The following is a 41403-nucleotide window of genomic DNA, read 5'->3' on the forward strand; positions in this document are numbered from 1 at the left end:
ATGTTTTATAACTCAAGGCGCCGGCATGGTTACAACAACCACCTATCACCGGTAGACTACGAGAAGCAATACTTCGAACGGCTCGCTAGTGTCTAGGATACTGGGGGCGATTCAGTTTTCCTTTTATGTGAAATTTGTGCAAATGCTCTTTGGTCATAGTCTGCGAAACAAACATCGCAAGCCGCAGTAGCAGAAATGGATAATGGAAAGGGAAGGGCCAATAAATTTGTATATAACGTATAAGCCTCAACTATTAATACTGAGAGGAGTTCCACGCCCGTCATGCGGATAGCCCACCTGGATTTGGAAATGGTGATGTGTTCCCGGCACCCTCACCTTGCAAACCCCCTCAGCTGAAACTAGGCCGAAATAGTAATCAACCGCATGCTGGAAAGTACAAGCTGGTCAATCTCCCGTTGCCGAATGCGTGTCTGCAGGTGCCGTCAAGACATGAGCAGCAAGTCTCATTCAGCGTGCTTACATTGATGCTACCGCGGCGCATCAGTTCTGAACTGGAATACCTTTAGTTCAAATGCCGTATGCGGTCGCCACGGCGCTCTTGAAAGAGGCTTTGACGGTCGATCAGGCGATCTCCATCTTCGGACTGAGGAGTCTCGTATGTGCGGTCGGTCAAGAACTGGACGACGCGGCCGAGAGGGCGATTCGCGGTGAGCGCACCTATCCGCCGGCAAATAGCGAGGTCAAAATTGTCGCACTGGCACTGGATTCCACATGGCTTCGCAACCGTCCGTCACGCCAGGAACAAGACGAAACCAAACTAGCGCAGTGTTACCCGTCGATGCGGCTCGCCCCCACCGGCACGTTACGTCGGCAGCGACGCGCCATATTCATTTTTCTCCCCTAGCAAGGTGCTGCGCAGGACCAAAAGATAACAATCGTCTCAGACGGCGCAGGCGAATTTGAAAAAGCGGTCGACGGATCCCAAAGGCCGTTGACCCGCATTCTGGACTGGTTTCACATCGCAATGAAATTTCGTGCGATCAACCAATCGACACTGAAATTTCCTGACCTGTATGCACCCAACGGACGCTCGGTACAAGACGAAATCGCAAAGGCGAAATGGTTGACGTGGCATAGCAAGGGTTACAAATCAGTCGAAAGACTGAAAAGCATCCATAACATGCCTGGCCTCGTGTCGGAAGTCTCGGCGTACAGGGCGTTATAGTGGAATCTGCGTGGGACGTATTGGTACCTGGAATCCAATGCCTAATATTTGGTCAACTACGGATGGCGTTATCGGCGCGGCATGCTGATCAGCAGCAGCATCGCCGAATCGGCGGGCAATGCAGTTGTCAGCTTGCGTTGCGCGAAATAGCGGAAGATGCGATGGACCAATAAGGGGACACCCCTTCACGTTCAGGTTCGGGTAGCGGTGCTGAACGGCGAGCTTAAAATGCGCGACATACATTTTCGACGGCCAACCTCCGCGGAGCAAAAACGTGACGATCATTGGCATTGTGTTGCGTAGAGCTGCCTCCGGTTTAACTTCTTTCTACGGCTTGGCCTTCTGTATTTTTTGTATAGCTTGAAACCGGCTCTCATGCCGTTGAATTCCGTGACTTATACCTCTGCTTTTCTGCAGATACGTCAAATGGCTCCAGTCTCAATCAGCCTTTCCGCGTCAACCAGAAAAAGGGCTGTATTCGCAGCCCTTTTTCTTGTGCGCCAGATGGAGCGATTGTGAGGATGCACTCACGCATGCTATCCGGCCTGCTCGCCAGACTGCGGCATCGAATTTATTCAATCAGCTGGAGATTTGCATCTTTTACGATGCGCTTCCACTGAACGCTTTCCTGCTCGATATTACGGCCGAACTCTTCGGGAGTGTCGATGATCACCTGTTGGCCGGTTTGCGCAAGTTTGGTCTGTACCTCCGGTGTCTGTAAAACCGATTTGAGAGCAGTATTCAATTGCTTCACGATGGCAGGGTCGGTTCCAGCCGGAGCCACGATTCCATTCCAGATTTTCATATCGAAGCCCTGGAGGCCAGCATCCTTCAAGGGCGGAATAGCCTTCAGCCTTTCGACTGTCACATCAGTAGTTAGACCCACCGCATGGAGTTTCTTTCCATCCATAAGCGGAATCGCGACATTGGGCGCAAGGAAAGCCATGTCGATGCGACGGGAAACCAGGTCGCTGATGACTGCCGAGTCGCCCTTGTATGGAACGCGTGTCAGAGTAATGCCTGCGAGCTTCTGGAACCACTCAATGGTCAAGTCATTCACATGCCCTACAGAGGCGCTGTTCAACCCCTGTGGGCTACTTTTGGCGAGTTTGATGAGGGATGCGAGATCCGTGGCTTTACTTTGCCCAGGCACGACGAGAACATGCGGGTACCCTACCACGGAACCGACTAGAGTGAAGTCCTTGCTTACGTCGTAGGGAAGGCGCTTATAGATCGCTGGCGCAATAGTGAGCGTGCCATTAGAGGCAAGCAGCAACGTGTATCCATCGGGCTTGCTGCGAACTAATTCCATTGCTGCAATCTGGCTGTTCGCCCCAGGCCGATTTTCCACGATAACCGGCTGGCCGAGTTGTTTGGCTAGGGCTTCGGCAACGACACGCGCGGCGTTATCTGTTGGACCACCCGCAGCAAATCCAACCAAAAGTTTGACTAGCTTGTTGGGATAAGCCTGCTGCGCCTGAGCAGGCGTGATTGCCATGGCTGCCGCGATAACAGAGCTGCATACGAATTTTGTGAAGGCCAGTAAGTGCTTCGACCGTTTCATCTCAAGTCTCCTCCAGTAAGTGGAGTCACACGCGGCGCGTGTGACTTGAACAGATTGTACATAAAAAAATAAAAATTCATAGATATAAAAATAACCTTCACATATGTGTAAAACGCGAATAGAATGTGGATAAGGACAATGTGCTGATAACTCATCAGGAATGGAGGTAGGCTGTGACAGCTGGAAATTTCAGACTTCCGCCTTTAAAAGAAGGCGAAAATTTGGTAGCGCTGCGGCAGGAGGTCCGAGCTTTCTTGAAGTCGGAGGCGGATCAGGGTCGTTTCAAGGCAGGGCCAACCGGATGGGCCAACTTTGATCCGGAATTCAGTCAACGCCTGGCGCAAAAGGGCTGGATCGGGATGACTTGGCCCAAAAAATATGGCGGCGGCGAACGCACCCCTATCGAGCGACACATCGTTACCGAAGAGTTGCTTTCCGCTGGCGCTCCGGTGCGTGCGCACTGGGTAGCTGATCGCCAAAGCGGACCGTTACTGCTCAAGTTTGGCAAGGAAGAGCAACGACAACGGTATTTGCCGGAGATCGCGGCTGGGCGCCGATATTTCTGCATCGGCATGAGCGAGGCCGATTCGGGCTCTGACCTCGCATCAATCCGTACCAAGGCCGTCAAGGTTGATGGAGGCTGGCTCATTAACGGCGCCAAGCTCTGGACCAGCAACGCCCATCGGGTTCATACGGTCATTCTGTTTGCACGTACTGGTCCGGCTGGAGAAAGCCGGCATGAAGGCGTAAGTCAGTTCCTCGTGGATTTGGATGGCGCAGGCATCAGTATCCGTCCAATCGTAAATCTGGCGGGAGAACACGACTTCAATGAAGTTGTGTTCCGGGATGTCTTCGTACCGGATGGACAAGTGGTTGGCGAGATCGGAAATGGCTGGAATCAGGTCACCAGCGAGCTGGTGTACGAACGCAGCGGTCCCGACCGCTGGCTGAGCACCTTCCAGTTGCTGCCGCATCTGGTGGACCAGACCGCGGGCATGGACAGTACTGCCGCCCGACAGGGAGTGGGACGCCTTGTGGCACACCTGTGGACCATGCACCACATGTCCTTGTCGATAGCCGGTCTGGTCGCCCGAGGCGCAAGTCCTCACACAGAAGCAGCTTTGGTAAAGGATCTAGGGACGCAGTTTGAACGGGAGATCCCGGATGTGGCGCGGATGCTGGTTCCCGAAACCGTGCGAGCCATACTGCCGGAGGATCACCCATTTGAGGCGGCCTTGCGCTTTACGACATTGAATGCGCCGGCCCTGACGATACGGGGGGGAACCCGTGAAATTCTTCGTGGAATTATTGCCAAAAGTTTGGGGATGAGATGAGCGACTTCGATGATTTGCTAAAGGATACGGCAGCACGCCTGTTCACCGATTTATGCACGCGAGATGCGCTGGACAGTGCAGAAAATGGGCGTTGGCCCGATAGAATCTGGTCTGCCGTCGAGGCAGCCGGACTGACTTCCGCCTTGGATCCTGAAACCGACGGCGCAAGTCTGCTGCCCTTGGAAACACTTGCGGTAATTGTGCGAGCGGTAGGTGAGTTTGCAGCTCCCATGCCTTTGGCGGAAACGCTTCTGGCGCAACGAATATTTTTCCAGGCTGGCATATCATTCCCTGATGGCCCGCTTTCGGTCGCACCCCAACTAGGAGGCAAGCCGCCCCAATTGAGTCGAAGCGAGGCTGGTTGGCAAATAAATGGACATGTGCGCCGAGTTCCATGGGGCAGAAATATCAAGGCGATCGCGGTGGTAGCGCAATACCGCGGACAATTAGCGCTAGTGCGACTGGACGGACTGACTCCAGTCCGTCTTGGCAAGAATCTGGCCAACGAACCGCGCGATGACTTCCAGTTAGTCGAGCATATACTGGCTGACGACGCTGTGGCCACGGATATGGTGGCACCACTCAACTCGCTTGAGCGCGAGGGCGCCTTGATGCGCTCCCTGCAAATGATCGGTGCGATGGGCCATGTGCTCGGACAGACTGTTCAATACAGTATGGAGCGCGTGCAGTTTGGACGGGCAATTGCCAAGTTTCAGGCTGTTCAGCAGCAGGTTGCCCTGATGGCTGCCCATGTAGCAGCGGCCACTGCAGCGACCGAGGCGGCGTTAAATGTAGCTGCCAATCGCCAAGCAGAATTCGAGATTTGCGCCGCCAAGGCGCGCACCAGTGAAGCGGCAGGCGTGTGCTGCAATGTCGCGCACCAGGTGCATGGTGCCATGGGTTTTACCCACGAGCACTCGCTGCATCTTAGCACCCGGCGCCTCATGTCATGGCGCGATGAATTTGGCTCGGAAGCCGAATGCGCCGAATGGATTGGTCACCAAGTCCAGCAGATCGGTGGCGCCCATTTGTGGAGCTACATCAGCACACCGCAGTTGCACGAGGCATTACAAGCCCGACAGGAGATTTCCCATGCATGAACTGGATAGTTTTTTTGCACCAGACAGCATCGCAGTCGTCGGTGCCACCGATGGAACAGAAAAGATTGGCGGTAAGGTTCTAAATACACTCTTGCGCCATGGGTATAAGGGCAACGTATATCCAGTTAATCCATCCCGGGCAGAAATCTCGGGGCTGAAAGCCTACTCAACCATCAAGGACGTACCTGGCACTGTGGATTTGGCGCTGATTGCCATACCCGCAGCCATGGTGCCGGATTGCGTGCAAAACTGCGCGGAAGTCGGCATCAAGGCCGTTGTGATTTTTAGCTCCGGCTTTAATGATGCCGGTGAAGAAGGGATGGCGCTTCAACAACGTCTGCACGAAATTAGCAACAGGACCGGTATACGTATCTCAGGGCCCAATGCGGAAGGTTTTTTTTCCGTTGCAGATAGTGTGGCTGCAACCTTCAGCCCGGCCATCAATATCGACAAAGGCGACAGCTCCCTGCCGAATCAGATTAGCATTGTGTCCCAAAGCGGCGGTCTGGGCTTCGCGTTTTTCAACCGGGGGCGCCGAGACAACCTGAACTTCGGCCACATCGTGAGCGTGGGAAATCAGGTTGATCTGGAGATTGCCGAGTACATGGAGTATCTGGTTGAGCAACCGCTGACCAAAGTCGTCATGATGTATGTCGAGTCGCTGAAGGACCCGCAACGCTTTTTACGGGCGGCGCAGCGCGCCGCCGAATTGGCCAGGCCGATCGTTATGGTCAAGGTGGGCAATTCCAAAGCCGGTCGGCGTGCTGCCGAGTCGCATACCGGTGCGATTGCCAGCTCAACCGAGGTAATCAACGCAGTTTTTTCACACCACGGCATCGTGCTTGCCGACGATCAGGATCGATTGCTGGATTACGCTGCCGCCTTTACCCATAATCCGCTGCCTCGCGGAAACCGGGTGGCAATTATTTCCGCTTCAGGCGGGACAGCAGTCTGGCTGGCCGATGCCTGCGAGGCGGCGGGCCTGGAAATCCCGGAAATTGATCCGGAGCGTCAAGCGCAAATGGCGGAATTCATTCCTCCCTATGGATCGACCAACAACCCGGTCGACATCACTGCGCAAGGAGTCAACGGGTATGCCAAGTCGCTGGAGATCCTCGGCGATGCTCCCTACATCGATGCCGTTATTATTGCCGCAACGTTTGCCCACGAGCGAAGGCTGATCAATGAGGGCAAAGAGATCGCCGAACTGTCCAAAAAGCTGGGCAAGCCGGTTCTCCTATATTCCTACACCTTGCCTTCGGATGGCTCCCGTCAGCTCCTCAAAGACTTGGGACTGCATTGTTACACCTCGCTCCAAGGTTGCGTACAGGGCCTCAAGGCACTGTCGGATTATCAGCGTTTCCAAACAGCAAGGACTTTGCATCAGGCTCCACAACGGTCTCCCGACGAAATGCCCATACAGGTCCGCGAGTTTTTAAACACGCCAGACAAGATACTGTGTGAATACGAAGCCAAGGCATTATTAAAGGCCTACGGCATCGATGTTCCCGATGAAGCCCTCGCGACGACTTCGGAAGAGGCGGTCATGCAGGCCGATCGCTTGGGCTATCCCGTAGCCGTTAAACTCCAGTCCCCGGAGATTTCCCACAAAACTGAAGCGGGAGCCGTGAAGCTGTTTCTAAAGACGCCCCGGGAAGTTCGCGAGGCTTTTGAGTCCGTGGTGGCCAATGGCGCAGCCTATGCGCCGTCGGCAAAGGTACGCGGAGTTTTGGTTCAGAAGATGGCGGAGAAGGGCGTGGAGTTGATCGCCGGGATCATCAATGACGCGGATTTCGGCCCCATGATCATGGTAGGACTGGGAGGAATTTATGTCGAAGTTCTGGAGGATGTCGCTCTGGCGCCCGCGCCTCTGACTGAGGCAACCGCTCACGCCATGCTTCGCCGCCTACGTGGCTTCCGCCTGCTGACAGGGGCGCGCGGTGAAAAGCCCAGGGACCTGGATGCCCTCGCCAGTGTGCTGGTCCGCCTTTCGCACCTGGCTTGGGATGCACGCAACCAGCTTGCGGAGTTCGACGTAAACCCCATCTTTGTACACGAAGCCGGAAAGGGCCTCACGGTTGTGGATGCCCTGGCAATCAAGAGCGAAACAGGAGGAGTATCTGCATGACTGACCAATTATTGTTTGAGGTGCAGGACCGGATCGCGACCATCACCCTGAACCGCCCAGAGAAGATGAATGCCTTCACTACCGAGATGTTGCATGCATGGGCGGACGCCCTGCATGAGTGCGCGCGGCGAGACGACGTGCATGTGGTGGTGCTGACGGGAGCCGGTAAAGGCTTTTGCTCGGGAGGGGATGTCGGCAACATCAAGGATCGTACCGAAGACAGCGCCTACGCGCGCAAGAAAGCCTTGGCGGAACGGGTCCATCGCATTCCGCTGATTCTGGAAACCTTCGACAAGCCAGTAATCGTGGCTGTTAACGGCGTTGCGACCGGCGCGGGAATGGACATGGCGCTGATGGGGGATATCCGGATTGCCGCTCGCAGCGCGCGCTTTGCCGAAACTTATGTGCGAATCGGCATCTTTGCCGGTGACGGAGGTACGTGGTATCTACCGCGCATTGTCGGTATGCCAAAGGCGCTGGAGTTGTTCTGGACAGCCAGATTTGTCGATGCTGAAGAGGCTGAGCGTCTTGGTATCGTCAACAAGGTGGTGGACGATGCTGAACTGATGAAAAGCACTTATGAGATGGCAGCCCAAATTGCTGCGCAGCCTCCGATTGCTGTACAAATGATGAAAAGGGCTGCTTATCAAGGTGCCCGGATGGACCTGAGAACCCATCTGGACATGGCGTCCTCACACATGGCTGCCATCTATTCCACCGCGGATCACAAGGAAGCGATCGCTGCGTTTCAGGAAAAGCGCAAAGGATCTTTTTTTGGGCGATGATAATGGATTCCCAACACGGAATGCGCCAGGCACCGTGTTTTAATTCCGTTAATATCAAAACCTTGCTCCGTCATGGAATCTTCCGAAAATAAAGCTGCAAGCACTGTTAAATCCGCCAAAAGAGTGATGGAGATTTTCGAGCTCTTTGACGAGGTTCAGCTGCCCATGAACCTGACCGACATTTCCACGCGCCTGGGATACCCGGCCGCCAGTGCCCTGGCTTTGCTAAAGAGCCTCCAGGCAATGGACTACGTGTCCTTTAATCCAAACAACAAAACCTACAGTCCCACCATGCGCATAGCGATGCTGGGCGGATGGATTCAGGGTCAGATTTTCATGAATGGTACGGTTGTAGCATTGATGAATGATCTTGCGGAACGAACCGGCGAAACCATCATGTTGGGCATGCAGAACGATATTCATGCTCAATACGTGCATACGGTCCAATCCGGCAAGGCTTTGAGATATTTTTTGAAGCCAGGGACCTTGCGGCCGATTTGTCGCAGCGCCACCGGTTATGCGTTGTTAGCTAATCAGACCGAGGCCAAAGTTAGGAAGCTGGTCCAGAAGATCAACCTGCGCCAATCGCCGATGGAGCCGGCGGTAGATGAGGAATCTCTCATGGCAACACTTGAAGCGGTTCGAAAGCAGGGCTATGCATACAGCGACCAATTGACTGAAGGAATTAGCGCCCTCGCGATCGCCTTGCCGCAGTCTGTAAACGGTAGGGCCATGGCATTAGGCTTGGGAGGTCCGACAAGCCGGGTACAGCCTAAAATCGACGACCTCGTTCAATTAATGAAAAAGCTGATCGCGCATCACTTGCCGTCGTCCGGTTCAGACAAGGCTGAAGCAGCTTAAGTCCGGGTGATATTACACGCGACATCCATCGATAATTTATAAAGGTGACTTAATGAACCATACTGTGCGCGACGCGACCTTTTCTTGGTCTGACCCCTTCCTGCTTGACCATCAACTGGACAATGAAGAGCGTCAAGTGCGCGAGGCTGCCCAGGCCTATTGCCAAGAGCGCCTGCTACCGCGCGTGCAGCAAGCATTTCGCCATGAAAAGACAGACCGTGCCATCTTTCACGAGATGGGCGAACTCGGCCTGCTCGGCGCTACTATTCCTGAAAGCTACGGCGGTTCCGGCCTGAACTACGTCTGTTATGGATTGGTCGCGCGCGAAGTCGAGCGTGTCGACTCGGGCTATCGTTCCATGATGAGCGTACAGTCCTCGCTAGTAATGGTGCCGATTAATGAATTCGGCACGGAGGCACAGAAGCAGAAATACCTTCCCAGACTGGCCCACGGTGAATGGGTCGGTTGCTTTGGCCTGACGGAACCTGACCATGGTTCGGATCCTGGCAGCATGAAGACCCATGCCAGAAAGGTGCCTGGTGGCTACTCTCTGAGCGGCACCAAGATGTGGATCACTAACAGCCCGATAGCAGATGTGTTTGTTGTATGGGCCAAGGATGATGAAGGATCCATTCGAGGTTTCATCCTCGAAAAGGGCTGGAAAGGCCTGGACGCGCCAGCAATACATGGCAAGGTAGGTCTGCGCTCTTCAATTACCGGCGAAATTGTTATGGATGAAGTATTTTGCCCTGAAGAGAATGCCTTTCCCGAGGTGCGCGGTCTAAAAGGCCCATTTACCTGCCTAAACAGTGCGCGCTACGGCATTGCCTGGGGCGCGATGGGCGCTGCCGAAGACTGCTACCACCGTGCTCGTCAGTATGTGCTGGATCGTCAGCAGTTTGGTCGCCCATTAGCCGCAAACCAGTTGATTCAGAAAAAGCTGGCTGACATGCTGACTGAAATCAGCATGGGTCTGCAGGGTTGCTTGCGCTTGGGTCGCATGAAAGATGAAGGCATCGCATCAGTAGAGCTTACTTCTATCCTTAAACGAAACAACTGCGGCAAATCGCTCGACATTGCTCGAATGGCACGAGATATGATGGGAGGAAACGGTATCAGCGATGAGTATGGTGTCATACGCCATTTGGTCAATCTGGAAGTGGTCAACACCTATGAGGGTACGCATGATGTGCATGCCTTAATTCTGGGCCGCGCCATTACCGGTATCGCAGCGTTTGCCAACTAATAGGAAATTTACGCAATGAAAATCATCGTTCCAGTAAAGCGCGTGGTGGACTACAACGTCAAGGTCCGCGTGAAATCCGACGGCAGCGGCGTGGACATCGCCAACGTCAAGATGTCGATGAACCCGTTCGACGAAATCGCCGTTGAGGAAGCGACCCGCCTGAAAGAAGGCGGCAAGTTCACCGAAGTCATCGCTGTGTCTTGCGGCGTGACGCAATGCCAGGAAACCCTGCGTACCGCCATGGCGATTGGCGCCGACCGCGGCATCCTGGTCGAAACCGATGTCGAACTGCAGCCGCTGGCTGTCGCCAAGCTGCTCAAGGCCGTGGCCGACAAGGAACAGCCGCAGCTCATCATCCTGGGCAAGCAGGCGATTGACGACGACTGCAACCAGACCGGCCAGATGCTGGCGGCGCTGCTGGGTTGGGGCCAGGCGACCTTTGCCTCCAAGGTCACCCTGGAAGACGGCAAGGCAACCGTGACACGTGAAGTCGACGGCGGCCTGGAAACTCTGGCGCTGCCGCTGCCGGCAGTCGTCACGACCGACCTGCGTCTGAACGAACCGCGCTATGTGACCCTGCCCAATATCATGAAGGCCAAGAAGAAACCGCTGGAAATCATCAAGCCGGCCGATATCGGTGTCGACGTCACGCCGCGCCTGAAGACCCTGAAAGTGTCCGAGCCGCCCAAGCGTTCGGCCGGCATCATGGTCAAGAGCGTCGACGAGCTGGTGTCCAAGCTCAAGAACGAAGCCAAAGTCATCTAAGCGCTTGCGCCTTTACCTTATTCAGATCAGGAAACCATCATGACCGCACTCGTCATCGCTGAACACGACAACGCTTCGCTCAAGGGAAGCACCCTCAACACCCCATTACTGCTGCCGCCCAGTGCGGCGGCGACGTCCACGTGCTCGTGGCCGGTTCCAACTGCGGCGGCGCTGCCGAAGCCGCTTCCAAGATTGCTGGTGTGACCAAGGTACTGGTCGCAGATGCGCCGTATTTTGCCGAATGCCTTGCCGAAAACGTCGCCGAACAGGCGCTTGCGATTGCTTCGTCGTACTCGCATATCCTGGCGCCGGCCACTGCCTACGGCAAGAACATCCTGCCGCGCGTGGCAGCCAAGCTCGACGTCGGCCAGGTATCCGAGATCACCAAGGTCGTCTCCGCCGATACCTTCGAGCGTCCTTTCTACGCCGGCAACGCCATTGCTACCGTGCAGTCGGCTGACCCGATCAAGGTCATCACCGTGCGTACCACCGGCTTTGACGCGGCAGCCACCGGCGGCAACGCTGCAGTGGAAACCATTGCAGCAGCGCCGGATGCCGGCAAGTCGGCCTTCGTATCGCGTGAAGTGGCCAAGTCGGATCGTCCGGAGCTGACCGCCGCCAAGGTGATCGTTTCCGGCGGCCGTGGCATGGGCTCGGGCGACAACTTCAAGATCCTTGAACCGCTGGCTGACAAGCTGGGTGCGGCGATGGGTGCTTCGCGTGCGGCGGTGGACGCCGGCTTCGTGCCCAATGACTGGCAGGTTGGCCAGACCGGCAAGATCGTGGCGCCACAGCTGTATATCGCGGTTGGCATCTCTGGTGCGATCCAGCATCTGGCCGGCATGAAGGACTCGAAGACGATTGTTGCGATCAACAAGGACCCGGAAGCACCGATCTTCTCGGTCGCCGATTACGGCATCGTGGGCGATCTGTTCGAACTCGTCCCGCAATTAACTGAAGCTATCGGCTGATAGACAAGTCGGCGACGGCCCGGCCCGTCAGCCGTAATCCGGCTGACGCAATTGGCCGCCGAACAGGGCAGGAAAGTTTCCGTCTGCGGACTGGGCAAAGACAGTGAGATGGGCACCCATGCTATGGTCTGCCGGACGAGACTGATGGCGTTGTCGGGATTCTTAAATGTCTCACATTCTCGTGGCGGGCGCAGGCCGCTCAAAGGGTGCGCGGCTTGTTGCGAAATGCCGTTGTCTGACCTTCGAATTTGATGCCCCAACCGTAAAACGAGGCAAAAGTGTCACGGCTGTCTTCCCGGTTCGCCTGCTATTGCGGCCATACATTGATATTTTTCTTTACAGTTATATTGAGTGTAATTAACTGGTTCATAATTCATTTTATGCGTTGTTTCTCTATGGAAATAGAACTGGCTCAGGTGACTCTCTTTCACTTTGACTATCCATCGGCTGCAACGTAAATACGATAAGTTACGGCAACAGCACTGTCGTCCTCAGCTTAGTCTTTGCAATACTTTCTTTCTTTCTTTCGCACCGAGGGTCTTTCCGTTGGCCCGGAGGTTGATTCGCTTGCCCGGCGAAGAATCTGCATTGTTATGTGCGCTCTAGCCGCATCGGCAATCCCGTAGCGATTTAGAAGACGCATAGCCTCTTTTGATGTTTTCATTTGCGTCATCATTGCTCCCTGTAGCGTGGCTTGAGTCTACTAGGTTTACCTGCGGGCTGTTATCTACCGGCTACAGGACTTGCGATAACGCACATCTGCAATGCTACTGTGTCGATTCGTCATGTTGCAATAGCTTGAAATACTGTTATGAGTTTCCGGTTTAAGACTTTTTTGTTATCCGGCACTGGAAAATACGGTAGAGCGCGCTAAAGAGTATGCCTCGCCGGTTCAGGGGTTCTCAAGACAATCCCCACTGTTTACGGGGGTACCGTATTATTTGCTATACTACGGATAACACAACCGCCACGCCTCTTTACAATGCGCAACCTTGGCGGTTTTTTTTCGTCCAATCGAAAGTGACGGGCATGCTGCGTCCATATAAAAAACCACCTCTGACATTTCTCCAACAGCTAGATCAATTGCTTGAACGCGGGATGGAAATTGGCAATCTAGAGTCTGCCGCCGCAACATTAGCCCGTATTAGCTATTACCGCCTCAGCGCCTATTGTTACCCATTTCGGAGCCGGAGTACGAGTGGTCAAGTATTGGACCAGTTTGTTCCAAATACGACCTGGGAAGCGGTCTTAGCGTTATACGAGATGGACCGTCACCTAAGGTTGCTCTTGCTTGACGCAATTGAGCGAGTGGAAGTCGCAATTCGTACCCAGCTCACCTATCATATGGCGCACAAATATGGCCCTTTTGGGCACGTAATTACAGAGAACTTCCATCCCAGCTTTGACCATGCTGGCTGGCGCGCTCAGATCGAGAGTGAAATCATACGGTCAAGCGACGAATTTATTCGACACTATCGACAGCAATATGATGGGTTCCCGTCGATCCCGCTCTGGATGCTTACCGAAGTCATGACCCTTGGGTCACTGTCTCGCTTATACCGTGGACTTCAACATGAAGATAAAAAAGTAATAGCCGGTCACTTTTCGGTGCACCATAAACGTATGGGAGATTGGCTACATACGTCGAGCGAAGTAATTTTGGCTGCATTTTTTGACACCTGCCACCCTTAAGCCGCCGATTTTCAGCCAAATTTACTAGCGTACAAAAAGAAGTAAATTTNCGTCGAGCGAAGTAATTTTGGCTGCATTTTTTGACACCTGCCACCCTTAAGCCGCCGATTTTCAGCCAAATTTACTAGCGTACAAAAAGAAGTAAATTTGGAGTTTCGTATCAGAGGGAAGTAATTCTGGCTATTCGTAGCTTTGACTTTGGGGTTTCCGGCGTACGTTGTCGGCATGAGGAAACTGACAACCTGCTTCCAGGCCCCTGTGTCAATGGCACGGCCACGAGGGACACGGAGAATCGACGTCTACGGCCTTAAAATCGGCCGTCGTCTTCAATGCTTCGGNTATTCGTAGCTTTGACTTTGGGGTTTCCGTGTACGTTGTCGGCATGAGGAAACTAACAACCTGCTTCCAGGCCCCTGTGTCAATGGCACGGCCACGAGGGACACGGAGAATCGACGTCTACGGCCTTAAAATCGGCCGTCGTCTTCAATGCTTCGGGGAGGCTGCCTACAGCCAGTGGGTTTGCCTCGAAGCCAGTCCGTCGGTCCAGCTGTATTGCGAACGACCAGCCTATCTCGACTTCGGCGGAGCGAAGGTCTCGGCAGATTATTGGGTCAAGGAGGACAATCGTGAATCACTGCTGCTTATCGGTACTAGCGGCCAGATATCTACAACAACGATTGGCTCAACACAGTATGAAGTAAGGGCAATCCCTAGTGCTGAGCTCGCAGCAATGCGCACATGGATTGAGAACTGGGAGCGAATGCTGCCAGTGATTACTTCATACAGGGATCTCCTCACCGATTCCTTCCTCAAATCGGTCGAGAAGTTCGTTTCCGAACCAATGCAACTTTCCTTCATTGAAAAGGAATTGGGAACAACAGATCCCACTACGGTGCGCGCCGCAGTTTTCACCTTGCTTCACCGTGGCCACTTGGATGCCCCACACTTGAAGACCGAACCACTCTCATTCTTGTCACATTTCGAACCGCGGAATGCCAAGTCATGAATCGACGTCGCTGTGACTTCCTGCAGATTGATTTGAGTACGTGGCCTGCGGTAGATCACCACGCCTTGCCGATTGACAAGCGGAAAGCGTTCATGGCACGAGCCAAGGCAGTCGAGCTCTATGTCTGTGGAACGACGTTACGGGAAATTGCTACGCAAACGGGTATCCAGAGCCGCCAGCTTTATTGGTTGTTGGATCGCTGTCTGAAGCCGGCTGAAGACGGACAGATCTTTGGATTTCGTGCATTGCTGAAAAGCCGGCATGTCGAACCCTATACCCGTAAGAGCGATTTCATGGTCGATAATGTAGGCACAAGAGCCGGATTCGCCGGCGCTTTCGCCATGCTGCTTGAACGGTATCCAATATTAGCCACGTGGCTTGAAACAAAAATTGACCAGCGCGCAGTTGTACTCGAACAAATCAGCACAGATGGGAAGCTAAAGACACGATTGCGAAATCTCACCAATCTTCATACAGGGTTTATCCAGCAATGTCGTAAGGTAGGCATCACCGGTGCCGACTATCCTCTTAACACCGGGCATAAGGGCATGCGTTCGCTCTCTGCGTACCTCAAGAGTGAATTACTGAGTAAATTCGGGACTGCCGCCCGAGCCGCCGGGGCAGAGCATGTAAAAGGTGTTCCCCACACCGACTTCAGCCCCAGAAGAGGGCCAGCACGCCCGTATCAGATTGTGGAGTTTGATGGTCATCGCTTGGATGTACGGTTAAAGATTGTCATTCGAGATCCGCTGGGGTTTGACCAGGAAGTGGAAATCGAACGCATCTGGCTGCTGGTGTTAATTGATGTGTGTACCCGCGCAGTACTTGGCTATAACCTTGTTCTCTCGAGAGAATACAGTCGCTACGACGTCATCAAGACGATAGAGAATGCTTTGACGCCGCATGTACGGCGAGCCTTCACATTGCCAAATGTCGGATACGGCATGCATGGTGACTTTCCATCCGGACGGTTGCCTGAACTTGGATACGCGGTCTGGGAGCGCGTACGTTTGGATAACGCGAAGGCGAACCTTGCCGAGGATACCGTTAGCGCTCTATGCGAGTTCATTGGTTGCGCGGTAGATGCAGGCCCCCCACACCAGCCAAACGATCGACCATATATCGAACGGTTCTTCGGTACGGTGGCCAGCACGCTTTCATCACGTCTTCCCGGATATACGGGATCCAGCCCACAGGACGTGCGACGTGCACTGTGCAGCCCGAAGGGCAATTTGCGTCTATTCATTTCCCTTTCGGAGATGGAAGAACTGATGGAAGCGTCGATTGCCAACTACAACGCAACGCCGCATGGTGGCTTGAATGGCCGCTCGCCACTGGAGGCAATGGAATACTTCATAAGAGGGAAGGGGCACCTGATTTCATGGCTGCCAGAGCCAAAGCGTCGTACGCTGTGCCTCATGCAAAAGGCACGCCGATGTCGGGTACGCGGTTATCTGGCTCAAGGCACACGTGCACACATCAACCTCTTTCAGGTGCGCTACACGAATGTAAACCTTGCAACCAGCGGCGACCTGTTCGGAAAGGATCTGCGCATCTATTACAACAGCGATGATCTCCGTACGGTACGCGCTTTCCTGCCCGACGGATCGGAACTCGGGGTATTAAAAGCACAAGGCCTGTGGGGCGAGATTACGCATGACTTAAAGCTGCGGCGGGAAATCCTGAAGAAGCGGGACAGCAAACGCCTAGAGTTCAGACTCGACCACGATTTCCTGGAAGGCTTTATGCAGGAGAAGCGTGCCAAGGCGAAGACCAGTCGGCGTGCTGCAAATGACTTTGAAAGAACAGCAAGAGTTCTATCCAGCGCGCCGACCCACTTTAGTGAAGCTGGGCCCGCATCCGATACGCAGCTTCGGCCGGGACCGGAAGACCTTCTACTGCAGCACCAAGGTACTGACACCCCGGAAGAGAAGAGGGACTCGAGCCAGAAGCCAAAGGCCGAGGTTCTCACTATTGGTTTCGGCTACACCACGAGTATTTAACCACTACAGCGGTCAGCAAGGAGGCTTATGGCAACCAGAATTGCACGCCCAATCGATCCGGACATGCATCCCATCGCAACTGGCAACTACCGTATTGCTACACCTGCAATCCAGGCGTTCTTTGAATTGGTGCATCGCTGCTTGCGATACCGAACTACAGGAGCCTTGATATACGGTCCCTCGCGGATTGGCAAGACTCGGGCAATTGAATACTTGCGTCTCTTGTTGGCTGAAACGCATCCAAAGATCACGACATACCACCTCCAGGCTGAACACAAACCGCGCCATGCAGAAGGGCCGTTCTTTACCAATCTACTCGACGCCGTTGGATATCCGGAGCCGGATTCCGGATCGAATCCCACGAAACGGATTCGATTGATTAACAAAATCAAAGAGGCTTGCTCAAAGAACGGAAGCGGCACTGCCATTATGTTTGTCGACGAGGCGCAGCGACTCGCAGAAAACGAATATGAATGGCTACGCGATGTGCAGGACCATCTCGACCGCATGCAGATCAAGCTGTTCATGTTCCTGGTCGGCCAGCAGGAGCTGTATGCAATAAAGGTAAGTATGCAGCGTGCGGGAAGGACGCAAATTGTGGCGAGGCTCATGGTGGACGAGCTTGCCTTCTTTGGTATTCGTAATGCGAACGATGTGGCGACTTGCCTCAGTGGATATGGCGAGACTGTATTTCCGCACGGTACCAGTTGGACGTTTACCCGTTTCTATTTACCCCAAGCGACCGACAACGGATACAAGCTTGTACAGGATGCACAGGTTCTGTGGGACGAATTCGCTGCAATTCATAGCAAGGCCTGCCTCGGCAGCAAGCTTGAAATCCCGATGGAGTCCTTCACTCGGGCAGTAGAGATTGTGCTGAAGGAGAGTGAGTTGCAGGATAGTGCTGACTTCCGTCCGTCCGAAGAGATGTGGAGGTATGCGGTACGTAACTCTGGCTATGTGCAGGCTCGCGTAGCAACCGCTCGTGTTCAGCGGGAACTATCAACGTTCGTCTAGAGGGCAGGGCGATGACGTTGCCCATCATGTTGTTTGATGACCGCAAGCTAAAGCCGTCATTCGGGTATGTGTTCGACCCAACCTGTTTGGAACCATACGAGTCAATCGTTTCCATCCTATGGAAATATGCATGGCAAAACCGGTTGCCCGGTCATTTGATCACCGTGCAGCTCACCAGGAAGCCGATAGATCCGTACGAAGGCATCGCCGCATGCGAGCGGCAGGTCGACATCCGGGAAGTACATAATGCACTGGGACTGCGTTTGAAAACGGTCCGCGAATCAATGCTTCCAGAAGCGCTACACCGATCAAGCAGTCCATGGCTGCGTTATTGTCGAAAGTGCCTTAACGTGGGCTATCACAGCGTCGTACATCAGCTCAATAGGGTTGAGAAGTGCCCTATCCATGATATTGCCCTGATAACCAGCTGTCAGAATTGTGGGGCATGCACGCCATACTGGTTAAACGCGCTGTTACTGGATGCACCATACCGGTGTAGTAAGTGCCGTGCAATCTATCCCGGCATACTGCCGTCTTTATCGAAGAGGTCGCCAATGCAGAAGTGGGGGCGAACTGCAATTACGCGTGCCCGATTCGGATAAAGTGGTTATGGATATTTCCTAGAAAGATAAAAGCGAAAATTTGTAGTCAAATTTACTTCGCAGTCGATCTTCCACACGATCTCAGCGCAGCTCCCTGTAAATTATTGATTCAATGCGAGAAGTTTCCCAAGAAGAGGCATGTAGCTAAAATTACTTACGCGTTTCAGCCAGTTTTACTTTTGTCTACGAATAGGAACGCAGGAAAAGCGAGTTATGGATATGAAGCCAACGCTGGAAGATCTGCGGACTTGGGTTTCAAAAATTGGGTTTACCTTTACGACAGTCCAATCACTTTGCGGAAATACCGACTACGTTGACTGCCGCCGAACCGGCACGATTGATTCGTAGTCATTGAGCGGACAACGCTTCCTGAATCAGTTTGGCCTGTTCCTTGACGTTCATGCGGTCCCATGTGTCGACAGGAATACTCATCGTCTTCTGGGTGCGTTGACTGGCATCGCGCCACGCATCCAGAATCGCCTCACCTTCGGTACGCTGATTGTGGTCGGAAGTGGCGGTCGAGCTGCTCCAACTCCATCCTGACTTTTCGTCACGCTATCGAATACATAACCCAGTTACTCGAGGATTTCCTTCTCAGGGTTGCCAGAGGGCACCCTGCCGCTTTTAAAACTAGAGCTGGCTTTGCTTTTTTTGAACATGGTTTGACCAGATCGCCTTTCTTGACTATTTGGAGCGGAATACAATGCGGGCCTTAGTGAGGTCAACCGCGAATTGATAGGTATGGACACCCACCTGCGAGCGTACTAAAGTATGGACATGGACGTGCATTGTGTTGAACTCCATGGCTAATCTTGAGCTGATATCTTACACACCCATGCGTGAGGTTGTTGAGGATGGCGACGTTCGTTGGGTCGCTGACAGGCTAGCCCATCGCATCAACGATCTCCCGCAGATCTTTTGGGACAACGGCGAGCCTTGGCACGAGGCGAATCACTGGGCGCTCACTAAGGCAACGAGCACGGCGGGTGGGCACATCAAGACCGTCACAAGTCTGATGAAGCATCTAGCCGCGTATGCGTCGTGGCTCGAGACCAAAGAGTTGGATTGGCGGCATTTTCCGTTGCGCAAGCAGGATCGCGCGATCGTTCTGTATCGCGGCGAGTTGATCGCGCAGCGGACCAGGGGGAGCCTAGCTCCGTCCACCGCCACCGCCCGGATGGGTGCGGTAGTTCAGTTTTACCGCCATGCCCATGCTTATCGGTTCGTGCAGAGGAAGAGGCCGATATGGAAGGACCGCCAAGTGGTGGTTCGCTACCACGACACTGTCGGCTTTGAACGGACACTCATGCGCATATCGTCCGAGCTTTCCATCCCCAATAGGAAACGGTCTGGGCTGCGCTTAGAGGACGGCCTCACCCCGCTCAATCCAGAAGACGCGGCGACGCTGCTTGGGTCTGTCAAGAAAGAGGGCCTACACGAACTGCATCTGATGCTTTCGCTGGGATTTTTTACAGGGGCACGGTTCGAGACCATCACCACCCTTGGCGTCGAGAATATCGAGAATGCATACCCTGACCCACAGACTCCCGATATCTACTGGATACGGGTCGGCCCAGGAACAGATGTGAACACCAAACTCGATGTGGAAGGTAGTCTGATGGTGCCGAGACCCCTCATCGAGGAATTGAAGGCTTATGCCTATTCGACGCCGAGGCTAAGACGGCAAGGTCTCGCCAACGAAGCCAATCGTGGGTTGCTGTTTCTCACTATAAGGGGCAACCGATACAAGTCCGGATCGTTCACTCGCCTAATGACTGACCTTCGGCGGCGGTCCTTGAACGCCGGAATGTGCTTCATGCGCAACTTCAAGTTCCACCAGACACGCGCCACTTTTGGCACCATGGCAATGGGCAAAGTAATGGAGGTGGCCAACACGCAGACCGCTGTGGCGATCGTGAGAGATTTGATGCTGCACAGGGACGAGAAGGTGACCATGCAGTATGTACGTTTCAACGAAGAATCGCCTGTGAAGACGGAGTTGGCTAACGTGTTCTCTGCCATCTTCTCCGGCATCGTGAACCGAGACTGGAACCAACACCATGCGTGACGACAGCCGACAGTTTGACCTGACATTCGCGTCCATTCCGGTCGGCAGCGACGAGACACCGCTCGACCTCACACGGCTGCTTTATAAGGGCGGGGCCTCCGTTCCGGTAGCGCGGGTGAAGCAGGCAATCCGGGATGGCTTGCTTGGCGACATCCAGTCAGATCGGATCAAACTGGTTCACCGCATTCATGAAGTGATCAGTGACGACTTGGTTAAGGGTGGTAGCCATGAATCGGCGCGGGCGCAAGTGGCACATATCGGAATCTACTTCGCCTGGGCGGACAGGCCCGACAGAGTGGGCGCAGCCCTGACGCTCTCGGAGGTACAGAACATCTACCTCGACTGGGCGGATTCTCTGTTGCATCGAGTCAGGATAGCCAAGGATCTGAAACCGCGTACCGCCCACAGCTATGCTTGGATCGTTGGTCATATTCTGGATGGGGTGCTGGAGCGGGGAACGCCCCTCATTGAACTTACGAGACTTAAACCAGCAAAGACCCGAAAGACGCCTCGGGGAGTCAAGGCGGACAAACAGATTCTGCATCAAACCTTCGCGTTCGGTCGGTTGCTGCAGGATATCTGCGATGGAACCCCGCTCCGTGTGATTTGGGGATCATACAAGGTGCGCATCCCTCTACAACAAGGTGGCGAGATCGCATTCGCGCCAGGGCGCGAGGCGCGCCCGGAGAATGAGCGGGACCCAAGTAATCTGCTTAAATCGCTCACGGCAGCTCAGGCATATGAAGCCGACCTATCGCTGAACCACAGATTTCGCAGGGAAATAGTCAATCTGCGCATCCAGACAGAGTTGCTCATGTTCATAGGCCAGACCGGCATGAACCTCACACAGGCTCAAGGACTCACGCTGCGTAACTTTAGTTATTCAAGCAGCCTCAATGGATTCGAGGTCCGGGAGTACAAACGGAGGGCTCATGGCGAAGTACTGTTCGAGATCTTCAGTGAATACCGGAGCCACTTCGAGCGGTATCTGGATTGGCGGAGGGAGCTATTTCCTGATACCGAGAAGCGGCTCTTCCCGTTAATTAGGAGGGAAGGCACGCGCAAAGACGCTCGCATCATGTTCGAGTCTATGAAAGCGGCCTGTGCAAAGGCAGGCGTTGTTTGGACGCCCCCCAGCATGCTCCGGAACACTCGGGTGAATTGGCTTCTGCGGCGCAGTGGCGATCCGGACATGACCGCCGAAATGGCTCAGCATGCAAAGGAGACCTTGCTAAACGTCTACGAGAGGCCGTCACTCCAGCGTGCAATCAGCGAGATCACCCGGTTCCATCTGGACAACGATCCAGCCCTTGCTGGCAAAGATCTGATGCTTGCCGCCGGACCGGGTGAGTGTAATGGCAATCCTAAACCGATTGCAGCGAAGCCGGAGTCGGCTCCAGCACCTGACTGCATACGCCCATCGGGATGCCTCTGGTGCGAGCACCACCGCGACATCGACTCACTTGACTACGTTTGGTCGGTAGCCTGTTTCCGGCATTTGAAGATCCTTGAGTTGAGCAGGCAACCTCTGATGGACAATGACGGCGAAGCTGAGCACCCCGCCGAACATGTAATTCAGAGGCTGAGCGAGAAGCTGTCCTGGTTCCGAGATGAGGACGATACGCGCCGTGAATGGGTAACGGAATCGCTCACCCGAGTAGCGGAGGGTGACTACCACGACCAATGGTCCTACTTGATTGAGCCTCTGGAGGGCGCGTCCGAATGAGATCGAATCTGCGCGACTTTACTATCGGAATTGAAACCGACTTGGTCACGGCGGCTTCAGCCAATTTTCGACCGCCCTCGTGGCCGCCCCCACACGACTGGCCGGTAGTCATTGACAAAGATGTTGTGTCGCGATGGGGCGACCCGATATGGGACCTTACTCCATGGAGGGGACGGCGCGGCATCCTCAATTTCGGCGACGGCAAGGACGAAACCCAGGATAAGGTCGAGCCTCTCGATACTGCGAACGCTGACATCATGAGGATGATTGCGACTTGGTTCATCTGGGGACCTAGAGCATACCGGTCGGCGGAGGCCGTCCTGACGAGCTTCTCGTTGATCAGGCAGATCATTGCACTGTGCAGCCGGAACAACATTAGCGCAAGTAGGCTCATGCGCTACCCGAATGTATTTGAGCAGGTACCTGGTGTCATTGCTACAAGTGCCTGGACCACCGTGATACCGATTCTGCATCGTCTTTATGACGATCGCGACACACTTGGTTTCACCATCATCAACCCCGTAGGGTTGAAGCGATTGGCCAATGCCGCGCCGGACCACGAGGCGGTGCAAACACCTTACATGCCGCCACGCATCTGGCTCTATCAAGTCACGCGCTTGCGCGAGTGTATGATGGATTTCCAGGATCACCGAAAGCAAATCGAGGAGTGCTTCAGGTTCTGCCTCGACGCCTATATTGCTACCTATGGCTCACTGGAAGCAGCAGTAGCGCCAGGGAAGCACCTGAACTGGGCACCATTCAGGTCTACCTCTCGCAACCGCGACTACCAAGGCAAGTTCTCCGATACTGCCGCGCGCTTCGGCATCGCTGACCTACTGGCTAAATGGGTTAGAAAGGACCCGAAGAAACTGACGGTACGAAGTCTTTCGACCTACTTCTCGCTCGTTTCCTATGCCGGACTGGCTTATGTTGCCAACTTCACCCTGCAGCGCGCCAAAGAACTGGCATCGCTTAGAACCAGCTGTCTGCTCTGGGAGGAGGATGAGCAGCTGGGACGTGTTCCGATTATCTGTGGCGAAACAACTAAGACCGATCCGGATTCAGACGCGCGCTGGGTAGCTAGTCCCAGTGTTGAGGTAGCAGTTCAAGCGGTATCGGCCATTGCACAGATGAGGATGGTATGCGCGCGCGCAAACCCACTGATCCAACCGACCGAAGCGGACCAAGACGACCCCCTTCTACTTAGTAGAGCAACTGAACCTTGGTCTACCAAGGCGGTGAGACCGTACCGCGTTCGGCTACGCCTAAAAAATCTTGATGATATGCGGGTAGATTATCCGCTGCTCTTCGATCCCGAGCAGTTAAAGATCAGCACAGCAGATTTAGAGGTAGCGCTTCGGCTGACCCCAAACCTTTCAGCAGACGTGTTCGCGGTTGGTAAGGTTTGGCCACTAAACTGGCACCAGTGCCGCCGCACCGGCACCGTGAACATGTTTGCCTCCGGGACTATTTCAAACAGCACTATGCAGCAACAGCTAAAGCATTCCTCCCGCCTAATGCCCCTCTACTATGGGCGCAATCACAGTCGATTACACCTTAATAGAGAAGCCGCTGCAGCGGTACTCACGGCGATGTATCAGTCGCACGCAGAGACGGTCAAGCAGGTTGCCACCGGGGATCGATTCGTCACGCCCGTTGTGCACGAGCGCAAAGCGGCTCTCGTGGTGAATATACTCAGTGCCAAGGACAATAAGGACTTGGTGGCCATGGCCAAAAAGGGAACAGTTGCCTTCCGTGAGCACCGTCTGGGTGGCTGCATGAAAGCGGGCGTGTGCGAGTACGGCGGCATTGAATCGGTGGCGCGCTGCGCAGGGGGCGATGGCGGCAAGCCTTGCACGGACGTGCTGTATGACCGCAAGAACGAGCCTCAGCTCCGCGCCGACCTGCGCCGCGTGACAGAAGAAATCAAGATGCTGCCCGTTGGAAGCCCACGATACAACCGGCAAGTTGCAGAACGCCGTGGACTGGAGAATGCCTTAAATGTCCTCTCAACCCGTTGAGCCATTGAGCGCGGAAGAGCGCTTTCGCCAAGCCTTCGAACGGTTGAAGGCCGATCAGCCGAAGGTGCTGAAGCCCGGAATCCCTGTTACCCAGAATAATGTCGCCAGGGAAGCCGGTACGGACCCGTCTGCTCTCAAGAAGGCGAGGTTTCCGGCGCTCATCCGCGAGATTCAGGCTTACATCGAACTCCACCCACCGGGCGACCCTTCTGCTGGGGAGAAGCGCAAAAGGCATCGGTCCGCAAATCGATCCACGCAAGAACGCCTAGAGGATATGATTCGCCAACGCGATCAGGCGCAATCAATCTTGGCCAGCGCGAATAAGCGCATTGTCGAATTGACCGAGGCGGTCGAATCGTTACAGAGAACATTGGATGAACTCCGGCCGCCGCCGACGCAGCATAGCCCCTTTCGATCTACTTAAACTGCGTTCGACAAGTCCGCATGCCGGTGTGCCCCATGGGGTGCAAGCCATTTGTACGGTTGGACATCACACCGCGTTCCGGGCGAATAGAGCCGGAACGCGGGGGTTCACGGGCGGACTGGCCCCGCAGCCCGCGCGCAGCGCGGGTCGCGCCGCCTACCGGCGCGAGGGTAGTCGACCGCGCGGATGGCGTCGCGTACACCTAGTCTCTGCTTACTTTGAGCGAAACGTGATCCTCGCCTTACTTAAATCGTAGGGCGTTAACTCTACGGTGACCTTGTCGCCGGGGAGGATTCTGATGTAGTTCTTCCTCATCTTGCCGGAGATGTGGCCTAGCACGGTGTGCCCGTTCTCTAGTTCAACCCTGAAGGTCGCGTTTGGAAGGTTCTCAAGGACCTTGCCTTGCATCTGGATGACGTCGTCTTTAGCCATGTTTGTCAGTTCGAGGGTATGGACACTGTCCATGCAAAGTGCCCGTTTTTATAAATAATTGCATGGACATGAAGAATTCAATGAAAACGATGTGATGCAAGGCCGAAGACGGTGTCCATGGGTTGACAGTTCGTGGTTAATAGGTCGTAAGGCGTCATTTCCACCGTTACCTTATCGCCGGGCAGGATCTTGATATAGTTCTTGCGCATCTTCCCGGAAATATGCCCGAGCACCTGAGAGCAGTCAAAACCAGAGGCACCGCTAGGCAACACATTGCCAATGATCGTCACGTTTTTGCTTTGCGTGGGTTCGCCGCCGATCAGGCATGTCACGCATTTTAAGCTCGCCGTTTAGCACCGCTACTCGAACCTGAACGAGAAGGTGTGCTCCTTTGTTAGTCCAACGCATCTGCCTCTTTTTCGCGCAACGCAAGCTGACGACTTCGTTGACTGCCGATTCAGCGATGCTGCTGCTGATCGGCATGCCGCGCCGATAACGCCATCCGTAGTTGACCAGATATCGGGCATTGGATTCCAGGCACCAATACGTCCCGCGCAGATTCCACGATAACGCCCTGTACGCCGCTTCCTCCGGCGTTAGGTCAAGCATGTCATAGATGCTTTTCAGTCGTTCGACTGCTTCAGCCCCTTTGCCATGCCACGTCAACCATTTCGCTGACGCGATTTCGTCTTGTACCAAGCGTCCGTTGGGTGCCCACAGGTCCGGAAACTTCTGTGCCGATTGTTCGATCGCACGAAATTTCATCGCGATGTGAAACCAGTCCAGAATGCGAGTCAACGGCCTTTGGGATCCGTCGACCGCTTTTTCAAATTCACCCGCGCCGTCTGAGACGACTGTGATCTTGTCGTCTTAGGCACCGCCTTGCTCCGAGAGAAAATGATCAAGCCGCGTTGCTGCCGATGTAACCTCCCGGTTGACGTACCCATACACTTTACAACGGCCATCTTCGTGAACCGCCCGACCGGCAATAATGTTCACGTGTCGTCCGTTTGATGGAAGCCGCTTCGACGGGTAATACTGCGCAAGTTGGGCTTCGTCTTGTTCCTGGCGTGACGGGCGGTGACGCAACCATGCTGAATCCACAGCCAGGGCAACGATCTTGACCTTGCTATCTGCAGCCGGATAGGCGCGCTCACCACGAATCGCCTTTTCGGCCGCGTCGTCCAGTTCTTGACCGACAGCCCATACGTGATTCCTGAGTCCGGAGGTAGAGATCACCTGATCGACCGGCAAAGTCTCTTTCAGGAGCGTGGTGGCAACCGCATACGGCAAGTGTGCAGCCCACTTGACCTGAAGATATTCCAGTTCAGGACTGACACGTCGCGGTAGTGCCAATGCAAGCGGGCTGAATGACTTGCTGCTGATGTCTTGACTGCACTTGCAGACACGCAGCTGGGGGCTGTCAATTGTCATCTTGCCGAAGACCGTTCGATATTGGATCGTATGCTTTGCCTTGATCGACAAGACTGCGCCGCACTGCAGGCAAGTTCTGGAAGCGACTGCAAAACCGTGTGCTTGTGCGTTGACCAAAGCGCGCTGCGCTTCGTACATTAGACTTTTGCCTTCAGCTAGGCTTAGCCCCAACTGCTTCAGTTCGCCATCGGCTCGTTCAAATTCAACCAACCGGATCGGTTCGCTGCCGCCAGCAGTGCCTTCGATTCGCGCCTCGATGATTATCCTCATCACTGTCTCCCTGATTTTCCGCGAGACAATAAATGTAGCGCCAAAGCCGATGGAATGGTTGCCTCCAGTTTTGACTGCTCTCCGGCAATTCGTCAGAAAAAAGTTCGATGCCAAACGCTGAAGGCGTCGGTTTAGAGAACGAAGAGACACTGGCGTGCATGGATCGTTCAAACGACCCATGCACGCCAGCGGCAATGACTCAGATCGTCTCAATGGACGTACTGATCACACCAATCAATCCAATTTTCTCTACCGACTCGGCAAAGCCCAATAGTGCATCACCGCGACTGATCACGCCATTATCAAGTTGCCCTGCCCATGCTGCAATCTCGGCATTGCTGCCTTGGCGTCCCAGCCCGGTTTTGTACAGGTACGCCGCAAACTGTGTGTTGTTCATTCCACCAAACTGCGGCAGTGCTTCGGCAATCTGGATAAAGCGGTTCGCAATGTCGCTCATCGCCATGCCGTTCTCACTCGCTGCGATCCAGTAATTCAGACCTGCCTTGTCCGCCTTGCGGTCAAACAGCGTGTCATACAGGCGTACTAATGTGGCGACATCCGTGCGGTTGAAGTCCAGTGTGACCCCGTTGGCCTTATCCAATGACAGCTTCTCCGCCGAGTTGGCAAACGCATACAGGACATCGGCCCGGTCCGCCCTGCCCTGATCCAGAATGCCGATCCAGGTGCTTCGCTCTGCTTCTGCTGCAGTACGCCCCAGCGCCTTCTGGTAGAGACTATCGATGAACTGGCCGTTGGAAGCTCCATCGAACAGGGCCTTCGATTCTGTAGATGCAATAAAGTTGTTCGCAATGTCATGCATCGACATGCCAGTACTGCCTATCTTGACCCAGCCATCCAGGCCTTGCTGATCTGGAGCACGATCAAACAAGGCATCGTACATGCGGGTAATCGTACCGCGTGCAGTCATGTCAGGTTCAGCGCCCGTAAAGAGCAATTTTTCAACATTGGCCACCGTATCGGTACCGTCGACGCCCCCATTGCGATGAGTCATCGTGACCTTGCCGTTTTCCACACGGAGGGAATAGTCAGCACGGCCGGAACCGACAAGGCGCACTGTATCCGTACCAGTGCCGCCATCGATCATATCGTTACCCTCACCACCAAACACCAGGTCGTTGCCTTCGTCGCCGAAAATCTGGTCGTTGCCGCCTGCACTACCGACCGTATCGTCTCCTGCTCCGCCATGCAGGATATCGTCATCGGCGCCCAGGAAAATGGTCTGGCTGGCACTGTCACCCCAGACATGCTGCGAACCATTGCCGCCGGTTACCTTGACTGCTCCAATGATCGCTGCAAATTCGACGTTCTGCAGCTGGATCTCCGTACCGCTTGGCAAGGCACGCGAGTCGATCACCAAGGCGGTCTGCGTACTATTGGCACTTGGCGTCGTTCCGGTGATCACCAGTGGCTGCGTTGGTGCCGCAGAGTTATTTGCTACGGTCGGCATGATGGTTTGCACCAGCAGCGCGGCATCGGTAGGAAGTGCTGTCAGGAATCCCGAACCACCACTGGTGAGGGCGTCCTGGTCGTGCGAGTCCGCATCGGTATGCGCCTTAATTTCACGGATCAGGTCAGTCACCGACGAGCCGGCATCTTTTGGTGTGCCATTGCCTGTCACCGTCAAGCCGATGCCGGTCGGCACCTGTGCAGTCAACAGGCTGCCTCCGCCGGTCGTGGTAACCAACGGAATATCCGCGACGGTGTTATTGCCGATCTGCTCGTTGCGCGTTGGCTCAACCACAGGAATCGTTATTTTTGTCGAAGTTGAGCCGTCTGAATTAATGACTTGTCCTATCTGGACCACGACGCCATCGATGGTCCCGCTGGTGGGTGTAGGAACACCTCCCCCATCCGATGATGGCACTGGGGTGTTATTTGTGACATTGGTTGCTGCCAAGGTCGCAGCATCATTACCGATTGCATCCTGGATCGCATTGGTATCGTTGCCGCCTGATGGATCTGTGTACGCGACGGTGACCACTTGTCCGTTGGACACCGCAGATGCCAATGTCAACGTCACGGTCTTGTTGGCAGCGTTGACTGCCACGCTGTTGACTGTTGCTGCCGTGCCGCCAACGATGACTGCAAAAGCGCCTGCCGCGGGGATATTAACCGCGTCAAGTGTCGTCGCTTCAGAATAGGTCATTACGAGCGTGGCACCGTTGACAGTCGCTGATGTGAAGACGGGGCTGGCAGCGTCGACGAGAATTCCAGTCGTGCTCGGTACGTGCGATGTGAGCACGACGTTGGCACTATTGCCGGCGCTATCGGTGATGGTGCTTGTACCAAGTGAGATTGTTCCAACCGCAATGCCATCGATATCACCATCGCTAGGTTGCACTGTGTACCGATAGGTAACCGAATTGGTATTTTTAGCGACATAAGTGGCATTGCGAACTACGTTACCAATTGTCAATTGCAGCGCACTGTCGGTACCAGCGATGGTCACGTTCTCGTTGAACGTGACGGTAAAGTCAAGCGTCTGCCCCGCAATATAGGTAGCGTTCGTCGGGACCGTGATATTGCCGGTAACATAAGGCGCTTGGGTATCCACCAGTACACCGACCGCTGAACCTTTGCTGTTAAGTACCAGGCTCGCGTCATTGGAGCTGGAATCCTTCAACGTAGCGCCGTTCAAGCTAATCGATGCCCCAATGACTTCGATACCGTCACTGTCCATGCTTCCACTTGCAATCGTATAGCGGAACGTTAACGCGTTCGTGCCGGTGCCACTAACATACGTGGCATTGACACTGATGCCGCCAACATCGAGCGTAATGCTGGGGGTGCCAGCGACGGTGTTGACGACGACGGCCTCATTGAAGTTGACTGTGAAATCAAGAGTCTGACCGGCCTTGTACGTGCCATTTGCCGGCACCGACACCGATGTGACGGCCGGTCCGGTATGGTCCAAGGTGTAGCTCTGACCGCTTGTGTAACCACCGCTGACAGCATTCCCCGCCGCGTCCGTGATACCCGTGCCGGTTGATTTGAGGTCGAGCCGGATGTTACCGTCACCGGTCAGTCCACTGACCGTCACGGTATAGGTGCTGCCGTTCACGGCGGTGACACCGGTCACACTACCATTGGCGGTGCCAGTGTTGTTCAACGTGAAGTCAGTTACATCAACGCCGCTGACGTTCTCACCGAAAGTAACCGTATAGTCGACGCTACCTGCGCCGGTAGGGGTATTACCAACACGGTTGATCAACGTCACAGAGGGGCTGATGCCGTCAACCAGCACACCTGTGGTTGTACCGACGTTGTTGAGTGTTAATGTTGCGCTATTGCCTGCCGCATCCTTGATTGCGGCACCATTGGAGGTAAGTGCACCGGCTAGCGCGATGCCGTCAACATCCGCGGTTCCTGTTGCGATGGTATACCGGAACACGAGCGCACTGGTGCCGCTGCCGCTGGCATAGGTGGCCTGCACGGTACCGCCGTTATCGAGTGTCACTGCAATGGAAGGCGTACCGGAGGAAATCGTGACAGCTTCACTGAAATTGACAGTAAAGTCGAGGCTCTGGCCCGTAATATACGTACCATTTGCAGGTACAGAGACCGAGGTAACAGTTGGTGCAACGGCGTCTACCACCACATTGGTTGTGGCGCCAACGTTGTTTAGTGTCAACACCGCGTTATTGGTTGCAGAGTCCTTCAATGTCGCGCCATTGAGCACGATAGATGAGCCGACGCCAATACCATCGGCGTCCAGACTGCCAGCGGAAACTGTATGACGGAAGGTCAGTATGCTTGTCCCTGAGCCGCCAACGTACGTGGCGCTGACCGCCGTACTACCAATGGTCAGTCCGATCTCGGGTACGCCTCCCGAGGTGTTCACTGTGATGGCTTCGCTGAAACTCACGGTGAAGTCGAGATTGTCGCCCGCTTTATAAACGCCATTGGCTGGGACACTGACCGACGAAACGCTGGGGGCCACGGAATCGACCAATACACCTGCGGTGGATCCAACACTGTTGAGTGTGAGTGTGGCATTTTCACCGTTGCCCCCCTTTAGGGTTCCGCCATTGGCGGCAAGTGTTGAAATGGTGATGCCATTGCCATCAATCAGGTTACTTTCCACCGTATAGGTGAACTTGAGAGCCGCCGAGCCGCTACCTGACTGGTAGGTTGCGTATTTGGTAGTGTTACCAATCGTGAGCGCAAGTTGCGGAATTCCCCCCGTTGTATCGACTGTCACGATTTCACCAAAGTTGACGGTAAATTCCAGGGTTTGACCGGCAATAAACGTGCCGTTGCTTGGAACTCCTACGCCGGTGATTGCCGGCCCCACCGAATTTATCAATACCGCTGCAGTGGATCCGACACCGTTGAGCGACAGCGAAGCGTTATTGCCTGCTCCATCCCGTAGCGTACTTCCATTGAGATCTACCGCTCCGTTGAGACTGATGCCATTGGTATCAGTCAACCCACTTTCAACGGTATAGCGGAATACGACTGACGATGTTCCCGTGCCGGACAGATAGGTCGCGTATTTTGTTGTGCCGCCGATATCAAGGGCCAGCCGTGGTGTCCCATTGACGGCGACGGCTTCGCTAAAGGTGACGGTGAAGTCAAGGGTCTCGCCAGTCTTGTAGGTGGCATTGGTTGGCACGCTGACTGAGGACACGACCGGTGCGACGCCATCGACGATAATAGCCTTGTTTGCACCGAGAGAGTTTGCCGCACTCGGAGCGGGCAAAGTCAAGGTCGCATTGTTGCCCGCCGCGTCTTTAATCGTACCGCCATTCAACGCCAGTGCACTGGTGCCGATGTAATCGAGATCGGCAGAGGTATCACCTGCTTGTACAGTGTAGTTGAATGTCAGCGTGCTGGTACCGCTGCCACTCGAATAGTTAATGACACGATCCGTCGTGCCGGTTTCCAGCGTCAGCTGTGGTGGGCCGGTGACCGTCACAGCCTCGCTGAAATTTACCTGTACAGCAATCACGTCGCCGACCTTATAGCTGCCATTGGCGGTACTGGAAGTAACCCCGCTTATTGTGGGCGCAGCCGTGTCGACGACAATATTTTTGTTAGCGCCTAGCGAGCCTGCAGCACCGGGCGTAGCCAGCGTCAAAGTCGCGTTGTTGCCAGCTGCGTCCCTGATCGTGCCGCCGTTTATTGTCAGCCCCGATGTGCTGATGTAGTTGAGGTCAGCGCTCGTATCGCCTGCTTGCACCGTGTAGTTGAATGTCAGTGTGCTGGTACCGCTACCACTCGAATAGTTCACTACACGATCCGTCGTACCAGTTTCCAGTGTCAGCTGCGGTGTGCCAGTGACCGTCACTGCTTCGCTAAAATTCACCTGCACCGCAATCACGTCGCCAACCTTGTAGCTGCCGTTAGCCGTACTGGAAGTAACACCGATGACTGTAGGCGCCGTGGTGTCCGGCAGTACGGGCGCAGTGACCGTAATGTCGTCGAGCTCGAGTTCGGTTAAGCCGGTAAAGACAAAACGGATTTCATCGACGTTGTCAAATCCCGAGTTAAAAGTCAGCGTGCCGGCCTGCGCGTTGCCATCATTGCTCCCCAGCGTATAGTTGATATTGCCGGTGGAACTAGACGAGCTCAGGTTGAGCGCCTCGCCGGTCCCTACCGGACTACCGTTGCGGTACCCCGTGATCGTAACATTGCTGCTGCCCCCGAGCAGGTAGCCGACCTGCATGGATTGCAGTTTGAAGTTCGAGTTGTCGCTCGCCTTCATTGTGAACTGCGAAACATTGGACATTCCCTGAAGATTCAGGACCACGGCACGATCGGCAGGACTGTCGTTGTTAATGGGAAGGCCATATTCGGTGAGGTCCGCGACCGCGTAGTCTGCAGCAGCACCCATCGTGAACGTCCAACCAGACACGGAAAGCGTGATGCCGTTCGCAAAGACCGAGCCGGCCGAATCGAAGTTCGCGCTCGACGCAAGCAGACCGCTAAATCGGGCCTGGCCAGCAGAAAGCAGCACCATTTGTGCTCCGATCGCCCCAGTCTGTGTTTCCAACACCCAATCGCCGCCTAACAGCGCATTACCCGTCGGATTGGTCGATGCCGTAACATCGGCACCGACGGCGTCCGCTAACGCATGGACGAAGCTAGCGCCAGTATCACCTTGTGCCACGTCGCAGCCGTAGATAAGGAAGTCGCCCTGATCCGCCATAGCGCCACGGATTACCGCCAACTCGGCGGAGTAGTCGGACATGCTTGCAAGCGTCAGGTTTGCGGTACTAACCTGCAAATGGCCGGGCCCACCGTGCGAAAACAGGTGCACTGCTTCAATATCACTGCGTCCACGCAGCGCAGCAGCAATCTGGGCAAAACCGTCGTGCACATCGTCGATCAGTACTACCTCAACGCCGGGCTTGATGTTCTGCTTGAGGGTCTGATAGTCGGCCACTGACGTGTCGATGAATGCGATTACCTTACCAGTGTCTGAGGCAGTTGAGGAAACGAGGTCTGCGGCCATGTGGGGTCCCGAATCGGTAAAAATGTCAAAAATGCAAAATTCTGTGTACTACTTCAGGTTGCATTCTAGAAATACCACACTATAAATATCCTTTTTAGGAACGGCAATCCGCAGCGCCGCTACTTGTACCTGTTTAAGCTAGTAATTTGCGGTTTTTGAGCCACAACAGGCCGCCTCATTTAAAAATTATCTACAGCCCTGGCTGGCCCGCACGCAATGTGCTCTCTGAAGGAGAGCCGCCGGTACAGATACCATGCTGTGTGGGCGGGCAGAATGCGGACGAGACCCCATCGAGAAAACCCGCTTATTCGCCGCTATGGAATCATGTCGTTCATGTACTGAGTAGGAATACATCTCGGCCGGTGCATAATGAGGATGGTATGGAAGGTTCCGGTTTTGCTAGAAATTTACCAACCCGCGAAGCGCATTATCGGGGTCCATCATTTGTACCCACAGAGAGGATGTATCTGCAGAGGGGTCGGATACCTTCCGCCGTTAAGCGGGCGGGATTAGTTGTGATATCTACCAAACAGGCACTCAACCTCATGGATCGCTACAGGTTTGAGGCCCATCAAATTAATGCCTGTAACGATAATCTGGCCATGCAAGGGCAGCTAAACGTTGAGGACGTGTCACCGACGCCGACGTACGTATATGTGCTCAACAAGGTCGGCAGGAGCGTCATACTCGATTAGGTAGGTGTCTTCTTTTTACGGCCGGTCTCGATAATCGAGAGATTGCTTCGAATGGCTCCTTATGGCCTAGAGTGTGTAAAAACGCACAGAATTACAAGCAGTATCAATAACGCGCTCAGTAAGGTTCGTTAAAGCGGTTGGCAGAGCGTATGCCAGTTTATTTTTTCAATGTGTGAATAGCGTTTTTGAATTTCAATTGCATAGCGGCTGCAATGTACGTCCCATGGAGCCCAATATTAATGAGAAGAAGGACCTCAGTCCCTCATCGCCTGCATCAGAGCAGTAGTACCTAATATCTTCATGACGCGTTTCATGTTGTAGGCTAGAGCAATTTCAGCCTGACTGTACCGCCGATGCCGGACGCCTTGCCAGCGGCACGGCGTTGCGACTCCTTGCCGTAGCCCCGCTACGACGCGTCACCGCGCCTTGTTCCGCAGGCAATCCGTCTCGGCCTCCATCGGCCAGTCAGACCGAAACTGCACTAGCGGTATTTTGTTAAATCCGGAGATAGAGGTTAATGCCGCAGCCCGCTATGAGGAAGGCTAACAATGCTGCGAGCTCTGGCGGAGGGGGCTTGTCGGAACAAACCTGCCAGCAGCACATGAGCCAACGTGTCGGGATCATCCATGCCCGGATGGACCGCAGCAGTCGCGGCCAGCAGCATCGCGTTCGAGGCCGCTCTGGCATGTTTTTTTTCCGTCGCCTGTGGCGTGACTTCCTCGTGCACACGGACTTCATACGCTTCATGCCACCAGCAGAAGGCAAACGCACAGCACACCAGGGTCCAATGCCGGCGGATGGCATGATCGGAACGTACCATGAAGTCAGCCCAGCCAAGCTCGTCCTTCATCTGCTTATAGCTTTGTTCGATCCAATTGCGCAATCCGTACAAACGCACGACTTCCGCCAGCGATGCCTGTTGTTCGGGTAGGGTCGTGGTGAGATACCAGGTGTTGAGATCCGGTAGAGTACGACGGTCTGTCGTGGCGCAGATGGCACGTATCGGTCCGTGCGGCCCATACTTAAACAACGTCAGCTCGGCCGCCCACCAGCGTTGCGTATGGCCATCACGGAAGCGGCGCACAATGCGTTGCCATGCCCGCAGCGGCAACTCGCGCGCCGCATCTTCGAAACTATGGGCGACATGCGCTGGTGCCCAACCGCGACCGGCTTTGCCACTGTGCGCCAATACATAGGGTAAATGGCGTGCGTTGAGTACATGGACAAAGGGTCGGTTGTCGCCATAGGCGCTGTCAGCCACGATCGCTTCGAAGCAAATGCCGGCTGCCTGAGCACGCCGGATCAGATCGAGTGCAAGTTGCGGCTTGGTATGAAAGGCGGGATCCAGCTTGCCTTCCGGCAGGCGGCGTTCCGGTGTGTACGGAACGACGTGCAAGGGATAGTAGCGCTGTTCGTTGGCCCACAGCGTGGTGACGGCGACGATGCCATTATCGATCTTGCCCACCGAACCGAGGTACTGGCGCGCCACATGGTCAGTGGCACAGCCATCCTTGCGGTCGCCGGTGTCGTCGATGACCAGCACACCATTAGAGGCAGGTGCAGTGAGCGGATCGGTAAGCAGTAGTTGCAAAGTACGGTCTGCAATCCGGTTGGCTTCCCAGTTGGATTCGGAAAGGAAGAATTGCATTTGCTGCACGGGAGCAGTTTGCGCCTGCACCACCGGTTCAGCACCAGCTAAGGCGGTGAGCGTCTTGGGGCGATCCCGCGGAGCCAATAAGCCGGCAAGGTAAGTCCGGAAGCAACGTCGTTGCGCTAACGAATGAAATAGGGAATCAAACTGCACCGCATAGTCCTCGAGTGGGCCAAGTGCTGGTGGACAAGGGCGGCGAGCAGTCATGGCAGCAGACCTCCTGCTGCCAGCTTAAACCCTCAATGATCCACTTTCAACAAAGTACCGCTAGAAAAAGATCGTCAGCTATGTAGCACTCGTGATACGGCTTGACGACTTTCATGGAGAATCGGAAATTCATTAATATGACGGCCATCTTATTTGTGCATTGCAAGATTTTTATTGTTGCTAAAGTTTTCCACAGTCGGAGTTGACTCGTTTAAGCTAAGCGATTTGACGATGAGAAGGAGGCAGAATGTATCGTCGTTTCGGAAGGCATACCGAGCTCTTCCCGCGATTCCGCAAAAAGATGAGAAGGGTGATCGTTCGCCACTCGCTCGGACCGGGCGAGCCGCCCAACAATCAGCAGGCAGCGCCAGCACGTACTACGAATGTCCGCCGGTCCGGCCGTGCCATGATCGTTCAGCAACGCGGCCTTGGCTTGTCTATTTGCAATAAGGGTTTGGGCACAGACTTTATTTATGGTAAGGAAGGCATGGCTCAAGCTGTACGGGAAAAGGACTGGAGCCAAACATCGCTCGGTCCAATATTCACTTGGCCCGACAGCCTTCGTATTGCACTTGGAATTTGTCTCAATTCGCAGTTCGCGATGGTGGTTTTCTGGGGCCCCGAGCTGACTTTTATCTATAACGATGCCTACGTTCCAATGCTTGGCGAGAAACATCCGTGGGCGCTTGGGCAGCCGGGAGCCATAGTGTGGTCGGAAGTCTGGCCGGCAGTTGGCACCCTGTTTCACAACGTAATGACGACTGGCGCGGCCACTCGCGGCGATGATCTTTTGCTGCCGCTTGAGCGGAATGGTTTTGTAGAGGAATGTTACTTTACCTTTTCCCATAGCCCAATCGTGGCCGAAACTGGCGCTGTCCGCGGTGTGTTCACCGCGGTCCTCGAAACAACGAAAAAAGTGATCGACGAGCGCCGCATACGCATGCTGAACGATATGGCAGTCAAGGTATTGCTCGAACGCGATGAAGTGATGGTCTTTGGTGGCATCGCCGAGATATTGTCGTCCGAGCCATACGATCTGCCTTTTGCCGTGCTGTATCTCATCAACCCCGAAGCAAATGTCGCAACCCTTGCGTTTCACGCCGGTTTTGAGAGCAAGCATCAGCCACCTGCCGCTTCCATAGCGCTTGACGAAGACGATCCGGATTCCTGGAGCCATCCGCTCTGGGAAGTTGTTCGAACTTCAAAACCGCAGTTAATCGAACTGCGGTCGGCCCAATGGGAAAAATGGCGACACGGCACGTGGCCAAGGCAAGCCAGCCAAGCCATGGTCTTGGCGCTTCGAATGCCTGGACAGTCGAACGTCCACGGAATCTTTGTTGCGGCGGCCAATCCCAGAAGGCCTCTGGATGAGGCATATCAGGAATTTTTTGGGCTTGTAGCCAACTACATCGCAATGGCAATTGCCAGAGTAAAAATCATCGAAGCGGAACAGCGACGCATCGCCTCGATGACCCAGCTTAATCGTGCCAAGTCCCAGTTTTTCTCGAACACAAGCCACGAACTTCGCACGCCGCTGACCCTGATTCTGGGGCCTCTCAGCGAGATCCTCGATCTAGACGACAATCACGCATTGTCCCCAGTCGTTCATGCCCGTCTCAAGACGATACAGCGAAATGCGCTGAGGTTGAACAAACTGGTCAATTCGATCCTAGACTTCGTGAGCATTGAGGCCGGGCGCCTACCGATCAATCAAAAGCCCACCGATATTGCCACACATACTACGGAGATCGCCAGCTTGTTCCGATCAGCCGCGGAATCCGCAGGGCTTCGGTTTTCGGTGCATTGTGGCGATGCGATACCAAGCGTTCTGATCGATCAAGAGATGTGGGAGAAGGTGGTATTAAATCTGCTCTCCAATGCATTCAAGTTCACCCAGGATGGCGCGATCGACATCACTCTTGGATGCGACCAAGTACACCTGTATCTCGAGGTTCGCGATACGGGTTCCGGCATCTCTGCGGAGGATATGCCGCATATCTTCGAACGCTTTTTCAGGACCAAGTCGACAGCAGGACGTTCTGCCGAAGGAACGGGAATAGGCCTTTCTCTCGTGCAGGAACTGGTTCGACTGAATGGCGGCAGTGTTACGGTTGACAGCCTCCCGGGCAAAGGGTCGGCTTTTACCGTACAGATGCCGTTGCGCTTGGCCGGGTCTCGCGATGCGGGTTTTGAAAAGAAAGGCGTGACATTGCAGATTTCCGGGGATATACGTCAAGCCCACTCCAATGAGGCCCGGCGTTATGCCAGCCGTGAGGACGGCCACGAAGATACCGCTGCAAGCCAGAAGTCGATAGCGTCGAATGACCTGGTGACAGTGCTGATCGTGGATGACCATGAGGACCTGATTCGCTACATCGAACGTCTGTTGCTCGATCAATGCAAAGTCATTTCGGCCAGAGATGGTGCAAGCGGCTTGGAGTTGGCACGCCGTCATCGCCCGGCCTTAATCCTGATGGATGTGATGATGCGTGGCATGGACGGATTGGAGACGCTACGGGCAATCCGGGCTGATGAAACTCTGCGCGCGATCTCCGTAATCATGTTGTCTGCATGCGCCGACGAAGAGGCCCGTATTGCGGCACTAACTGCGGGTGCCGACGATTATCTCGTCAAGCCGTTCAACGTACGCGAGCTAATCGCGCGGATCTATTCGAATATACAGCTCATGAGAATCCGGTGGGATGCGATAACGAGGGAAAACGAGCTGCTGCGACAGATTGCGGACGTTCGGCAAGACTTGGAACGCGTGGTTGAATGGACGAGCGACGGGTTTGCCAACTTTGACCGCGACTTACGTATCACCAACCTGAACGACGCTGCAGCATACCTTATTTCTCAGCCGAAACAGGCGCTAATAGGCCGCCGCCTCAGTGAAGTGGTGCAAGGGAGAAAAGGTTCTCGGCTGGAGAGCGCTCTACGTCGCGCAATCGGGGAGCAGGTCATCGTGTCGATCGAGCATATGCATGTGGGTTCCGGCCGCTGGATTACCATCCGTTGTTATCCCACCGCGCATGGCGTATTTGCCTTTGGCGCAGACGTCACGGAACAAAAGAGGGGAAGAGATGCACTTCGTGTCGCACATTCAAGGCTTGAGTCCCGGGTGGAGAAGAGGACGCAGGAATTGTATGAGGCGAATGCACTACTGGCAGCAGTGTTCGATCGAGCACCTGGTGGCATTGCGATTACCGACATCGATGGAAACTTCATTCGGGCCAACGCGGCTTACCAGAAACTGACGGGATATACGGAAGAAGAGCTTCTTGCGCAATCGCTCGAGAAGCTTACCGTCGCGGCGGAATACCCAAAGAAAAAGGCACTGTTGCGGCAATTGTTGAATGGCGAACGAGATTGCTTTGAAATGGAAATGCCCTATCGCCGGGCGGACGATACGATCATTTGGCTCAGCAACTTTGTTTCGGCAATCAACGACGAGCAGCAACAACCCCAATATTTTGTGAAAATCACACAAGACATCACCGACCGGAAAAACGCTGAACTGAAACTGCTTGATTCGCAAATGGAGCTGCGCACGCTCTACGAAAGATTGCAGAGCGCACGCGAAGAGGAAAGGCTAGCGCTTGCAAGGGAAGTGCACGATCAGCTGGGGCAAATCCTTTCTGCCGCAAAGATCGATATCAAGCTCCTTAAAGAAGATATTCATGCTCCACGAGCGCAGCTCTCGCGGGGGAAGATTTTAAGGGAGCTGCAATCGGCCTTGAGCAGCATTGAAAACGCGATCCACGTCGTAAGAGAGATAGCGACCGAACTGCGTCCTCCGGAGCTGGACGGGCAGGGACTGCACGCGGCAATTGAATGGCAAGCGCGCGATTTCGAGCGCCGGACGAGAATCAGGTGCGAGGTTGTGGCCTCCACGGGGTGGCGTGAACCGACCAGAGTGGTAGCGCTGGCATTATTCCGGATCTTTCAAGAATCAATGACCAATATCCTGCGCCATGCGAAGGCGACCCAAGTATGGATTACGCTGGGGTGTCGCTGTAGCGTTGCGCTCCTTCGCGTGCGTGACAATGGCGTTGGGATCCCGCGGGCGTGCGTCCGCAGCGTCGGATCGATCGGCCTTAAAGGCATGCGGGAGCGTGCAGCGATCATTCGCGGCAGCTTGATCATAGGGGCCGCGCGGCCGCAGGGTACGCTGGTAGCTGTTAGGGCTCCGCTAGCAAGCGATGAATATGCTAACAGTTATGAGCTAGACCGGAAATCAGACCATGCTCAGGAGATGGACTATGATAAGAATAGTCATCTCGGATGATCATGAACTCATACGCGAGGGAATCAAAAAGATCATACGCGCTAGCAAGGATATGCGTATCCTCGGCGCTGCGGCCGACATGGCGGAAACCTCGCAGCTCGTCGCGCAACATGCGCCGGATATCGTCATACTCGATATATCCCTTCTCGGACAGGACGACCTAGAGGGGCTGACGGTACTACGCCAGCAGTTTCCGAATGTCCCCATCCTCATCCTGAGTATGTATCCGGAAGAGCGTTTTGCGATTCGCGCGCTAAACATAGGCGCCTCCGGCTATATTACCAAGACCATGGCTGCCGAGGAGCTGATAAAGGCAATACGCAAGATCATGTCCGGAGGGACATATATCAGTCCGCATCTGGCCGTAATTCTCGCGTGCAACTTGCCCGAACCTGCAAACGCTGGGCCGCATGAAGCCTTGACCGACCGCGAACTGCAAGTGATTCCGATGCTTGGCTCGGGCAAGCAGGTCAAACAAATCGCGGCAGAGCTTTCGATTAGCATCAGCACGGTCATACGTACCGGACGCGCATATTCAAGAAGACGGGATTAGAGTCGAACGCTGCGTTGATCCGGTACGCGGTGGAGTGTGGTCTGGTCGAGTAATACCCATGCATGTTGGGCAAACGTCACACGGGGAAAGAGGACGACCCATTCAAGGTGGCCGGTTGCTGCAAAATATATGACAGCCGAAGCTGAAATGCGCGGCAGCTGGTGCCAACAATTGGCCAATATTGTCGTTACAGAATATTCTTTATCATTAGCACTGAATATGGCTCCGAAGCGAGAGTTGCGGTCGCTGCGAGGCGTGAGGATAACTTTCCTCGGCTGAAAGGTCGGGATTGACCGGCGAAAGATGCAGATACCCTTGACTTAGTTTGAGTGTCGAGGCTTTCGATTCGCATTGTCATTTACTTCCGAACACCGTGTTGTGCCCGGCGCACCCGCAGTTGTCCTGGATTTGTCATTCTTAGCGGCGAAGCTGCAATAGTCATAAATTTCTATATGAAGCGAGTGTCGTGAGTCAGAAGTACGTTGAATTATAGGTGCCATGTACTGCCCTGTTTCATGAGACACCAACACGACGAGGCGGGGATGCGTGGCAGACCTAAAGCGGAATGCGTTTTAAGTGAAGCAGAACGTGAACAGCTCATGACTTTGGCTATGCGACGCAAGACTGTAGAGGCGTTAGCTTTGCGTGCGCGCATCGCGCTTTCTTGTGCTGAGGGCATGGATAATAAATCGGTGGCGACGAACTTGCGAGTGACGCAACAGACCGTGTCGAAATGGCGTTCACGATTCGTCACCAATCGTCTGGATGGTCTGCTTGATGCGCCGCGCCCCGGTGCCCCTACTGAGCGTTAGTCTATACCTGACAAGAATTTGGGCTATAACTCAGACATGATCTGCGACGGATGGAGGTTATGTCATGGCAACGAAGCGATATCG

Annotated in this window: 23 protein-coding genes and 2 pseudogenes; 19 read left to right on the forward strand and 6 right to left on the reverse strand. The window is 54.6% G+C overall.

All coding sequences use genetic code 11. The annotated features are described in order from the left end of the window. Window positions 1-559: 559 nt before the first annotated feature. Entirely contained in the window at window positions 560-865 is a 306-nt protein-coding gene (locus ASE07_RS20745) for a hypothetical protein (protein ID WP_156396852.1), read from the forward strand. An 892-nt stretch (window positions 866-1757) separates the two neighbouring features. Here ASE07_RS20745 and ASE07_RS20755 read toward each other — a convergent pair. Beyond that, the gene (locus ASE07_RS20755; protein ID WP_057292737.1) at window positions 1758-2750 is read right to left on the reverse strand and encodes a Bug family tripartite tricarboxylate transporter substrate binding protein; all 993 of its coding nucleotides are present in this window, start codon (window positions 2748-2750) and stop codon (window positions 1758-1760) included. A 173-nt stretch (window positions 2751-2923) separates the two neighbouring features. Here ASE07_RS20755 and ASE07_RS20760 point away from each other — a divergent pair, with 173 nt between their 5' ends. The 15 genes and pseudogenes from ASE07_RS20760 (at window position 2924) to ASE07_RS20835 (ending at window position 24499) form a co-directional block, all read left to right on the forward strand. Then, complete coding sequence (locus tag ASE07_RS20760) at window positions 2924-4084, forward strand: acyl-CoA dehydrogenase family protein (protein WP_057292738.1); 1161 nt, start codon at window positions 2924-2926, stop codon at window positions 4082-4084. Beyond that, window positions 4081-5184: an acyl-CoA dehydrogenase family protein gene (locus tag ASE07_RS20765; RefSeq protein WP_057292739.1), complete on the forward strand. Its 1104-nt coding sequence runs from the start codon at window positions 4081-4083 to the stop codon at window positions 5182-5184. Before ASE07_RS20760 ends, ASE07_RS20765 begins: the two co-directional genes overlap by 4 nt. Then, window positions 5177-7312 (forward strand): acetate--CoA ligase family protein, encoded by a 2136-nt coding sequence (locus ASE07_RS20770; RefSeq protein ID WP_057292740.1) that lies wholly within the window; start codon window positions 5177-5179, stop codon window positions 7310-7312. Before ASE07_RS20765 ends, ASE07_RS20770 begins: the two co-directional genes overlap by 8 nt. Continuing rightward, a complete protein-coding gene (locus ASE07_RS20775; RefSeq protein WP_057292741.1) occupies window positions 7309-8097 on the forward strand; it encodes an enoyl-CoA hydratase/isomerase family protein in 789 nt (262 codons plus the stop codon). Before ASE07_RS20770 ends, ASE07_RS20775 begins: the two co-directional genes overlap by 4 nt. Window positions 8098-8169: 72 nt before the next feature. Continuing rightward, window positions 8170-8958 (forward strand): IclR family transcriptional regulator, encoded by a 789-nt coding sequence (locus tag ASE07_RS20780; protein ID WP_082584350.1) that lies wholly within the window; start codon window positions 8170-8172, stop codon window positions 8956-8958. A 52-nt stretch (window positions 8959-9010) separates the two neighbouring features. Continuing rightward, window positions 9011-10204, forward strand: a complete 1194-nt coding sequence (locus ASE07_RS20785; protein ID WP_057292743.1) for an acyl-CoA dehydrogenase — start codon at window positions 9011-9013, stop codon at window positions 10202-10204. A 15-nt stretch (window positions 10205-10219) separates the two neighbouring features. Further along, a complete protein-coding gene (locus ASE07_RS20790; protein ID WP_057292744.1) occupies window positions 10220-10969 on the forward strand; it encodes an electron transfer flavoprotein subunit beta/FixA family protein in 750 nt (249 codons plus the stop codon). A gap of 39 nt (window positions 10970-11008) precedes the next feature. Further along, window positions 11009-11940 (forward strand): annotated as a pseudogene (locus ASE07_RS20795) (electron transfer flavoprotein subunit alpha/FixB family protein). 1029 nt (window positions 11941-12969) lie between these two features. Next, entirely contained in the window at window positions 12970-13632 is a 663-nt protein-coding gene (locus tag ASE07_RS20800; RefSeq protein ID WP_162256923.1) for an Abi family protein, read from the forward strand. A gap of 1002 nt (window positions 13633-14634) precedes the next feature. After that, entirely contained in the window at window positions 14635-16641 is a 2007-nt protein-coding gene (locus ASE07_RS20810) for a DDE-type integrase/transposase/recombinase (RefSeq protein ID WP_057292747.1), read from the forward strand. 27 nt (window positions 16642-16668) lie between these two features. Beyond that, the gene (locus ASE07_RS20815; protein ID WP_057292748.1) at window positions 16669-17658 is read left to right on the forward strand and encodes an ATP-binding protein; all 990 of its coding nucleotides are present in this window, start codon (window positions 16669-16671) and stop codon (window positions 17656-17658) included. Window positions 17659-19062: 1404 nt separating this feature from the next. Continuing rightward, window positions 19063-20328: a site-specific integrase gene (locus tag ASE07_RS20820; RefSeq protein WP_057292749.1), complete on the forward strand. Its 1266-nt coding sequence runs from the start codon at window positions 19063-19065 to the stop codon at window positions 20326-20328. Continuing rightward, window positions 20321-22054 (forward strand): site-specific integrase, encoded by a 1734-nt coding sequence (locus tag ASE07_RS20825; protein WP_057292750.1) that lies wholly within the window; start codon window positions 20321-20323, stop codon window positions 22052-22054. Before ASE07_RS20820 ends, ASE07_RS20825 begins: the two co-directional genes overlap by 8 nt. Beyond that, on the forward strand, window positions 22051-24075 hold the full coding sequence (locus tag ASE07_RS20830) for a hypothetical protein (RefSeq protein WP_057292751.1): 2025 nt from the start codon (window positions 22051-22053) through the stop codon (window positions 24073-24075). The genes ASE07_RS20825 and ASE07_RS20830 overlap by 4 nt, the downstream gene beginning before the upstream one ends. Next, window positions 24056-24499, forward strand: a complete 444-nt coding sequence (locus ASE07_RS20835; RefSeq protein WP_057292752.1) for a hypothetical protein — start codon at window positions 24056-24058, stop codon at window positions 24497-24499. Before ASE07_RS20830 ends, ASE07_RS20835 begins: the two co-directional genes overlap by 20 nt. A 213-nt stretch (window positions 24500-24712) precedes the next feature. Here ASE07_RS20835 and infA read toward each other — a convergent pair whose 3' ends face one another. From infA to ASE07_RS20870, 5 genes and pseudogenes are all read right to left on the reverse strand, one after another. Beyond that, window positions 24713-24931, reverse strand: a complete 219-nt coding sequence (gene infA, locus ASE07_RS20840; RefSeq protein WP_057292760.1) for a translation initiation factor IF-1 — start codon at window positions 24929-24931, stop codon at window positions 24713-24715. 77 nt (window positions 24932-25008) lie between these two features. Next, window positions 25009-25164: pseudogene (locus tag ASE07_RS29955) on the reverse strand (hypothetical protein); the annotation flags it as partial. A 637-nt stretch (window positions 25165-25801) separates the two neighbouring features. Further along, the gene (locus tag ASE07_RS20855; RefSeq protein WP_057292755.1) at window positions 25802-26635 is read right to left on the reverse strand and encodes a hypothetical protein; all 834 of its coding nucleotides are present in this window, start codon (window positions 26633-26635) and stop codon (window positions 25802-25804) included. A gap of 199 nt (window positions 26636-26834) precedes the next feature. Beyond that, a complete protein-coding gene (locus ASE07_RS20860) occupies window positions 26835-33113 on the reverse strand; it encodes a DUF4347 domain-containing protein (protein ID WP_057292756.1) in 6279 nt (2092 codons plus the stop codon). Window positions 33114-34322: 1209 nt separating this feature from the next. Beyond that, window positions 34323-35666 (reverse strand): IS701 family transposase, encoded by a 1344-nt coding sequence (locus ASE07_RS20870; protein WP_200960993.1) that lies wholly within the window; start codon window positions 35664-35666, stop codon window positions 34323-34325. A gap of 247 nt (window positions 35667-35913) precedes the next feature. Between ASE07_RS20870 and ASE07_RS20875 the strand changes: the two genes are divergently transcribed. From ASE07_RS20875 to ASE07_RS28340, 3 genes are all read left to right on the forward strand, one after another. Continuing rightward, window positions 35914-39954, forward strand: coding sequence for an ATP-binding protein (locus ASE07_RS20875; RefSeq protein ID WP_057292758.1), 4041 nt, complete (start codon window positions 35914-35916; stop codon window positions 39952-39954). Further along, a complete protein-coding gene (locus tag ASE07_RS20880) occupies window positions 39929-40507 on the forward strand; it encodes a response regulator transcription factor (RefSeq protein ID WP_057292759.1) in 579 nt (192 codons plus the stop codon). The genes ASE07_RS20875 and ASE07_RS20880 overlap by 26 nt, the downstream gene beginning before the upstream one ends. Window positions 40508-41049: 542 nt before the next feature. Continuing rightward, window positions 41050-41319, forward strand: a complete 270-nt coding sequence (locus ASE07_RS28340; RefSeq protein ID WP_082584353.1) for a helix-turn-helix domain-containing protein — start codon at window positions 41050-41052, stop codon at window positions 41317-41319. Window positions 41320-41403 lie beyond the last annotated feature (84 nt).

It is taken from the genome of Noviherbaspirillum sp. Root189, assembly GCF_001428545.1.
Taxonomy (GTDB): Bacteria; Pseudomonadota; Gammaproteobacteria; order Burkholderiales; family Burkholderiaceae_D; genus Noviherbaspirillum.

Excerpts from the sequence above, each read along its gene's own strand:
- ASE07_RS28340 (WP_082584353.1), top strand. The coding sequence starts at position 41,050 with ATGCGTGGCAGACCTAAAGCGGAATGCGTTTTAAGTGAAGCAGAACGT.
- ASE07_RS20765 (WP_057292739.1), top strand. The coding sequence starts at position 4,081 with ATGAGCGACTTCGATGATTTGCTAAAGGATACGGCAGCACGCCTGTTC.
- ASE07_RS20855 (WP_057292755.1), bottom strand. The coding sequence starts at position 26,635 with ATGAGGATAATCATCGAGGCGCGAATCGAAGGCACTGCTGGCGGCAGC.
- ASE07_RS20875 (WP_057292758.1), top strand. The coding sequence starts at position 35,914 with ATGTATCGTCGTTTCGGAAGGCATACCGAGCTCTTCCCGCGATTCCGC.
- ASE07_RS20800 (WP_162256923.1), top strand. The coding sequence starts at position 12,970 with ATGCTGCGTCCATATAAAAAACCACCTCTGACATTTCTCCAACAGCTA.
- ASE07_RS20820 (WP_057292749.1), top strand. The coding sequence starts at position 19,063 with ATGGCTAATCTTGAGCTGATATCTTACACACCCATGCGTGAGGTTGTT.
- ASE07_RS20835 (WP_057292752.1), top strand. The coding sequence starts at position 24,056 with ATGTCCTCTCAACCCGTTGAGCCATTGAGCGCGGAAGAGCGCTTTCGC.
- ASE07_RS20775 (WP_057292741.1), top strand. The coding sequence starts at position 7,309 with ATGACTGACCAATTATTGTTTGAGGTGCAGGACCGGATCGCGACCATC.
- infA (WP_057292760.1), bottom strand. The coding sequence starts at position 24,931 with ATGGCTAAAGACGACGTCATCCAGATGCAAGGCAAGGTCCTTGAGAAC.
- ASE07_RS20785 (WP_057292743.1), top strand. The coding sequence starts at position 9,011 with ATGAACCATACTGTGCGCGACGCGACCTTTTCTTGGTCTGACCCCTTC.
- ASE07_RS20780 (WP_082584350.1), top strand. The coding sequence starts at position 8,170 with ATGGAATCTTCCGAAAATAAAGCTGCAAGCACTGTTAAATCCGCCAAA.
- ASE07_RS20770 (WP_057292740.1), top strand. The coding sequence starts at position 5,177 with ATGCATGAACTGGATAGTTTTTTTGCACCAGACAGCATCGCAGTCGTC.
- ASE07_RS20860 (WP_057292756.1), bottom strand. The coding sequence starts at position 33,113 with ATGGCCGCAGACCTCGTTTCCTCAACTGCCTCAGACACTGGTAAGGTA.
- ASE07_RS20790 (WP_057292744.1), top strand. The coding sequence starts at position 10,220 with ATGAAAATCATCGTTCCAGTAAAGCGCGTGGTGGACTACAACGTCAAG.
- ASE07_RS20755 (WP_057292737.1), bottom strand. The coding sequence starts at position 2,750 with ATGAAACGGTCGAAGCACTTACTGGCCTTCACAAAATTCGTATGCAGC.
- ASE07_RS20825 (WP_057292750.1), top strand. The coding sequence starts at position 20,321 with ATGCGTGACGACAGCCGACAGTTTGACCTGACATTCGCGTCCATTCCG.
- ASE07_RS20880 (WP_057292759.1), top strand. The coding sequence starts at position 39,929 with ATGATAAGAATAGTCATCTCGGATGATCATGAACTCATACGCGAGGGA.
- ASE07_RS20870 (WP_200960993.1), bottom strand. The coding sequence starts at position 35,666 with ATGACTGCTCGCCGCCCTTGTCCACCAGCACTTGGCCCACTCGAGGAC.
- ASE07_RS20830 (WP_057292751.1), top strand. The coding sequence starts at position 22,051 with ATGAGATCGAATCTGCGCGACTTTACTATCGGAATTGAAACCGACTTG.
- ASE07_RS20810 (WP_057292747.1), top strand. The coding sequence starts at position 14,635 with ATGAATCGACGTCGCTGTGACTTCCTGCAGATTGATTTGAGTACGTGG.
- ASE07_RS20815 (WP_057292748.1), top strand. The coding sequence starts at position 16,669 with ATGGCAACCAGAATTGCACGCCCAATCGATCCGGACATGCATCCCATC.